Annotated in this window: 60 protein-coding genes and 1 pseudogene (1 of these 61 only partly in view); 28 read left to right on the top strand and 33 right to left on the bottom strand. The window is 63.9% G+C overall.

The genetic code is table 11. From position 1 onward, the window contains the following. Nucleotides 1-325, top strand: the 3' portion of a protein-coding gene (locus tag AC1DW2_RS35095; protein WP_071911727.1) for a hypothetical protein. It extends 176 nt beyond the left edge of the window; 325 of the gene's 501 nt are visible here — the last part of the coding sequence; its start codon lies off the left edge, out of view; it ends in the stop codon at nt 323-325. 532 nt (nt 326-857) lie between these two features. On the opposite strand, the gene AC1DW2_RS35090 is transcribed toward AC1DW2_RS35095, so the two are convergent. Further along, entirely contained in the window at nt 858-1,073 is a 216-nt protein-coding gene (locus tag AC1DW2_RS35090; protein WP_085405705.1) for a hypothetical protein, read from the bottom strand. On the opposite strand from AC1DW2_RS35090, the gene AC1DW2_RS35085 reads away from it, so the two are divergent. The 5 genes from AC1DW2_RS35085 (at nt 1,054) to uraD (ending at nt 3,946) form a co-directional block, all read left to right on the top strand. Beyond that, nucleotides 1,054-1,299, top strand: coding sequence for a hypothetical protein (locus tag AC1DW2_RS35085; RefSeq protein ID WP_135215160.1), 246 nt, complete (start codon nt 1,054-1,056; stop codon nt 1,297-1,299). The genes AC1DW2_RS35090 and AC1DW2_RS35085 overlap by 20 nt on opposite strands. Nucleotides 1,300-1,326: 27 nt before the next feature. Beyond that, complete coding sequence (locus AC1DW2_RS35080) at nt 1,327-1,614, top strand: hypothetical protein (RefSeq protein WP_085405707.1); 288 nt, start codon at nt 1,327-1,329, stop codon at nt 1,612-1,614. Between the two features lie 89 nt (nt 1,615-1,703). Beyond that, nucleotides 1,704-2,117 carry a DUF3830 family protein gene (locus AC1DW2_RS35075; RefSeq protein ID WP_014493672.1) on the top strand — a complete coding sequence of 138 codons (414 nt, stop codon included), beginning with the start codon at nt 1,704-1,706 and terminating at the stop codon, nt 2,115-2,117. Continuing rightward, entirely contained in the window at nt 2,118-3,053 is a 936-nt protein-coding gene (gene puuE / locus AC1DW2_RS35070; RefSeq protein WP_085405709.1) for an allantoinase PuuE, read from the top strand. Nucleotides 3,054-3,058: 5 nt separating this feature from the next. After that, the gene (gene uraD, locus AC1DW2_RS35065) at nt 3,059-3,946 is read left to right on the top strand and encodes a 2-oxo-4-hydroxy-4-carboxy-5-ureidoimidazoline decarboxylase (RefSeq protein WP_135215159.1); all 888 of its coding nucleotides are present in this window, start codon (nt 3,059-3,061) and stop codon (nt 3,944-3,946) included. Here the strand turns inward: uraD and AC1DW2_RS35060 are convergent. Both AC1DW2_RS35060 and AC1DW2_RS35055 read right to left on the bottom strand, forming a co-directional pair. Next, the gene (locus AC1DW2_RS35060; RefSeq protein WP_477008253.1) at nt 3,943-6,669 is read right to left on the bottom strand and encodes a molybdopterin-dependent oxidoreductase; all 2,727 of its coding nucleotides are present in this window, start codon (nt 6,667-6,669) and stop codon (nt 3,943-3,945) included. The two genes, uraD and AC1DW2_RS35060, sit on opposite strands and share 4 nt — an antisense overlap. Continuing rightward, a complete protein-coding gene (locus AC1DW2_RS35055) occupies nt 6,666-7,493 on the bottom strand; it encodes an FAD binding domain-containing protein (RefSeq protein ID WP_477008252.1) in 828 nt (275 codons plus the stop codon). The genes AC1DW2_RS35060 and AC1DW2_RS35055 overlap by 4 nt, the downstream gene beginning before the upstream one ends. A gap of 152 nt (nt 7,494-7,645) precedes the next feature. On the opposite strand from AC1DW2_RS35055, the gene AC1DW2_RS35050 reads away from it, so the two are divergent. Further along, nucleotides 7,646-8,995, top strand: a complete 1,350-nt coding sequence (locus AC1DW2_RS35050) for an 8-oxoguanine deaminase (protein ID WP_477008251.1) — start codon at nt 7,646-7,648, stop codon at nt 8,993-8,995. A gap of 108 nt (nt 8,996-9,103) precedes the next feature. Here the strand turns inward: AC1DW2_RS35050 and AC1DW2_RS35045 are convergent, their stop codons facing one another. The 4 genes from AC1DW2_RS35045 to AC1DW2_RS35030 all read right to left on the bottom strand — a co-directional run bounded on the left by AC1DW2_RS35045 (nt 9,104) and on the right by AC1DW2_RS35030 (nt 13,809). Next, nucleotides 9,104-10,180: a BMP family ABC transporter substrate-binding protein gene (locus AC1DW2_RS35045; protein WP_038957603.1), complete on the bottom strand. Its 1,077-nt coding sequence runs from the start codon at nt 10,178-10,180 to the stop codon at nt 9,104-9,106. A gap of 78 nt (nt 10,181-10,258) precedes the next feature. Beyond that, nucleotides 10,259-11,176 carry an ABC transporter permease gene (locus tag AC1DW2_RS35040; RefSeq protein ID WP_135215155.1) on the bottom strand — a complete coding sequence of 306 codons (918 nt, stop codon included), beginning with the start codon at nt 11,174-11,176 and terminating at the stop codon, nt 10,259-10,261. Beyond that, a complete protein-coding gene (locus AC1DW2_RS35035) occupies nt 11,163-12,254 on the bottom strand; it encodes an ABC transporter permease (protein ID WP_135215154.1) in 1,092 nt (363 codons plus the stop codon). Before AC1DW2_RS35035 ends, AC1DW2_RS35040 begins: the two co-directional genes overlap by 14 nt. After that, a complete protein-coding gene (locus AC1DW2_RS35030) occupies nt 12,238-13,809 on the bottom strand; it encodes an ABC transporter ATP-binding protein (protein ID WP_354233418.1) in 1,572 nt (523 codons plus the stop codon). Before AC1DW2_RS35030 ends, AC1DW2_RS35035 begins: the two co-directional genes overlap by 17 nt. A gap of 574 nt (nt 13,810-14,383) precedes the next feature. Here AC1DW2_RS35030 and AC1DW2_RS35025 point away from each other — a divergent pair. Next, nucleotides 14,384-15,493, top strand: coding sequence for a hypothetical protein (locus AC1DW2_RS35025; protein WP_135215152.1), 1,110 nt, complete (start codon nt 14,384-14,386; stop codon nt 15,491-15,493). A gap of 180 nt (nt 15,494-15,673) precedes the next feature. Here the strand turns inward: AC1DW2_RS35025 and AC1DW2_RS35020 are convergent, their stop codons facing one another. From AC1DW2_RS35020 to AC1DW2_RS34995, 6 genes are read right to left on the bottom strand one after another with little or no spacing between them, the layout of a single operon-like run. Further along, nucleotides 15,674-16,159: a nucleoside deaminase gene (locus AC1DW2_RS35020; protein WP_135215151.1), complete on the bottom strand. Its 486-nt coding sequence runs from the start codon at nt 16,157-16,159 to the stop codon at nt 15,674-15,676. A gap of 13 nt (nt 16,160-16,172) precedes the next feature. After that, nucleotides 16,173-17,705 carry an ABC transporter ATP-binding protein gene (locus tag AC1DW2_RS35015; protein WP_135215150.1) on the bottom strand — a complete coding sequence of 511 codons (1,533 nt, stop codon included), beginning with the start codon at nt 17,703-17,705 and terminating at the stop codon, nt 16,173-16,175. Further along, the gene (biuH, locus tag AC1DW2_RS35010; protein ID WP_135215149.1) at nt 17,702-18,385 is read right to left on the bottom strand and encodes a biuret amidohydrolase; all 684 of its coding nucleotides are present in this window, start codon (nt 18,383-18,385) and stop codon (nt 17,702-17,704) included. Before biuH ends, AC1DW2_RS35015 begins: the two co-directional genes overlap by 4 nt. Nucleotides 18,386-18,396: 11 nt before the next feature. Then, a complete protein-coding gene (locus tag AC1DW2_RS35005; RefSeq protein ID WP_038957599.1) occupies nt 18,397-19,323 on the bottom strand; it encodes an ABC transporter permease in 927 nt (308 codons plus the stop codon). 1 nt (nt 19,324) lies between these two features. Further along, nucleotides 19,325-20,437, bottom strand: a complete 1,113-nt coding sequence (locus AC1DW2_RS35000) for an ABC transporter permease subunit (protein ID WP_475642765.1) — start codon at nt 20,435-20,437, stop codon at nt 19,325-19,327. After that, nucleotides 20,434-21,546 (bottom strand): BMP family ABC transporter substrate-binding protein, encoded by a 1,113-nt coding sequence (locus tag AC1DW2_RS34995; protein WP_063982029.1) that lies wholly within the window; start codon nt 21,544-21,546, stop codon nt 20,434-20,436. Before AC1DW2_RS34995 ends, AC1DW2_RS35000 begins: the two co-directional genes overlap by 4 nt. Nucleotides 21,547-21,945: 399 nt before the next feature. Here AC1DW2_RS34995 and AC1DW2_RS34990 point away from each other — a divergent pair, with 399 nt between their 5' ends. Together AC1DW2_RS34990 and AC1DW2_RS34985 are read left to right on the top strand one after the other, a co-directional pair. Continuing rightward, on the top strand, nt 21,946-23,220 hold the full coding sequence (locus AC1DW2_RS34990) for an allantoate amidohydrolase (RefSeq protein ID WP_063982030.1): 1,275 nt from the start codon (nt 21,946-21,948) through the stop codon (nt 23,218-23,220). 101 nt (nt 23,221-23,321) lie between these two features. Continuing rightward, nucleotides 23,322-24,695, top strand: a complete 1,374-nt coding sequence (locus tag AC1DW2_RS34985; protein WP_063982031.1) for a hypothetical protein — start codon at nt 23,322-23,324, stop codon at nt 24,693-24,695. Between the two features lie 8 nt (nt 24,696-24,703). On the opposite strand, the gene AC1DW2_RS34980 is transcribed toward AC1DW2_RS34985, so the two are convergent. Then, on the bottom strand, nt 24,704-26,023 hold the full coding sequence (locus AC1DW2_RS34980; RefSeq protein WP_063982032.1) for a dicarboxylate/amino acid:cation symporter: 1,320 nt from the start codon (nt 26,021-26,023) through the stop codon (nt 24,704-24,706). A 181-nt stretch (nt 26,024-26,204) separates the two neighbouring features. On the opposite strand from AC1DW2_RS34980, the gene map reads away from it, so the two are divergent. After that, nucleotides 26,205-26,957, top strand: coding sequence for a type I methionyl aminopeptidase (gene map / locus AC1DW2_RS34975; RefSeq protein ID WP_477008255.1), 753 nt, complete (start codon nt 26,205-26,207; stop codon nt 26,955-26,957). Nucleotides 26,958-27,044: 87 nt separating this feature from the next. Here the strand turns inward: map and AC1DW2_RS34970 are convergent, their stop codons facing one another. Further along, entirely contained in the window at nt 27,045-27,266 is a 222-nt protein-coding gene (locus AC1DW2_RS34970) for a hypothetical protein (RefSeq protein ID WP_028152899.1), read from the bottom strand. A gap of 365 nt (nt 27,267-27,631) precedes the next feature. On the opposite strand from AC1DW2_RS34970, the gene AC1DW2_RS34965 reads away from it, so the two are divergent. After that, nucleotides 27,632-27,814: a hypothetical protein gene (locus AC1DW2_RS34965; RefSeq protein ID WP_028152900.1), complete on the top strand. Its 183-nt coding sequence runs from the start codon at nt 27,632-27,634 to the stop codon at nt 27,812-27,814. A gap of 25 nt (nt 27,815-27,839) precedes the next feature. Here the strand turns inward: AC1DW2_RS34965 and AC1DW2_RS34960 are convergent, their stop codons facing one another. From AC1DW2_RS34960 to AC1DW2_RS34950, 3 genes are all read right to left on the bottom strand, one after another. Further along, on the bottom strand, nt 27,840-29,219 hold the full coding sequence (locus AC1DW2_RS34960; protein ID WP_477008250.1) for a vWA domain-containing protein: 1,380 nt from the start codon (nt 29,217-29,219) through the stop codon (nt 27,840-27,842). A gap of 5 nt (nt 29,220-29,224) precedes the next feature. Continuing rightward, the gene (locus AC1DW2_RS34955) at nt 29,225-30,172 is read right to left on the bottom strand and encodes an AAA family ATPase (RefSeq protein WP_014493696.1); all 948 of its coding nucleotides are present in this window, start codon (nt 30,170-30,172) and stop codon (nt 29,225-29,227) included. Between the two features lie 146 nt (nt 30,173-30,318). Beyond that, nucleotides 30,319-30,516 carry a hypothetical protein gene (locus AC1DW2_RS34950; protein WP_477008249.1) on the bottom strand — a complete coding sequence of 66 codons (198 nt, stop codon included), beginning with the start codon at nt 30,514-30,516 and terminating at the stop codon, nt 30,319-30,321. A 227-nt stretch (nt 30,517-30,743) separates the two neighbouring features. Between AC1DW2_RS34950 and AC1DW2_RS34945 the strand changes: the two genes are divergently transcribed. Next, nucleotides 30,744-31,718, top strand: a complete 975-nt coding sequence (locus AC1DW2_RS34945; protein ID WP_208087880.1) for a quinone oxidoreductase family protein — start codon at nt 30,744-30,746, stop codon at nt 31,716-31,718. A 44-nt stretch (nt 31,719-31,762) separates the two neighbouring features. On the opposite strand, the gene AC1DW2_RS34940 is transcribed toward AC1DW2_RS34945, so the two are convergent. Continuing rightward, a complete protein-coding gene (locus tag AC1DW2_RS34940; RefSeq protein ID WP_477008254.1) occupies nt 31,763-32,038 on the bottom strand; it encodes a hypothetical protein in 276 nt (91 codons plus the stop codon). A gap of 98 nt (nt 32,039-32,136) precedes the next feature. After that, on the bottom strand, nt 32,137-32,745 hold the full coding sequence (locus AC1DW2_RS34935; RefSeq protein ID WP_028152904.1) for a S24 family peptidase: 609 nt from the start codon (nt 32,743-32,745) through the stop codon (nt 32,137-32,139). A 166-nt stretch (nt 32,746-32,911) separates the two neighbouring features. Between AC1DW2_RS34935 and AC1DW2_RS34930 the strand changes: the two genes are divergently transcribed. Further along, complete coding sequence (locus AC1DW2_RS34930; RefSeq protein ID WP_477008248.1) at nt 32,912-33,442, top strand: GcrA family cell cycle regulator; 531 nt, start codon at nt 32,912-32,914, stop codon at nt 33,440-33,442. A gap of 38 nt (nt 33,443-33,480) precedes the next feature. Further along, nucleotides 33,481-34,053 (top strand): hypothetical protein, encoded by a 573-nt coding sequence (locus tag AC1DW2_RS34925; RefSeq protein ID WP_477008247.1) that lies wholly within the window; start codon nt 33,481-33,483, stop codon nt 34,051-34,053. Between the two features lie 50 nt (nt 34,054-34,103). On the opposite strand, the gene AC1DW2_RS34920 is transcribed toward AC1DW2_RS34925, so the two are convergent. Beyond that, nucleotides 34,104-34,460: a hypothetical protein gene (locus tag AC1DW2_RS34920; protein WP_063982040.1), complete on the bottom strand. Its 357-nt coding sequence runs from the start codon at nt 34,458-34,460 to the stop codon at nt 34,104-34,106. A gap of 679 nt (nt 34,461-35,139) precedes the next feature. Here AC1DW2_RS34920 and AC1DW2_RS34915 point away from each other — a divergent pair. Both AC1DW2_RS34915 and AC1DW2_RS34910 read left to right on the top strand, forming a co-directional pair. Next, a complete protein-coding gene (locus AC1DW2_RS34915; protein ID WP_063982041.1) occupies nt 35,140-35,325 on the top strand; it encodes a hypothetical protein in 186 nt (61 codons plus the stop codon). 133 nt (nt 35,326-35,458) lie between these two features. Next, complete coding sequence (locus tag AC1DW2_RS34910) at nt 35,459-35,800, top strand: phasin (RefSeq protein ID WP_014493705.1); 342 nt, start codon at nt 35,459-35,461, stop codon at nt 35,798-35,800. Between the two features lie 50 nt (nt 35,801-35,850). Here the strand turns inward: AC1DW2_RS34910 and AC1DW2_RS34905 are convergent, their stop codons facing one another. The 3 genes from AC1DW2_RS34905 to AC1DW2_RS34895 form a co-directional block, all read right to left on the bottom strand. Next, the gene (locus AC1DW2_RS34905) at nt 35,851-36,027 is read right to left on the bottom strand and encodes a hypothetical protein (protein ID WP_187387992.1); all 177 of its coding nucleotides are present in this window, start codon (nt 36,025-36,027) and stop codon (nt 35,851-35,853) included. Nucleotides 36,028-36,105: 78 nt separating this feature from the next. Next, nucleotides 36,106-36,936, bottom strand: coding sequence for an alpha/beta hydrolase (locus AC1DW2_RS34900; protein ID WP_063982042.1), 831 nt, complete (start codon nt 36,934-36,936; stop codon nt 36,106-36,108). A gap of 148 nt (nt 36,937-37,084) precedes the next feature. Further along, entirely contained in the window at nt 37,085-38,881 is a 1,797-nt protein-coding gene (locus AC1DW2_RS34895; RefSeq protein WP_477008246.1) for a ShlB/FhaC/HecB family hemolysin secretion/activation protein, read from the bottom strand. Between the two features lie 131 nt (nt 38,882-39,012). Here AC1DW2_RS34895 and AC1DW2_RS34890 point away from each other — a divergent pair, with 131 nt between their 5' ends. Together AC1DW2_RS34890 and AC1DW2_RS34885 are read left to right on the top strand one after the other, a co-directional pair. Beyond that, entirely contained in the window at nt 39,013-40,260 is a 1,248-nt protein-coding gene (locus AC1DW2_RS34890) for a FecR family protein (RefSeq protein ID WP_354218920.1), read from the top strand. A 61-nt stretch (nt 40,261-40,321) separates the two neighbouring features. Then, on the top strand, nt 40,322-43,066 hold the full coding sequence (locus tag AC1DW2_RS34885) for an EAL domain-containing protein (RefSeq protein WP_477008245.1): 2,745 nt from the start codon (nt 40,322-40,324) through the stop codon (nt 43,064-43,066). Nucleotides 43,067-43,085: 19 nt separating this feature from the next. On the opposite strand, the gene AC1DW2_RS34880 is transcribed toward AC1DW2_RS34885, so the two are convergent. Then, nucleotides 43,086-43,346 (bottom strand): hypothetical protein, encoded by a 261-nt coding sequence (locus AC1DW2_RS34880; RefSeq protein ID WP_439035350.1) that lies wholly within the window; start codon nt 43,344-43,346, stop codon nt 43,086-43,088. Nucleotides 43,347-43,612: 266 nt separating this feature from the next. Between AC1DW2_RS34880 and rocF the strand changes: the two genes are divergently transcribed. From rocF to AC1DW2_RS34860, 4 genes are all read left to right on the top strand, one after another. Then, nucleotides 43,613-44,590 carry an arginase gene (rocF, locus tag AC1DW2_RS34875; RefSeq protein ID WP_439035349.1) on the top strand — a complete coding sequence of 326 codons (978 nt, stop codon included), beginning with the start codon at nt 43,613-43,615 and terminating at the stop codon, nt 44,588-44,590. A 160-nt stretch (nt 44,591-44,750) separates the two neighbouring features. Next, the gene (gene soxC / locus AC1DW2_RS34870) at nt 44,751-46,022 is read left to right on the top strand and encodes a sulfite dehydrogenase (RefSeq protein WP_477008244.1); all 1,272 of its coding nucleotides are present in this window, start codon (nt 44,751-44,753) and stop codon (nt 46,020-46,022) included. Beyond that, entirely contained in the window at nt 46,009-46,551 is a 543-nt protein-coding gene (locus tag AC1DW2_RS34865; RefSeq protein ID WP_354123883.1) for a c-type cytochrome, read from the top strand. The genes soxC and AC1DW2_RS34865 overlap by 14 nt, the downstream gene beginning before the upstream one ends. A 113-nt stretch (nt 46,552-46,664) precedes the next feature. Then, entirely contained in the window at nt 46,665-46,949 is a 285-nt protein-coding gene (locus tag AC1DW2_RS34860) for a hypothetical protein (protein WP_028153026.1), read from the top strand. Between the two features lie 116 nt (nt 46,950-47,065). Here the strand turns inward: AC1DW2_RS34860 and AC1DW2_RS34855 are convergent, their stop codons facing one another. Continuing rightward, nucleotides 47,066-48,433, bottom strand: coding sequence for an NRAMP family divalent metal transporter (locus tag AC1DW2_RS34855; protein ID WP_439035345.1), 1,368 nt, complete (start codon nt 48,431-48,433; stop codon nt 47,066-47,068). Between the two features lie 695 nt (nt 48,434-49,128). Between AC1DW2_RS34855 and AC1DW2_RS34850 the strand changes: the two genes are divergently transcribed. After that, nucleotides 49,129-49,302, top strand: a complete 174-nt coding sequence (locus AC1DW2_RS34850) for a DUF3606 domain-containing protein (protein WP_439035344.1) — start codon at nt 49,129-49,131, stop codon at nt 49,300-49,302. A gap of 34 nt (nt 49,303-49,336) precedes the next feature. Here the strand turns inward: AC1DW2_RS34850 and AC1DW2_RS34845 are convergent, their stop codons facing one another. Then, a complete protein-coding gene (locus tag AC1DW2_RS34845; protein ID WP_014493715.1) occupies nt 49,337-49,522 on the bottom strand; it encodes a hypothetical protein in 186 nt (61 codons plus the stop codon). A 167-nt stretch (nt 49,523-49,689) separates the two neighbouring features. Then, entirely contained in the window at nt 49,690-49,848 is a 159-nt protein-coding gene (locus AC1DW2_RS34840) for a nuclear transport factor 2-like protein (protein ID WP_193560894.1), read from the bottom strand. Between the two features lie 127 nt (nt 49,849-49,975). Here AC1DW2_RS34840 and AC1DW2_RS34835 point away from each other — a divergent pair, with 127 nt between their 5' ends. The 3 genes from AC1DW2_RS34835 (at nt 49,976) to AC1DW2_RS34825 (ending at nt 51,227) form a co-directional block, all read left to right on the top strand. Further along, nucleotides 49,976-50,290, top strand: a complete 315-nt coding sequence (locus AC1DW2_RS34835; protein WP_135215132.1) for a hypothetical protein — start codon at nt 49,976-49,978, stop codon at nt 50,288-50,290. A 42-nt stretch (nt 50,291-50,332) separates the two neighbouring features. Then, nucleotides 50,333-50,524 (top strand): hypothetical protein, encoded by a 192-nt coding sequence (locus AC1DW2_RS34830; RefSeq protein ID WP_231142698.1) that lies wholly within the window; start codon nt 50,333-50,335, stop codon nt 50,522-50,524. Between the two features lie 454 nt (nt 50,525-50,978). Further along, nucleotides 50,979-51,227, top strand: coding sequence for a hypothetical protein (locus AC1DW2_RS34825; RefSeq protein ID WP_014493719.1), 249 nt, complete (start codon nt 50,979-50,981; stop codon nt 51,225-51,227). A gap of 38 nt (nt 51,228-51,265) precedes the next feature. On the opposite strand, the gene AC1DW2_RS34820 is transcribed toward AC1DW2_RS34825, so the two are convergent. The 5 genes and pseudogenes from AC1DW2_RS34820 to AC1DW2_RS34800 all read right to left on the bottom strand — a co-directional run bounded on the left by AC1DW2_RS34820 (nt 51,266) and on the right by AC1DW2_RS34800 (nt 54,194). Next, nucleotides 51,266-51,463 carry a hypothetical protein gene (locus tag AC1DW2_RS34820; protein ID WP_028153017.1) on the bottom strand — a complete coding sequence of 66 codons (198 nt, stop codon included), beginning with the start codon at nt 51,461-51,463 and terminating at the stop codon, nt 51,266-51,268. After that, on the bottom strand, nt 51,460-51,660 hold the full coding sequence (locus AC1DW2_RS34815) for a hypothetical protein (RefSeq protein ID WP_439035343.1): 201 nt from the start codon (nt 51,658-51,660) through the stop codon (nt 51,460-51,462). Before AC1DW2_RS34815 ends, AC1DW2_RS34820 begins: the two co-directional genes overlap by 4 nt. 213 nt (nt 51,661-51,873) lie before the next feature. Continuing rightward, nucleotides 51,874-52,251 (bottom strand): annotated as a pseudogene (locus tag AC1DW2_RS34810) (SOS response-associated peptidase family protein); the annotation flags it as partial. Between the two features lie 579 nt (nt 52,252-52,830). Then, nucleotides 52,831-53,145 (bottom strand): hypothetical protein, encoded by a 315-nt coding sequence (locus AC1DW2_RS34805; protein WP_477008243.1) that lies wholly within the window; start codon nt 53,143-53,145, stop codon nt 52,831-52,833. 446 nt (nt 53,146-53,591) lie between these two features. Continuing rightward, nucleotides 53,592-54,194: a helix-turn-helix domain-containing transcriptional regulator gene (locus AC1DW2_RS34800; protein WP_439036990.1), complete on the bottom strand. Its 603-nt coding sequence runs from the start codon at nt 54,192-54,194 to the stop codon at nt 53,592-53,594. Between the two features lie 111 nt (nt 54,195-54,305). On the opposite strand from AC1DW2_RS34800, the gene AC1DW2_RS34795 reads away from it, so the two are divergent. Then, nucleotides 54,306-55,005, top strand: a 700-nt coding sequence (locus AC1DW2_RS34795; protein ID WP_477008242.1) for an outer membrane protein, incomplete at its 3' end; no start/stop codon positions are given.

Raw genomic sequence — 55,005 nt, 5'->3', positions numbered from 1 at the left:
AGAAGCGTTGGGCAAGCTTTCGCCGGAAGAACGGGCGGCGTTCGTGAAGATGCTGCAGGAGCGAGCCGCCGCGCGCGGCGTGGCGCTACCGGGACAAGTGGCCCCCGAACCGAAGGAACTGGGCGAGGTGCTCACCGATCTGCATGGGAGGCCCGGTCAGCTCCGGGATATCCTCGCCAGTGGCGATGCCCAGCCTCACGAGCAAGCCCAACCGTCGAACCCGATCATCGACATACTTGCGTCCCCGCAGGCAAAGGCCGTGCTCGCGGGGATCGCGGCCATGGTGGTCAAGCGTGTCATGCAGGGTTCATCCCGAACCGCGTAGCGCATGCGAGGCCCGCAGCCAAAGTCCGGTTGGGGTCATTCGGTTGACCTACCGGCAAGTCCGGGCAAGGTTCGCTATGCCGCCAAAAAAGCGGTAGCGAGTTATCCTGTCGCGACGCAACAGGAATGAACACGATGACCGAGAGCGACGGCCCGCCCATCGCCAAAGGGTCTGCGATTGTCAGCGCGTCGGCCATTGGTGCGTCTGCAGCACTCGCTGTCATCGCCCGGCTTGACCGGGCGATCTAGCATTCCAGAGAGGGCTGTGATTGAGCCGAGAGGCCGCGGCGTACTGGATTCCCCGCCTGCGCGGGGAATGACAATGGCACTTGGAGGACGCCGCCGCTGCCTCATACTCCGTCTCGTGCCCCGGACGCAGCGCAGCGCTCTTGCGGTGTGCTGCAGAGCCGCAGCCCATGTCTCCGCATTCTACCGTGTCGCTTTCTCGGTCCCGGCTCTGCGCAGCAACGCTTGCGCGTTGCAGCGCGTCCGGGACACGAGAGACGTCGCAGCAACCGCGTTCTACGCCCGTATCACCGTCCCGCCGGTGCCGACAGCGCGCCGTTGGCGTAGCGCTGCCAGTCGGGTGTGGTCGGCTGCGACGGCCAGAACGCGTTGGAGTCGCGGACCGACTGGGTGATCGGGGCGGGGTGTGCCTTGCTTCTGTGGTGGCGGTCGCTCGCGGCGGCGGTCTGGATGGTGGCGGCGGCAATCAGGGTGGCGCCGAGAATGGCAAAGGTCTTTCGCATGGTTGTTTCTCCCGTGACGGCGATTCAGGCTGCGAGAAAAATGTCGCCTGTGTTCGCGGTCGTGGCTGACATGGCGATGTGTCCTGCCGAATATCAGCCGGGCCGGTTTCACGATCCGAAGCGCGGCCATCACGTTGGGGCGAGCAAATTTTCTAGCGCCGGCCAAATATTCGGCAATCGCGCCCGCAGCGCCGGTGGACTTGCCCCCGGCAATCCGGTTCAATGAGGCGAATTGAGTTCTCAGGCGACAACGATGTCGAAATATCTGCTGGTCCTTGTCCTGATCGCCTCGCCGGCGGCCGCGCAGGTTAAGCTCACGCCAAAGACCTCGGCAGCGCATCCAGACCCGTGCGCCCCGATCGGGCGGACCGCGGACGGCAAGCTGGTCTACTCCATGAAATGCGAGAACCTGCCGGCGCCGCCTCCACCTCCGCCACAGGCGGAACTGAAGGAGGCGCCCCCTTCGGCCGCGCCTGCCGCCGAGCCCGAGCCGGAGGTGCGGCGGAGTGGTATTTTCGGCTGGTCCTACGACCGCAGATGACGGGCCGCGCCACTTGCGCGAAGCCCGATGGAATGCTCTTTGCTTGAAAATTCCCCGTGGGCCTTTGGCCCCCGATCCAGAGAGATGAGATGAGCAAACTCGTTATCCGCGCCGGCGACTTCACCTTCGATGCCCGCTTCGAGGAGCAACTGGCGCCCAAGACCGTCGCTGCGTTCCGCAAGGCGCTGCCGTTCGAAAGCCACATCATCCATGTGCGCTGGAGCGGCGAGGGCGTGTGGATGCCGCTCGGCGATCTCGATTTCGGCGTCGGCTACGAGAACCACACCAGCTATCCCGCGCCGGGTCAGATCATCCTCTATCCCGGCGGCATCAGCGAGACCGAGATCCTGCTCGCCTATGGCGGCGTGCACTTCGCCAGCAAAATGGGCCAGCTCGCCGGCAACCATTTCATCACGCTGACCTCGGGCCTCGAGAATCTCGCGACCCTCGGCAAGAGCGTGCTGTGGAAGGGCGCCCTGCCGATCCGCTTCGAGGAAGTCTGAGTGACGGATACTCGCTACCCGCGCGATCTCCGCGGTTACGGCCGCAACCCGCCRCATCCGCAATGGCCCGACAATGCGCGGGTCGCGGTGCAGTTCGTCGTCAATTTCGAGGAGGGCGGCGAGAACAACATCTTGCACGGCGATCGCACCTCGGAAGCGTTTTTGTCCGACGTCCTCGGCGCGCAGCCCTGGCCGGGCAAGCGTCACGCCAATATCGAGTCGATGTTCGAATATGGCTCGCGCGCCGGCTTCTGGCGGCTGTGGCGGGTGTTCAACGAGCGGAAGTGGCCGACCACCGTGTTCGGCGTTGCCACCGCGCTGAAGCGGAATCCCGAGATTGTCGCGGCGATGAAGGAGTCAGGCTGGGACATCGCAAGCCACAGCCTGAAATGGATCGAGCACAAGGACATGACCGAGGCGCAGGAGCGTGCCGAGATCGCCGAGTCCATTCGCGTCCACACCGAGGCGACGGGCTCGCGGCCGCTCGGCTGGTACACCGGGCGCTCCTCGATCAACACCAACCGCCTCCTGATGGAGGAGGGCGGCTTCCTCTATCTCTGCGACTCCTATGCCGACGATCTGCCCTACTGGGTCAAGGGCGCGAACGGCAAGCAGCTCATCATTCCCTATACGCTTGACGCCAACGACATGCGCTTCATCAACCCGCAGGGGTTTGCCGAAGGCGAGCAGTTCTTCACCTATCTGAAGGACGCCTTCGACGTGCTCTATGCCGAGGGCGAGACCGCGCCGAAGATGATGTCGGTGGGGCTGCACTGCCGCCTTGCCGGCCGGCCCGGCCGTGCCGCGGGACTGATCCGCTTCCTCGACTATATCGGCAAGCACGATCGCGTCTGGGTGCCGACGCGGCTCCAGATCGCGCAGCACTGGCACGACAAGCATGCCCATCTTGCCGCCGACGCATTCGAGATCGGGTGAGGACGATGGCGCAAATCTCGCTCGCCGATCTCAATGCTGCTGATAAGGCCAGCTTTGTCGCGGCCCTCGCCAACGTCGTCGAATATTCACCGTGGATTGCGGAGAAACTCGCCGGGCAGCGCCCGTTCGCCGGTATCAACCAGTTGCACTCAGCGCTGATGGCAGCGATCCAGAGCGCCGAGCCCGACGTGCAGCTCGCGCTGATCCGGGCGCATCCCGATCTCGCCAACAAGACCCAGCGTGCAGCGGGGCTCACTGCAGAATCGACCGACGAGCAGAACAGCGCCGGCCTCGACCGGCTGTCGGAGGCCGAATACGCGGCGTTCGAGCGCGTCAACAATGCGTACCGCGACAAGTTCGGCTTCCCCTATATCGTCTGCGTGCGCCGTCACACCAGGGATTCCGTGCTGCGCGACTTCGAGACGCGGCTGCGCAATATCGCCAAGACCGAGACGCGGCGTGCGATCGAGGAGATCGGCCGCATCTCCGCGCTGCGGCTCGATCAGCTCGTCGTCGCCGACGACAAGCTGAAAGTGCATGGCCGGCTTTCCACGCATGTGCTCGACAATCACGCCGGAAAGCCTGCAGCCGGCATCCCGGTGGAGCTCGTCGAGCTCGCGAGCCTCGGTGAGAGCCGCGTGATCGCGCGCGCAATCACCAATGCCGATGGCCGCACCGACCAGCCGCTGATCGGCGGCCGTCCGCTGCCGATCGGCCGCTACGAGCTCAAATTCAGCGTTGCCAAATATTACGCCGAGCGCAACGTGCCGCTGTCAGACCCGCCGTTCCTCGACGAGATCCCGCTGCGCTTTGCGATCAGCGAGCCGGAAAGCCACTACCATGTGCCGCTGCTGGTCACGCCGTGGAGCTACTCGACCTATCGCGGAAGTTAATTCCCAAACTTCTCGTGCAGCGCCGGAAACAGCCGGTCCGGCTTGAACGGCGGCGCGGTGAAGCGGATGCCGGTGGCATCCGCGATCGCATTGCCGAGCGCGGCGGTGACCGGATTGTACGGGCTCTCGCTCATCGACTTGGCGCCGAGCGGCCCGATCGTGTCGGAGGTCTCGGCAAAGAAGACCTCCGTGCGCGGAACGTCTGCGAAGGAGGGCAGGTGGTAGTCGCGGAATTTCGGGTTGGTGACGCGGCCGGTCGCGTCGATCACCATCTCCTCGTAGAGCGCCGCCCCGATCGCCTGCGCGACGCCGCCCTCGACCTGGCCGCGGCACTGCATGGGATTGGCGACGACGCCGGCGTCCGCCGCCTGCACGCTCCGGAGAATCTTGATCTCGCCGGTGCCCTTGTTCACGGCGACGCGAAAGCCCTGGACGTTGAAGCCGACCGAGCGCGGCGTCCCCTCGGAATTGCCGCTGGCCGCGAACGGCTGCCCGCGTTCGCGCGCAAGCTTCGCGAGTTCTGCAAACGACATCCGCCGCACGCCGCTGACGACGGCTTCGTCGTCGAGCGTGCAACTCGCGGCGTCGCACAGCCAGACGCTGGCGGCCACCGCCATCAGTTCGGTCGCGAGCTGCATCGCGGCTGCATGCGTTGCCTTGCCCGCAACGAAGGTGCCCGCACTGCCATAGGCGCCAGTGTCGTGGCCACCATGGGCGGTGTCGGACTGGCGCAAGCGGATGCGGTCGACGGTGGTTGCGAGCGTCGTCGCCGCGATCTGCCGGTGCACGGTGCTGGTGCCGTTGCCGAACTCGGCGGTGCCGACGGTGAGGTCGAAGCCGCCTTCGTCGTTGAGCGCGATCATCGCATCCGCGAGATGGCCGGCCGGCGGCACTGTGTCGATCATGGTCAGCGCGACGCCGTCGCCGATCAGCCACTCCGGCGTCAGGTCCGGCTGCGGGCCATCGGCCTGCATGGCGCGTTCGACTAGGTCGAGGCACTGGTCGAGCCCGTAGGAGCCATAGAGCACGTCGTGAAATTCGGACGGCGGCGGCGACAGCATGGGATCGCCTGGTTTGACGACGTTGCGCCGGCGCATGTCGTAGGGGCTGATGCCGAGCTGCCGTGCCAATTCGTCGATCGCGGCTTCGATCGCGATCTGCGTTTGGGGCAGGCCGTAGCCACGAAACGCGCCCGATGGCACCGTGTTGGTGTAGACGGCGAAGCCATCGACCTTCTTGTTCGGACAGTTGTAGACCGCGATGGACTCGGACAGCGAGTGGAACATCACGGGGCCGGCATGATTGCCGTAGGCACCGGTGTTGGAGAGCACCTCGAGCTGGAGCGCGGTGAGCCGGCCGTCGGCATCGGCGCCGGCCTTGATGTGGACCCGCATCGGATGCCGCGTCGAGGTCGCGATGAACTGCTCCTCGCGGGTCAGCTCCAGCTTGACCGGTCGTCCGGTCTTGAACGTCGCGAGCGCCAGAATGTCCTCGACGAACATCTCCTGCTTGCCGCCAAAGCCGCCGCCGACGCGTTCGCAGAACACGCGGACCTTGTCCAAGGGAAGCCCAAAGATGTCCGACAGCGCGCGGCGTGTCAGGAACGGCACCTGCGTGGAGGTACGGACATTGAGCACGCCGGAAGCATCGAGCCAGGCGAGGCCGCCATGGGTCTCCAGCGCGGCGTGCTGCACGCGATGACTGTGGAAGGTCGCCTCATAGGTGACGGCAGACGTCGCGAGTGCCGCCGCCACGTCGCCGTATTCGCCGTGCGTCTCCGCCGCGAGGTTACGCTGGGGATCGGCGATGCGGTTCGCGGTAGTGCGGTCAGGATGAATGACAGGTGCACCCGGTACCATCGCCTGCTCCGGGTCGATCAGCGCAGGCAGGATTTCGTAATCGACCTTCAGCCGCCGGCACGCCTCCTCGGCGGCGGCCTCGCTCTCGGCGACGACGGCGGCGACCTTCTGGCCGATGAAGCGGACGACGTCATCGAGGATGCGGGTATCCTCCGGATCCATCCAGTCCTTCTCATGCCGCGCGGTCGAGATCAGCACCGACGGCGCATCCTCATGCGTCAAGACCGCGTGCACGCCGGGCACGCGTAGCGCGTCCGACTTGTCGATCGCGACGATTTTCGCGTGGGCGTGCGGCGAACGCTGCAGCTTGATGTGCAGCAGGCCGTCGATCTGGGTGTCGAAGGTGTAGCGCGCCTTGCCGCGCACGACGTCGGGGCCTGCCGGGGCCGGAAGGCTGCGGCCGAAGGCAGCGCCGGCCTCGACGCTCTCCTCGACATTGGTCTTGCCGAGCAGTGCGTCCTCGATCGAGCGATAACCGGTGCAGCGGCAGATATTGCCCTTCAGCGCCGATCCGAGGTCGGTGCGCTGCGCCTGGTTCAGCGAGGCGCAGGTCAGGATCATGCCGGCGGTGCAGAAGCCGCATTGGAAGCCCTGCGCATCGAGGAAGGCCTGCTGCATCGGATGCGCGCCGTGGTCGCCAGCGAGGCCTTCGATCGTGGTGACGGCGCGCCCTTCGGCGCGGAACGCCGGGATCAGGCAGCTATGCACCGGCTCGCCGTCGAGCAGCACGGTGCAGGCGCCGCAATCGCCGGCATCGCAGCCCTTCTTCACGCCGAAATGGCCGAGCTCGCGCAGGAACGTGCGCAGGCACTGGCCGGCGCGCGGCTCTTGCGGGAACGTCTTGCCGTTGACCTCGAAACTCATGACGACGTCGTCCCCACGAGTTCGCCGCGAATCTCCTCGGCGAGCCGTAGCGTCATATGCTTGCGCCAGATCAGCTTGCCGTGGATGTCAGTGTGGTACAGATCATCCGGGATCTGCTGCGCGATCGCGTCGCGAAGCGCGCCCGCGTCCGGAGCCTTCTGAAAGGACAGCTGGATCGGTCGCACGGTCGATGCGGTCACCGACAGCGTCAGCGTGCCATCGCTATCCAGGCTGCCGATCAGAAGCGCCGCAGAGCGGCCGACCGGCGCCAGCGAGATCTGGCGAAAGGCCGTGCGGCGCTTCAGCGCGGCAACCGGGATATCGATCTGCCGGATCAGGTCGCCTGGCGTCAGGCGGTTGCGCTGGTTGCCGGTGACGAAGTCGACGACGGGTATCTTCTCTTCACCGCCGTTGGCCTTCCAGATGATGCAGACGCCGTCCAGCGCTGATGTGAGCGAGATCATCGGTCCCGCCGGCAGCGACATGCAGAGATTGCCGCCGACGGTCGCGGTCTTCCAGATCTTGAATGACGCAAGGAACGCCCGGCAGCACTGGCCGATCAGCGGGGCTGCGAGCCAGTCGGGCGGGCAGGCGAAACCGTCGAGCTGCGTGATGGTGCAGGTGGCGGAGATGGTGAGATGGGTGTCGGTGATCGTGAGCGCCGGCCATTTCAGGTCAGTGAGATCGATCAGCCGCTTCAGGTGGACCTGGGGCTCCGAGAACAGCCAGGTGCCGCCCGCGAGCCAAGCATCACCTTCCGCCCAGGCGGGCAGTTGTGCGCGCGTTTGCGGATGGGCCACCGTCGTGATGGTATTCAAATCCATGGCTGCGCCAAAGCTTTTCGCCCGTGAATCGTGCAGATGAGTCTTGCAAGACCGGAGCCAAGTCGCAACAAGCAAGTCGTAGCATGAAGGTGATCGGGCCGGCGGCCGCCTTCGCGGGCCTGTCATCAGCGGATGTGAGGAGAACCAGGATCATGAGCGACGCAAAGCCGATCTGGCTCAGGGATCCGCTGGCCATCCTCGCTGACGGCGCCGAGCGCGGGATCGTGGTGAGGGATGGCCGGATTGTCGAGCTCGTGCCGGCCGGCGGCAGGCCTGCGACGGCGGATGTCGCGGTGTTCGACGCGGGCGAGCATGTCGTGCTGCCAGGCCTGATCAACACACATCATCACTTCTATCAGACGCTGACGCGGGCGCTGCCGGCGGCGATGGACCGCGAGCTGTTTCCCTGGCTCCAGGCGCTCTATCCGGTGTGGGCGAGGATGACGCCTGAAGCACTCGAGCTCGGCGTCACCGTGGCGATGTCCGAGCTCCTGCTCTCGGGCTGCACCACCACAACGGATCACCACTATGTGTTCCCGGCGGGGCTCGAGGAGTCCGTCGACATCGAGGTCGCAGTCGCAAATCGGCTCGGTGTCCGGGTGCTACTCACGCGCGGCTCGATGAACCTGTCGCAGCGCGACGGCGGCCTGCCGCCTGACGGCGTCGTACAGGACGAGGACACGATCCTCGCCGACAGCGCGCGGGTGGTTGCAAAGCATCACCAGCGCGGCGCGGATGCGATGGTGCAGATCGCGCTGGCGCCATGTTCACCTTTCTCGGTGACGACGTCCCTGATGCGCGCCACCGCCGATCTCGCCAACAAGCTCGACGTCCGCCTGCACACCCATCTCGCCGAGACCGAGGACGAGACCAAATTCTGCCAGCAGATGTATGGCTGCCGTCCGCTCGACTATCTCGAGCAATGCGGATGGCTCAATGCGCGGACCTGGCTCGCCCACGGCATCTTCTTCAATGCGGAGGAGATGAAGCGGCTCGGCAAGGCGAAGACGACCATCAGCCATTGCGCGTGCAGCAATCAGATTTTGGCGTCGGGCTGCTGCCCGGTGTGCGAGATGGAGGAGGCCGGTGTCGGCATCGGCATCGGCGTCGACGGTTCGGCGTCGAATGACGGATCGAACCTGATGCAGGAGGTGCGGGCGGCGTTCCTGCTGCAGCGGGCGCGCTACGGAGTGGCCAAGGTCAGCCACAAGGATGCGCTGCGCTGGGCGACCAAGGGCTCGGCGGCCTGCGTCGGCCGGCCGGAACTGGGTGAGATCGCCGTCGGCAAGGCTGCCGATCTCGCCCTGTTCAAGCTCGACGAGCTGCGCTTCTCCGGTCACGGCGATCCGCTGGCCGCGCTGGTGCTGTGCGGGGCGCATCGGGCCGACCGGGTGATGGTGGCGGGACAATGGGCCGTGATCGACGGCGCGATCCCGGGACTGGATGTTCCCGATCTCATTCGCCGCCACAGTTCCGCGGCGCGGGCGATGCAGGCGGGATAATCCGGGCAAAAAGAAAGAGGGGGCGACCACAAGTGCCGGGTGCTTCTGGCCACCCCCTCCGAACCTCCTCCGGGAGGAGCAGGTGATCTAGGCAATGCAAGAAGCGTGCTACTTGCCCGGAAGCTTGTCGTCGATGCCCTTGACGTAGAAATTCATGCCGAGGATCTGGCCGTCATCGAGGTGATCGCCACCTTTGCACTCGACCGGCTTGCCGTCCTGCCCAATGACCGGGCACTTGAACGGATGCAGCTTGCCCGCTGTGATTGCGGCCTGGGCATCCTCGGCGAGCTTCTTCACGTCGTCAGGCATGTTGGTGTAGGGCGCCATCGCGAACATATGGCTGTCGAGGCCACCCCAGCTGTCCTCGGACTTCCAGGTGCCGGCGAGCTCGGCCTTGACGCGCTCGATGTAATAAGGGCCCCAGGTGTCCAGGATCGAGGTGAGCTGGGTCTTCGGCCCGAACTTGATCATCTCGGAATCCTGGCCGAAGGCGAGCTTGCCGCGTTCGCTGGCAATCTGCATCGCCGCCGGCGAATCCGTGTGCTGCATGATCACGTCGGCGCCCTGGTCGATCAGCGCCTTGGCGGCGTCGGCCTCCTTGCCCGGGTCGAACCAGGTATTGGCCCAGATGATCTTGACCTTGATATTCGGGTTGATGGTCTGCGCCGCCAGGATCGTCGCGTTGATGCCGGAGACGACCTCCGGAATCGGGAACGAGCCGATATAGCCGAGCACGCCGGACTTCGACATCTTGGCCGCGATCAGGCCCTGGATGTAGCGGCCCTGCCACCATTTGGCCGAGTAGGTCGACATGTTCGGGTTGCGCTTGTAGCCAGTGGCGTGCTCGAAATGCACGTTCGGATATTTCTTGGCGACTTTCAGCGTCGGGTCCATGTAGCCGAACGAGGTCGTGAAGATCAGCTTGTTGCCGGCGCGGACGAGCTGCTCGATGGAGCGCTCGGCGTCGGGACCTTCGGGCACGTTCTCGAGATAGGTGGTCTCGATCTTGTCCCCCAGCTCCTTCACCAGGGCCTGGCGCGCGAGGTCGTGCTGGTAGGTCCAGCCCAAGTCTCCGATCGGACCCAGATAGATGAAGCCGACTTTCAGCTTGTCGGCGGCGGAGGCTGCGCTGACGCTTCCGGCAAGCAAAAGCCCGGCAGCCAGCGCAAGAAGTGATTTCCTCATCATCAATCTCCAAACATCAGGGGACAGCCACGATCCGCAACGTGCGCGCCCCATCGCGCCCGCCGCGGAAATGAAACGCTAGCGGTCCGGCACGAACACGGTGCCGAGCGCGGCCGGCGCGGTCGAGCCGCCGGTGCGCGCGCGTGAGAGCAGGACCAGGACGATGACGGTTGCGAGGTAAGGCAGCGCCGACATGAATTGCGAGGGAATGCCGACGCCCCAGCCCTGAGCGTGGAGTTGCAGGATCGTCACCGCGCCGAACAGATAAGCGCCGACCACGAGCCGGCCCGGCCGCCAGGACGAAAACACGACCAGCGCCAGCGCGATCCAGCCGCGCCCCGCGGTCATGCCGGGAATGAAGAACGGCGTGTAGGCGAGCGGCAGATAGGCGCCGGCAAGGCCTGCGCAGGCGCCGCCGAACATCACGGCGAAGGTGCGGATGCGCAGCACGGGGTAGCCGAGCGCATGCGCGGAGACATGGTTGTCGCCGCAGGCGCGCAAGATCAACCCCGCCCGCGTGCGGTACAGGAACCACCAGACGCCGACGACGAGCGCGATGGAGAAATAGACGAAGGCGTCCTCGCCGAACAGCACCCGGCCAATCAGCGGCATGTCCGTGAGGCCGGGAATATAGAGGTGCATCGCGGGCGTGATGCGCTCGCCGACGAAGCCGGCGCCGATCAGGCCGGACAGGCCGACGCCGAGGATGGTCAGCGCGAGACCCGTTGCAACCTGGTTGACGGCGAGCCCGAGCGTCATCAGCGCGAACACCAGCGACATCAGTGTGCCCGCGACGATGCCGAACAGCGCGCCGATGAAGATCGATCCGGTCAGCCACGCGCCGGCAAAGCCGCAAGCCGCGCCGACGATCATCATGCCCTCGACGCCGAGATTGAGGACACCGGAGCGCTCGGTGACGAGCTCGCCGGTCGCCGCGATCAGCAGCGGCGTCGAGGCGGCGAGCACGGCGAGGATGATGGCTTCAACCAGTTCCACGGGCCACCTGTCGGTTCGGGAAAACCAGCTTGAAGCGATAGAGAATGAGCGAATCGCAGGCGAGCACGTAGAACAGCAGAATGCCCTGGAATACCTTGGTGACGTCCAACGGGATCTTCATCGCGATCTGCGCCTGCTCGCCGCCGATAAAGGTCAATGCGAGGAAAAGGCCTGCAATTAATATTCCAAGCGGGTTCAGCCGGCCGAGGAAGGCGACGATGATCGCGGTAAAGCCGTAGCCGGGCGAGATGCCGGGCTGAAGATGCCCGACCGGACCCGCGACCTCGATGATGCCGGCGAGCCCGGCGAGCGCGCCTGACACAGCGAAAGTCAGGATGACCAACTGGTTGGCGTTGAAGCCGCCGAACCGTGCGGCGCGCGGCGCCGCGCCGACCACGCGAATCTCGAAGCCCTTGATGGTTCGGCCGAGCAGGATCGCGGCGGCCGCGACGACGAGCAGGGCGATGATCGAGCCGAGATGCAGCCGGCCGCCTTCGATCAGCAGCGGCACCGTTGCGACCGGATCGAACTCCGCGGTGGTAGGGAAGTTGAATCCATGCGGATCGCGCCAGGGTCCACGTACGAGATAGTCGAGAAAGAGGTCGGCGACATAGACCAGCATCAGGCTGGTCAGGATTTCGCTGGCGCCGAACTTCACCTTGCAAATCGCCGGGATCAGCGCATAGAGCGCGCCCGCTGCGGCGGCGAGCACGAGCATCGCCGGCAGCACCCAGGCCCCGGCATCGGTGCCCTGCGTCTTCACTGCGATCCAGCTTCCGGCCACCGCGCCGATCAGGAATTGGCCCTCGGCGCCGATGTTCCACGTGTTGGCGAGATAGCAGAGCGACAACCCGATCGCGATCATCACCAGCGGCGTGGCCTTCACTGCGATCTCCTGGAGCGAATAGCCGTCGGTCAGAGGGGCGATGAAATAGGCATGCAGCGCGAGTAGCGGATTCTTGCCGAGGATCGCGAACAGGATGATCATGGTCACGATCGTGAGCCCGATCGCGATCAGCGGCGAGACCAGCGCGATCGTGTTGGAGCGCTCGACGCGCTTCTCAAGCACCAACTGCATGCGCGGCCTCCTTCGGCTCCAGGCTGCTGCCCCCCATCAACAGGCCGAGTTTTTCGCGCGTGGCTTCGCTCGTTGCAAGCGGCGTCGACAGCCGGCCATGGAACATCACGGCGATGCGGTCGGCGATTTCGGCGAGCTCGTCGAGATCCTGGCTGGTGACGAGCACGGCGGCGCCTGCGGTAGCGAGATCAAGCAGCGCCTGACGGATCACGGCGGCGGCGCCGGCATCGACGCCCCATGTCGGTTGGCTCACCACCAGCACCGCGGGGTTGCGCAGGATCTCGCGGCCGACGATGAACTTTTGCAAATTGCCGCCGGACAGGCTCGCAGCTTCCGGATCCCGCTTGGCCTTGCGAACGTCGAACGTTTCCGTCGCGCGATCCACGGTCTTCAGTGTCGCCGCGGTGTCGATGAAGCCGTGATGGACCATGCCGCTGGCGGCGTGGCCGGTGAGCAGCGCGTTCTCCGACAGCTTCATGCGCGGCGCGGTGCCGTGGCCCAGCCGTTCCTCCGGGACGAAGGCCGCGCCCAGTTTGCGGCGCTGGGTGATCGAGAGGTGGCCGGCGGCGATGCCTTCGATCACGACGGTGCCGGGGTCCTTCGACAGGCGTTCGCCGGAGAGCGCGGCGAACAACTCGTCCTGGCCATTGCCGGCGACGCCGGCGATGCCGAGGATCTCGCCGCCCTTCAGCTCGAATGAGATGTGCTCGAGCCGCACGCCATGCGCCTCGCTCGGCGCGAGTGAAAGGTCGTTGACGACGAGCCGCGGCACGGTGGTCTTGCGGCCTGCCGGTGCCTTCACTTCCCTGATCTCGCCGCCGACCATCATCCGCGCGAGCGAGGCCGCGGTCTCGAGCCGGGGATTGCAGGTCTCGACCTTCTTGCCGCCGCGCAGGATCGTGGCGGTGTCGCAGAGCCGCTTCACTTCGTCGAGCTTGTGGCTGATGTAGAGGATGGCGCGGCCTTCGGCCTTGAGGCGTTCCAGCACGATGAAGAGCTGGTCGGCTTCCTGCGGCGTCAGCACGGCGGTGGGTTCGTCCAGGATCAGGAATTTCGGATCCTGCATCAGCGCGCGGACGATCTCGATGCGCTGGCGCTCGCCGACCGACAATTGCCAGACCTCGCGCCTGGGATCGAGCGGCAGTCCATAGGTCTTCGACACCTGCTCCAGCCGCGCCGACATGTCCTTGAAGGATTCTCGTCCATCGAGGCCGAGCGCGACGTTCTCGGCAACGGTGAGATTGTCGAACAGCGAGAAATGCTGGAACACCATGCCGATGCCGCGGCTGCGCGCGTCCGACGGACCCGACAGCACGATGGGCTGGCCCTGCCAGCGGATCTCGCCGGCGCTGGGCTGGATCAGCCCGTAGATCGCCTTGACCAGCGTCGACTTGCCGGCGCCGTTCTCGCCGAGCAGAGCGTGGATTTCCTTGGGCCAGATACCAATGTCGATGGAATCGTTGGCGAGGAAATCACCATAGCGCTTGGTGAGCCCGATCGTCTGAAGCAGAGGGGGCTCGTCAGAATGCAGGTCGTTGGACGTCTGGTCTAACATTCGCTGATGCGCTGGCACGGGGTGAAGTGCCTCAATTGTGGGCTAGTTTAAACCGTCGCGTAAGATGTGAAAAAGCGTCATCCCTTGCTCAACGCTTCGGCAGGCGGTCTGTGTCGCGAGTCGCGGCCCTTGTCAGTCGATGATCGTCGCCATCCGACATCAGGGAGAGCCATTGCGGCGGCCTCCTGCGAGAGACGCCTGTTGCAAATTTGTGACGGCTCAAACCAATTCGGAACCCGCTGTGCAGGCCTGACGTGAACTTGAGCAAAGTCGCGCCGGCGCGCGTATGCAAATCCCGACCGGGCCAACGGTCGCTGTCGTCAATTGTGTCTGCATTCTTGCGCCGCCACAAAAGACAAATGAAATCAAACGGGAATGTTCGGCATCGCGTCACCGCGCGCACGCAACAGTGAAACGGAAAAAATCCTCGAATTCCTGGGTTGAAAGGCCACTTCCTGCCGAAACAAGCGGCATGCCTTGAAAGAAGTTGAGGCTTCTCACTCCGGGAGATCGGCGCAAGTGTCGCACCCAAGGGGCGTTCATTTTTACGTGTCGAAACTTGGGGGTATTCAGGATGTCGTTTCGTTTCAGGGCAATCGCAACCGCGGCGCTGTCGATTGCTATACTCGCTACCAGTGGCCTGGCTCAGGCAGCGGACCTGCCGGTCAAGGCTGCCAAGAAAGCGTCGGACGTCCCGTTCTTCCTGGTGATCGACAATCGCGTCACGTTCTCCTGGATGCCCAAGGGCACTGACCCCGGCATGTGGAGCGTCAATCCGAACGGCAGCATCAACGGTACGACCGCCAAGCAGGTTTATTCGTTCACGCACTTCGACCTCTGGGCCTACGGCACCAACTTCTTTACCATCTCCATGTTCAAGTCGGGTCATAACGACCCTGCTTCGCCCTGTATCGCACCTGGTCTGTCCTCCTCCTTCGGTGCAGCCGACTGCGCCGGCGCGACCGAGATCTACGGCCTATTCCGCTCGACCTTCGGCTGGAACCAGCTCTTCAACACCAAGGCCTTCACCACGGGGCCGCTGCAGAACATCTCGTTTGAAGTCGGTATGGATGGCAATTCCGAGAACACCTTCTTGGCGCCCGCGAAGCGGGACGTCGTTGCCGGTCTCCAGTTCGCCTTCGATCTTCCTTACAAGGGCTACATCAACATCGCGCCCTTGATGTACTGGGAGTTCTCCAACCACAACGCCTTCACTCAGTGCGGCAGCGGTTTTGCTGGCCCCCTCCCGGGTGTGAGCTGCAATTCCGATGGCAATGTCAGCTACAACCCGACCTGGGCCGTCGAAATCAACTACTACATGGACCTCGGTTTCCTGCCGCCGAACATGCAGTTCTGGTCCATCAGCGGCCGCGCCGGCTGGTATGGAGCGAAGGGCGACTCGAACGGCCTTCCCGCGCTCTCCGGCCCTGGCCGGTTCTCTACTGCTTCCAAGGTCGAGTTGAACAGCGAACCGATCCGTCTGACCTTCGACGCTTCGAAGGCCGCCTGGGGTGACAAGTACTCGCACTTCGTCGACCTCTGGGTCGCCTACCGCTACTGGCAGAACAAGTTCGGCCTCGACCACAACGCCATGCCCGGCGTCTGCACGGTCGCCCCGACCGGCCAGAGCACCAACAGCTGCACCGAGTCGACGGTTTACGGGGGTATCACTGTGAAGTTCTGATCGGCTGAAGGTCTTCAGGTTAGGATGGCGCCGCGCAGAGATGCGTAGCGCCATCGGCGTTTGTGAGAGCGTAGGGTGGGCAAAGGCGCGGCGCGCCGGGCCCACCATCTCTCCGAGCGGTTGGGATTGGTGGGCACGCTTCGCTTTGCCCACCCTACGAAGTCGAGTTCTTGGAGTTCGCTACTTCGTCCACGCGCCGTCGTGGAGCGCCTCGGCCTCGTCCTCCAGCAGCGGCCCAACGACTTCCGTCGGCCGCTGGCCGCTGGCAAAGACCTCGCGGCACGGCAAATCGAGCGTGGGGTTCTCCGGATGGTTGCCGGTGATGCCGCGCAGGCGGTGCTCGCTGAGGCCGTAGACCACACGGCCGATGCCGGCCCAGTAGATCGCGCCGGCACACATCGCGCAGGGCTCTGCGGAGGAATAGAGCGTGGCTTTCGCCAGCACCTCGCGGTCGAGCATACGGCAGGCCTGCGTGGCCGCGAGGCGCTCGGCATGCGCAGTGCCGTCGTGGTCGGGCATGTAGCCGTTCTCGGTCTCGATCAGCACCTTGCCATCGGCATCGACGACGACGCAGCCGAACGGATGGTTGCCATGGGTGAGCGAGCGGCGGGCGACCGTAAAGGACAGGCGGAGGAAGTGCTCGTCGCGCTCGGATCCGCCGCTCATCGCTCGTCCCTGGTCAATGCCCCGCCATATGCCGGCCGACCACGGTAAGATCGACTTCGCTGGTTCGTGCTTCATACACGAATTCGCCGTGGAACATCACTACCAGCCGATCGGAGAGTTCGAGCAATTCGTCGAGGTCCTCGCTGACGAGCAGCACGGCGGCGCCACGGTTGCGGGCGGCCATGATCTCGGCGTGGATCTGCGCCACCGCCGCGAAGTCGAGGCCGAAGCAGGGATTGGCCGAGATCAGCACCTCGACGTTGCCGCCAAGCTCGCGCGCCAGCACGGCGCGCTGGACGTTGCCGCCCGACAGCGCCGCGATCGGCGTATCGGGCGTGCGGGTCTTGATCTTGTACTGCGCGATTTTCTTCTTTGCATCGTCCCGGAAGGCGCCGCGATTGAGCCACCAGCCGCCGCTGGCGAAGGGCGCGCGGTCGAATTCGCGGAAGGCGATGTTGTCGGCGACGCTCATGCCGCCGACGCAGGCGTTCTTCAGCGGCTCCTCGGGCAGGAGCGACATCTTGTGGCGGCGCATTTCTTCGCGGCTGGCATGATAGGAATCGCCGGCGACGCGGACTTCCCCGCTCTCCGCCTCGCGCTGGCCGGCCAACACCTCGACCAGCTGGCGCTGGCCATTGCCGGAGACGCCGGCAATGCCGACGATCTCGCCGGCGCGGACCGTGAGTGAGACGTCATGCACGGCGATGGCGCCTGCGTCGTCGAGCGCGCGGACTTTCGCCAATTCCAGCTGGGCCCGGCCGGCTTCGCCGGTGCGCGGCGGCTGCACGGTCAGTTCCTCGGCGCCGATCATGGTTCGCGCCATCGCATCCGGGGTGAGTTCGGAAACCTTGCCGGCACCTGCGAGCTTGCCGCGGCGCAGGATCGTGACGTCGTCGGCGAAGGCCATGACCTCGCGGAATTTATGCGTGATCATCAGGATGGTCAGTTCGCCCTTGACGACCATGTCGCGGAGCATGCCGAGCACTTCGTCGGCCTCCGCCGGCGTCAGTACCGAAGTCGGCTCGTCCAGGATCAGGAAGCGGCGCTGCAGATAGAGCTGCTTGAGGATCTCGCATTTCTGCCGCTCCCCGGCGGAGATGTCGGAGACCTTGGCGCCGAGCGGCACCTTGAACGGCATCCGCGCCAGAAAAGCCTCGAGCTCCTTCATCTCCTTTGGCCAGTTCACCACGGCCGGCACATCGTCGCGGGCCAGCACGAGGTTTTCGGCGACCGTCATGGCCGGCACCAGGGTAAAATGCTGGTAGACCATGCCGAGGCCGAGCGCGTGAGCGTCCTTTGGATTTGCGATCGACTGCTCGCGGCCGCCGACCAGGATGTCGCCTTCGGTCGCGTGGTAATAGCCCATGATGCATTTGACGAGCGTCGACTTGCCGGCGCCGTTCTCGCCGAGCAGCGCGTGGAACGAGCCCGGCCGCACCTTCAGCTCGACATTGTCGAGCGCGAGGAAATCGCCGAAGCGCATGGTCATGGCGATGGCGTCGACGCCGAAGGCGCCTGCTGGCGGCGGCGTTTCGCCGATGATCACGAAATAGCTCCGATGAAGGCGTCGGACGTCGAGACCGCGCCGAACACGCCGCCCTGCATCTTGATCATCTTCAGCGCGTGCTCGTGGTTGCTCTTGTCGGTGGCGCCGCAGCAATCGTGCAGCAGGACGCATTCGAAGCCGCGGTCGTTGGCCTCGCGCATGGTGGTGTGGACGCAGACGTCGGTGGTGATCCCGGTCAGCACGATATTCTCGATGCCGCGCACGCGCAGGATCAGCTCCAGGTCGGTGGCGCAGAACGAGCCCTTGCCGGGCTTGTCGATGATGGGCTCGCCCGGCAGTGGTGCAAGCTCTTCGATGATGTCCCAGCCCGGCTCGCCGCGCACCAGGATACGGCCGCAGGGACCAGGATCGCCGATGCCGGCGCCGATCTGGCGCGAGCGCCAGCGCTTGTTGGCGGGAAGGTCGGAGAGATCGGGGCGATGGCCCTCGCGGGTATGGATGATGTGAAAGCCTTGGGCGCGCATGGCCGCGAGCAGCTTCTTGATCGGCTCGATCGGCGCCCGCGTCAGCGAGAGGTCGTAGCCCATCTTGTCGACATAGCCGCCGATGCCGCAGAAATCGGTCTGCATGTCGATGATGACGAGCGCGGTGTTTTGGGGGCGGAGATCGCCATTGTAGGGCCAGGCGTAGGGCTCGGACTTGATATAGCGCGCGGGCATGATTTCGTTCTCTAACGGGTGATCGACAATTCGGCCGGGGCTCCGGTCAGCGTGCGTTTCGGCGAGCAGGTGATGATCATGATCGCCAGCGTCAGGATGTAGGGGGCGGCGTTGAAGAGGTGGTAGCCGGAGGTGACGCCGACCGATTGCAGTGCAGGGCCCAGGGCCGCGGCACCGCCGAAGGCGAGCGAGGCCCACAGGCAGAGCAGGGGATCCCAGCGCGCGAAGATCACGAGGGCCACGGCGGTGATGCCCTGGCCGGAGGACAGGCCCTCGTTCCAGCTTCCGGGATAGAACAGCGACAGGAACGAGCCGCCGATGCCGGCAAGGAAGCCGCCGACCATGGTCGCGCGCAGGCGGATCAGCAACACGGAATGGCCCATCGCGCGCGCTGCGTCGGAGCTCTCGCCGGCGGTGCGGATCAAAAGGCCCCAGCGCGTGGTGCGGAAGGCCCAATAGAGGATCGGCGCGAGCGCGACGCCGATCAGGAACAGGACGTTGACGCGCAGCGCGGCGCGAACCTGCGGGACGTCGCTCCACCAGCCAAAATCGATCGCGGGCAGGCGCGGCGCGGTGGGCTCGATCAGCGGCTTGCCGAGATAGAAGGCAAGGCCGGTGCCGAACAGCATCAGCGCGATGCCGACCGCGATATCGTTGACGCGCGGCAGCGAGCAGATGCCGGCGTGCAATGCGCCCAGCAGTGCACCTGTGATGCCGGCGGCGAGCACGCCAAGCCAGGGCGATCCCGTGAGATACGAGATTCCGTAGGCGCTCATCGCGCCCATCACCAGCGTGCCCTCAAGGCCGAGATTGATGCGGCCGGAGCGTTCGGTGATGCATTCGCCGAGGCTCACGAACAGGAACGGCGTGGAGACGCGGATGGCGCCGCCGAGCACGGCGAGGGGGACAGTCCAGAGCCCGATCGATCCGTCTGCCATCTCAGGATTTTCCCTTCAAGAATCCAATGCGGCCGTAAAGTGCATCGCTGGCCAGCACGAAGACGAAGATGATGCCCTGAAGCACCAGAACGGATGCGTCGGGCAGTCCGAGGCGGCGCTGCAAAAGGCCGCCGCTGGCGCTGATGCCGCCGAGCAGGATCGCGACGGGAATGATCGCGAGCGGATTCTGCCGGGCGAGGAAGGCGACAAGAATGCCGGTGAAGCCGTAGCCCGCCGCAAGGTTGGCGTTGGTGCGTCCCTGCACCGCGGCGACCTCGACCATGCCGGCGAGGCCCGCGGCGCCGCCGGCGAGGAAGCAGATGGTCAGGATCAGCTTGCTGACGCCGAGACCGACGATCTTTGCGGCGCGGATGTTGCCGCCGGCGACGCGCGCGGCGAAGCCGAACACGGTGTGATAGATCAGGACGTAGGCGGCGATCGCGGCGATCAGGCCGAAGACGAGGCCCCAATGCACGTCGGTGCCGGGAATGCTGCCGATCATGTTGGCGGCGCCGATCTCGCGCGTCGACGGCTTGTTGAGGCTGGCGGGATCGCGCATCAGCCCCTCAACAAGATGATTGAGGATCGCGAGCGCGATGTAGACGAGCAGCAGGCTCGAGATGGTCTCGTTGACGCCGCGATACTGGCGCAAGCCGCCCGACAGAATGATCCACAGACCGCCGCCGATCACGCCGCCGACGACCATGGCAATTTGGACGACGAGCGGCGGCATGCCCTGAAGCGCCAGCGCGGCGCTGGTCGCCGACAGCGCGCCGATCAGGAGCGCGCCTTCGCCGCCGATGATGACCATGCCGAGCTGTGCCGGCAGTGCGGTGCAGAGCGCGGTGAGGATCAGCGGCGCGGCACGCGTCAACGTATTCTGCCAGGAGAACCAGGTGCCGAAGGCGCCGTAGTACATATAAAAATAGAGATCGAGCGGGTTCTTGCCGAACATCGCGACGAAGATGCCGAAGATCACGAGCGCGCCGGCCAGCGCCGCGCCCGGGATCAGGACGTATTCGATTGTCGCGCCGTGGCGCTGGAGAAAGCCGGGATCGGCGGCCGGGGCAATTGTCCCGGCCGCTTCAGTAGAATCCGCGGCTTCCGTTGTCACGAAGTCGCTCCGATCACGCCTTCGACCAGGTAGTCCATCTTCTCAAGTTCGGGATCCTTCTGGCCGCGATCGGTGCCGGCTGCGATCACCGTCTTGCCCTTGTTGTCGACCAAGCCGCCCTTGAAGATGGCGTAGCCCTCCGCCGACAGGAATTTGGCCTTGACCTCGTCGGCGTGCTTGCGCGCTTCGGCGGAGACTGCCTCACCGTAGGGCGAGGTCTTGACGATCTCTTCCTTGAGGCCGCCGCGATAGAAGTTCGGGATGCTTTCGCCGGCGGCGATCATCTTCACGAACTTCGGATAGAGCGCTTCCCAATTCCACTCGGCACCGGTGAGATACGCCTTCGGCGCCAGCGGCGACTGGTTGGTGTGATAGCCGCAGACGAAGGCGCCGCGGCGGGCCGCATTCTCGACCATGGTCTTCGGACCGTCGACATGGCAGGTGAGCACGTCGACGCTCTGATCGATCAGGCTGTTGGTGGCTTCGGCCTCCTTGACCGGCATCGACCAATCGCCAGTGAAAATAACCTGCGTGGTGGCCTTGGGATTGGCGAGCCTGGCGCCGAGCGCGAAGGCGTTGATGTTACGCAGCACCTGCGGGATCGGCTTGGCGGCAACGAAGCCGAGCTTGCCGCTCTTGGAGGTGTAGCCGGCAACGATGCCCGAAATGTACTGGGCCTCGTCGATATAGCCAAAATAGCTGCCGGCGTTCTTTGGATCCTTGTCGCTCCACAGRCCGCCGCAGTGCTCGAAGCGCAGCTTCGGGAACTTGGTGGCCATCTTGATCATGTGCGGGTTGTAGTAGCCGAACGAGGTCGGGAAGAGCAGGGTGGCGCCGTCGAGGTTGATCATGGACTCGATCGTCTTCTCGACCGCGTCGGTCTCCGGCACCTTCTCTTCCTCGACGACCTTCAGCCCCGGAATTTTCTTCAGGGCCGCCGCGCCCTGCGCATGCGCCTGGTTGTAGCCGTAGTCATCGCGCGAGCCGACATAGATGAAGCCGATGGTCGTTTCGGCCGCCAAGGCCGGGCGGACGCCCGCTGCCGCACCGAGGGTCAGGGCCGCGCCGCCCTGCAACAAATGACGTCGTGAAATCTTGCCGAAATCCATTGCTCGCTCCCCTTGGCGGATGTCCCGCCTTAATCTCGCGACCGCGCCGGTCTGGCGGAGCCCGGGGATAAGATGTCGCAAGCTTCGTGCCAGAGGCCACGGAGTGGTCAATTGATCTGAAGTCATTGAAAAGTATCGTGTTTGTAAATTTTCAGAATTCTGTCGAGTAAGCCAGCAGATTAACTTTTGAGCAAAATATAGAAGTTGTATGCAATGGAGTTGAGCAGCCAGGCCAGGTCGCGTGTGTGCGTGACGGGAGCTACGGTCCGCCGGCAACCCGCATTCATGCTACCCACGCGCGGATCGGGACCGCGTTCGTGATTTTTTGCTGGCACCGAACTTGTATCGATCGCCGCCAGGACCGCCGCCGCGGTCCCAAGAGATGGGAAGCTCGCCGAGATGGTTGCTGGTAACGCCGTTCAGAATGCATCGCTCGGCGAGGAGATCGTGCGACGGATCGACGAGCTCGCCGCGATCTCGGAAGACGGCGACAAGCTCACCCGCATCTACCTCACCAACGAGCTGCGCAAGGCCGCTGACCTCATCCTGGGCTGGATGCGCGAAGCCGGCATGAGCGCGCATCTCGATGCGATCGGGAATGTCTGCGGACGCTACGAAGGCGAGCAGCCAGGGGCGCCCTGCCTGATGCTCGGCTCGCACTACGACACGGTGCGCGATGCCGGCAAATGGGACGGTCCGCTGGGGGTGATCACGGCGATCGCCTGCGTCGCCGATCTCAATCGCCGCGGCAAGCGCCTGCCGTTCGCGATCGAGGTGATCGGCTTTGCCGATGAAGAGGGGGTACGTTTCGCCTCGACGCTGCTCGGAAGCCGGGCGGTGGCCGGCACCTTCGACGAGAGCGTCCTGAACACGCGCGACCGCGACGGCGTGTCGATGCGCGATGCGCTCGTCGCGTTCGGCCTCGATCCCGATCACATCGGCGCGGCCGCGCGGGCCCGGCGCGAGCTGCTCGCCTATCTCGAATTGCACATCGAGCAGGGCCCGGTGCTGGAAGCCCAGAACCTGCCCGTCGGTGTCGTCACTGCGATTGCGGGCGCGACACGGCTCGCTGCGCGGCTGACCGGAATGGCCGGCCATGCCGGCACCGTGCCGATGGCGCTGCGCCGTGATGCACTCGCCGGCGCGGCCGAATGCATCGGCGCGATCGAGCAGTTTTGCCGCACCGACGCGGACGGGTTGGTCGGCACCGTCGGCTATATCCAGGCGAGGCCCGGGGCGACCAATGTCATCCCGGGCGAAGTGTCCTTCACCATCGACATGCGGGCACCGACCGACATGCATCGCAAGCGCGCGGTCGCCGATATCGTCCGCCAGATCGAGGCGATTGCAAAACGCCGGCAATTGGCGCTACAGCTCGACGTCACTCACGAGAACCGCACCGCGCCTTGCGCACCCTGGCTGAAGGATCAGATCGCGCAGGCGATCGCTGCCGAAGGCGCGTCGGTGTTCGAGCTGCCGAGCGGAGCAGGGCACGACGGCATGGCGATGATCGATATCGCCGATGTCGGCATGATCTTCGTCCGCTGTCGCGGCGGCATCAGCCACCACCCGGACGAGCACGTCGAGCTCGCCGATGCCAACGCGGGCGCGCGCGTGCTGCTGCGGGTGATCGAGAATTTCAGGCCGCAGGAGGGCCGTGCCGGCGCGAAGTGATTGCCTGAAGCCCGCAAGTCACGGGGTAGAGATACGAATCAGTCATGTTTAAAATGGTGGCCGCCATCACGGGGTCACGAGACATCAGCCGATTGACGCATATGAACAGCGACATCTCTTTTCCATCACATCGTGAGAACCGGTTCTACCAGGGGATGGCTGCGACCTTTGTCGCCAACGCGCTTCAGGCGGTCAATTTTCTCGGTGATCGCTTCCTGAGACAATCGCATCATGCGTTGTCGGACATAGAGGACCTCTACCGGCACTCGATGGACAGTGCCTTTTCGGTGACCGAGGCCTTCCTCGTCACGGGAGCGCCGCACGCCTCCGCCTATTACCCGCGCGACTTCGCCTGGTTTTACCCCGACGTTCTCGATCCCGAAACCATCATGGATGCGCAGGACGCAGTCCGTCGGGCGCGCCTGCTCGAAAAGAGCGTTCGTCTGCTGCTGCAGGCGGTTCGCGCCGACGTGGTCACGACGACGATCGTTCCTGCGGGGCGCGGGCGGTACCTCGGCGTGAATTATTTCTCGCGGCCCTCGGACACGCTGCTCGGCATTCTCGCCGGTCTCCAGCAGATGATTGGTGCCGACGAGAGAGCGTCATCCTATCTGGCGATGTCGCAATGCGCACATGCCGGCCGCCTGCTGCTGGCCGAATATGGCGTCGACCTGAAGCGCGCGATCCTTCAGCTCGCGAGTGAGCTTGAGCCATTCGACGCTGACGGCACCAGATATTTGCTGTGCGATGCCGGCGGGCCTCGCTCCGCGGCAACGGATACGCGGGCCGAGCGCAGGCGCTTCGTCACCAACGCCTGCGTTTACACGACGTTCGTGTGGGGCGTGCAGCTCGGGATCGTCGACGAGAACGAACTGAAGCGGCTGCTCGGTCGCGACCTTGCGCAGTACAAGCGAGATCTGCTCCGTTTGTTCGGCAAGGACGGCCATATCAAGCATTCGCTTGACGGCCCGGCGGGGGCACCGGTGTCCTTGGTGGCCCTGGATTTCGTCAGCGTGCATCGCGGCTTCTGGGACATGAACGATGCCAGCGAGCGGGCGCTGTTTGCGGCTACGACGGATCTGATCATCGCCGAGCCGCGCTTTCGCATCCCCAGCACGTTCCACTTCCTGGTGTCCGCGGATAATCCACGGAACAAGATGATCCACAAGATCGCGGCGCCGGCCTATCAGGGGCGTTCGTCGTGGCCGACGTTCAATGTCGAATTCGCGGATCGGATGCTGGATTTTGATGAAGCCTCAGGGAGCGATACCTACCGGACCTGCGCGCAAGGAATATTGAAGGACATTCGGACCGCGACCGAGGTCCATGGCGGCTATCAGGAGCTGATCTCGGAGCAGGGCCTGAAGTATCGCACCTGGGCGTATAAGGGCGCCGTGGCGCACTCCTGGTTTCCGCGCTTCCTGTCGGTCTGGAGGAGGGCGTATGGAACGCCACTCCTCCAGTGGAATGATTGATCCGCGGCCTATCCCGCGGTCACGTCCACCAGTTCGCCGCCCTCCAGCACCTTGGCCGCCTTGGCGCGGTCGAGATCGCCTTCCCAGGCGGCCACCACCACCGTCGCCACGCAATTGCCGACGAGGTTGCCGACCGCGCGGGCCATGCCGATGAACCAATCGACCGACAGCACCAGCACGAGGCCGATGGCGGGAATGCTCGGCACCGCGTTGAGCGTCGCGGCCAGGATCACGATCGCCGAGCCCGGCACGCCGTGCGCGCCCTTCGACGTGATCAGCGAGACGCCGAGCACCAGCAGAAGGTCGCCGAAGGACAGCGGCGTGTTGGTCGCCTGCGCGATGAAGACGACGGCGAGCGTCAGGTAGATCGAGAAAGCGTCGAGGTTGAAGGAATAGCCGGTCGGGATGACGAGGCCGACGACGGAATCCTTCACGCCCATCCGCTCCAGTTTCTTCATGATCTGCGGCAGCACGGCATCGGAGGATGCGGTCGCGAGCACGATGGTCAGCTCTTCGCGCAGGTAAGCGAGGAATTTGAGGATGTTGATTCCGGCGAGCGCCATCACGCCGCCGAGCACGCCCAGCACGAAGATGCCGACCGAGACGTAGAACAGCATCACCAGCGAGACGAGCTGCTTCAGCGAGCCGACGCCGTATTTGCCGACGGTATAGGCGACCGCGCCGAGCACGCCGAGCGGCGCGACCCGCACGATCAGCCCCATGACCCGAAACAGCACGGTGGAGGCCGCGTCGATGATCGATGTGACCAGCGCGCCCTTCTCGCCGCCGACGAGCGCAAGGCCGACACCGAACAGGACCGCGAAGAACAGCACCTGGAGCACGTCGTTGCGCGACAGCGCATCGAACGAGGTGCTGGGGATCACGTTCATCAGGAAGGCGCCGATGCCGCCGCCGGACAGCTTGTGGGCGTTGTCGGCATAGGTGTTGAGCGCCTTGGCGTCGAGCGTCGAGGGATCGATGTTCATGCCGTGGCCGGGACCGAAGAGATAGGCGAGCAGCAGACCGACCACGAGGGCGACCGTCGTCATCACCTCGAAATAGACCAGCGCCTTGACGCCGACCCGGCCGACCTTCTTGAGGTCGCCGGCACCGGCAATGCCGTGCACGACGACGCAGAACACGATCGGGGCCACGATCATCGAGATCAGCTTCAGGAAGGCGTCGCTGAGGATCTTGAGCCCGATGGCGAAGTCCGGAACGGCCATCCCCAGGATGACGCCAAGCACCAGCGCGGCGAGGACCTGGACGAACAGCGAGGTGTAGAGCGGCTTCGGCTCGGCGGTAGGTGCCGCGGTGATGGTCGACATGGTGGACTCCCCCGGTTTGACGCGTCTTGGACGTCAAAAAGGAGCAACAACCGTGCCAGATTGTCGCGGCCTGGTCTTGGAAGTGATCCAGGGCGCGCATAATCCGGGATTCTTGCGCGCGCTCTTCCGTTTGCAAGTCGGCATCGCAACAGCTATGTCCCGGCTTTCGCAAGAGCCTGATATGACAATCTCGAATGAGAACGATCTGATCTGCCTGAAAGAGGTCGGGCGTATCGTCGCCAATGCCCTTGAGGCGATGGGGAAGGCCCTCGAGCCCGGCATGACCACCGCGGAACTCGACCGGATCGGACGAGCGCTCCTTGAGGCCGCCGGAGCGCGTTCGGCGCCGGAACTGGCCTATGCCTTTCCTGGCGCAACCTGCATCAGCGTGAACGAAGAGATCGCTCATGGCATCCCGGGTGCCCGGCGGATCGAGCGTGGCGACCTCGTCAACATCGACGTCTCGGCCGAGAAGAGCGGCTTCTTTGCCGATACGGGAGCCTCGTTCGCCGTTCCGCCCGTGACCCGTTCGATCGAGCGTCTTTGCAGGGATGGTCGGCGGGCGATGTGGACGGGCTTGCGGCAGGTCGGCGCCGGCAAACCGATTGCCGGCATCGGTCAAGCCATCGGGACGTTTGCGCGGAAAAACGGCTACATGCTCGTCAAGAACCTAGCCAGTCACGGTGTCGGCTTGTCGCTCCACGAGGAGCCGACGGAGATCGCGACATGGCCCGATCGCTCCGAGCGACCCATCATGAGCGATGGCCTGGTGTTCACCGTCGAGCCGTTCCTGTCGCTTGGCGCGGAGTGGGCCGAGAACGGTGATGACGATCCATGGACGCTCTACAGCAGCCCGGAGGCGCCTACCGTTCAGTACGAGCACACGGTTGTCGCAACCCGCAATGGGCCTTTGATCGTTACGCTGGCGGATTGAGGTCGTCCCTGCGACGCGCTGTCGGCGGGAACGCAAGAGATTATTTTTCAGGCGATCATGCAGAGCTATTGCGCGCGGACAGTCTCGTCACGCCACGAGATCCAGTAGCCGGCACGATCCGCGCACCAGCACCTTGCGTCCGGTTGGCGTCATCGAAGGTACGCCGTCATTGACAACAACGAGACCGAGCTTGACGAGACCTTCGACGAGATAGGCCTTCGAGAGGCGACCATTCGACACGGGGTTGCGAAGCGCTTTCAGCGCTTCCCATTGGTCCGGCGAAAGATCGAAGTCGATGTCGTTGCTCATGTTGCCTCAAGCGATAGTCCAAGTTCGCGAGCCCCTGTTAGCGACGCCGCATGAACACCATGCGACGACAATGAGTCGGGAATTCGGTAAGCTGTTTAGAACCTCTCTTCACGAATTGCCGCACTTCATTGCGCCACAACAGTTAAGATCGTTCGCGCACGAAAATCGTCCCGGTCTCCGATCACTAATTGATGATGTGCGCTTGATCGTGCGGCGAGAGTTACCGCAGTGCACGGGAAGCATCACTGTCCCATTGCGCGTCGCGATATGCACAGAAATCGTGAAGCGAGGGCGATTGGACTCTGACTGGACTCTGCTACGTTGATTCGTAGGGGATTGGCTTCACACGACAGGAGTGTGAGTGCATGAACAGGCTGATGGCAATTCGCAGTCAGGAATTCCTCTGCCGAGAGCGCGCGGCGCTGGATTCGGAGCGACGGGCGTTCTGGCTCGCGCAGGCCCAGGAATGGGAGCAGCGCGCGCTCGACGAAATTGCGCATCACTTTCGGGAGTGCAACCTCGTCCAGGCCGAGCTGACTGCCGCCTGACGCCAGCGGCGGACGTGATTGCCGTCTACTGATAAGTCGCCACGATGTCGGACACGGCGCGTTCGAGCTGCTGTGCGGTGGCGCATTGGCGCACGACAGTGCAGAAGGTCGCGTAGCGCGGCATCTCGGAATCACCGAAGCCCCAGGCGAGCCGTCCTTCGGGATTGAGCCAGACCACGCGCTTCGAGCGTTCGGAGATGCGGCGCAGGATGTCGGCGCGCGGGTCGAGATTGTTGCTGCGGGCGTCACCGAGCACGATCACCGTGGTCTGCGGCGTCAGCGTGCTCATAAACCCCTTCTCGAAATCGACGAGCGAAGAGCCGTAGTCGGATGAGCCGAAGCCGACCTTGGACATGATCTCGGCCATCGCCTCTTCCGGCGACTTCTTTTCCAGGATCTCGCTGACCTCGATCAGATGCGAGGAGAAGGCGAAGGAGTGGACGTCGTCGACCACCTCGTGCAGCGAGTGGATCAGGAGCAGGAAGAAATCGGAGACCTGCGCGACCGAGCCTGAGACGTCGCAGATTGCGACGATCTTCGGCCGGTCGCGGTGCTTGCGCTTCCACGCGGTGAGGAAGGGCACGCCGCCCCAGGCCGCGTTGCGGCGCAGTGTGCGACGGACGTCGAGATGGCCGCGGCGCTGACGCTTGCGCGGCTTCGAGTAGCGTTCGCGCAGGCGCCGCGCGATCTGGCGGATGAGGGCGCGCATCTCCGCGACCTGGCGCCGCTCGATGCGGGCGAGAGGCGCGTTGCGCAGGATCTCGTTGCGGAGGTTTTCGGCCTCTTCGCGGGCATAAAGCGCAAGGCCTTGCGAGACCGTGTCGCGGACTGCTTCGCGTAACGCGTCCAGCGCGCCGCGCAGACGCTCGGCCAGCGACGGATTGGTCGCGGTGAGCGCGTCGAGATCGTCGCGCAGGCGCTGAAGGCCCATGGCGTCGAGGATGCGGCTGGAAAAGATGCCGCGCTGAGTCGAATAGCGGATGTCGGACAGCGAAGCCGCACCGGAAGCGCTGGCGATCGCGGCTGCGATCGCGTTGCGATCCTGCGACAGCAGCATCTGCGCAAGCGCGCCTAATGCTTCGGAAGCCTGACCTTCGCCTGCTTCACTGGCCGAGCCGGGTGAGGGGGTCTGATCCGCGTCCTGCGATGCGTCGTCGTTGTCGTCGGCCTCGGGTTGATCCTGCCGCGGCTCTGGTTGGCTGAAGAAGAGATCAAAGCAGTCGCCGAGGGCGAGCTTCTCGTCCTGCGACTTGGCGAGCGTCAGGAGCAGCGCATCGCGCAGGATGGCCCGGTCGGAAAAGCCGACCTGGTTGACCGCGCGCATCGCATCGATGCTTTCGGCGGGCGAGACATGCACGCCGGCACCGCGCGCCGCTCGAAAGAAACGATGGAGATTCTCGCGCATCGGCGTCAACCGAAGACGTTGGACCGTGCCGCCTTGGCAATGAAGGTCGTAACTTGCGGCGTTGCTGCCTCGATGTCGGCCTCGTACTTCAGGAGCACATTGAGCGTGTCCTTGACGATGTCCGTATCGAGCTCCGAGGCCTGAAGTAGAACCAGAACGCGCGCCCAGTCGATGGTCTCACTGACCGAAGGCAGCTTCTTCAGGTCGAGCGAGCGGATCTCGTGGATGAAGCCGACCATCTGCCGGCGCAGCGCCTGCGAGATACCGGAGACGCGGCTCTCGACGATGCGTTCTTCGAGCCGCTGCTCGGGGAAGCCGATATGCAGATGCAGGCAGCGCCGCTTCAGGGCGTCGCCGAGGTCACGCTCGCTGTTCGAGGTGAGGATCACCGTCGGCGGCGTGATCGCCGCGACCGTGCCGAGCTCCGGGATCGTGACCTGGAAGTCGGACAGGATCTCAAGCAGCAGCGATTCGAATTCAGCGTCGGACTTGTCGATCTCGTCGATCAGCAGCACGCAACCGCCCGGCTGCTCCAGCGCCTGCAGCAGCGGCCGCGGCTCGACGAACTCCTTGGAGAAGAACACGTCGCCGAAATCGTGGAGCTGATTGAGTGCGTCATGCAGCGTCTGCGCGCCGCCGAGGACTTCGCCGAGCTTGTCCTTGAGGATCTGGGTGTAGAGAAGCTGTTTTGCGTATTTCCACTCGTAGAGCGCCTTGGCCTCGTCGAGGCCCTCGTAACATTGCAGGCGGATCATCTTCATGCCGCGCCAGGCAGCAATGGCCTTGGCAAGCTCGGTCTTGCCGACACCCGCGGGGCCTTCGACTAGGATCGGCTTCTCGATCTGCTGCGACAAATAGACGGCGGTCGCGATCTGCCGGCTCGCGATATAGCCTTGCGCGGCGAGGCCGCTCTCCACTGCCTCGATCGAGGTCGAGGCCTTCTGTTCAGCCACGAAAGGGCGCTCCCAAAGGTCTTGCTTGAGGCTTGTTCTGCCTGCGTTCCCGGCAAAGAACAAGCCTCGTTTGGGACGGCCTGACCCGCGCAGAACGTCGCTTTTTCCGTTCAGCGCAAATACTTAAGCGATGGCTGATGGTGCGGTCAGTGCCGCAGCTCCGGCTTGCGGATGGTCTGCCGGACTTCCGCGCCGCAGTCCGCGCATTCATAGACGAAGTCGATCCTGGCAAGGCCCCAATGCGGTTCGACCTCGCGGACGTACATCGGCAGGAACCCCATGCAGGCGGGACAAAGTACAGGCGCGATTTCGATGTCCTGATGATGCTGTACATAAGCTGGCATCTCGGCTCTCCTTCGCAGGCGACCACCAAACCCCGCGAAAAGGCTACTGCCGGAACGCGCCGGTGCCGTCATCAACTCTTTCGAACAGAGGCGGAACGGCAGGCGTTTGTCGTTCGCTGTGACATTCTTGTTACGTCTCTGTACTGTAACGGGCCGACCGAATTCCTATTTCACAGGCCGGTCCGTTTTCCACGGACCTTCATTGCAACGATAAGGGAGCAACGCCCATGACGCATGCCATTCGCTTTCACAAGACCGGCGGTCCTGAAGTCCTGGTCTGGGAGGAAGTCAGTGTCGGCAAGCCCGGACCTGGCGAGGCGCGCATCCGCCACACGGCCGTCGGTCTCAACTTCGTCGACATCTACAATCGCTCCGGTGTGTATCCGGTACAATTGCCGAGCGGTCTCGGCAGCGAGGGAGCCGGCGTCGTCGAGGAGGTCGGGGCCGGCGTTACCGATCTGAAGCCCGGCGATCGCGTTGCCTATGGTGCCTCGCCGCTCGGCGCCTATGCCGAGGCGCGGCTGATCCCGGCCGACCGGCTGTTGAAGCTGCCTGATGGTGTCGATGACAAGACCGCGGCGGCCATGATGCTGAAGGGCCTCACCACCCAATATCTGATCCGCCAGACCTATCGCGTGAAGGCCGGCGACACCATCCTGCTCCATGCCGCGGCCGGCGGCGTCGGTCTGATCCTGAGCCAGTGGGCAAAACATCTCGGCGCGACAGTGATCGGCACCGTCAGCAGCGACGAGAAGGCAAAGCTCGCCAAGGCACATGGCTGCGATCATGTGATCATCTATACGCGCGAGGATTTCGTGAAGCGCGTCGACGAGATCACGGGCGGCAAGAAGGTGCCGGTGGTCTATGATTCCGTCGGCAAGGACACGTTCCTGAAGTCGCTGGATTGTCTTGCGCCGCTCGGTATTGCCGCGCTGTTCGGTGCGTCCTCCGGCGCTGTCGAGCCGCTCAACCTCGGTCTGCTCGCGCAGAAGGGCTCGCTCTACGTCACCCGTCCGACGCTGTTCACCTACGCTGCCAAGCGCGAGGCCCTGGTCGCGATGGCGAACGAGCTGTTCGACGTCGTGAAGTCCGGCGCAGTCAAGATCGAGGTGCACCAGACCTATCCGTTGAAGGACGCCGCCAAGGCGCATGCCGATCTCGCCGCACGCAAGACCACGGGCTCGACCGTCCTCACGGTGTGATCTCCGGCTGGGCAGTGAAGTGACGCTGCCCATTTGGGCCTGCGTCACGTTTTCTCGTGCTTGCGCAGATCGCGGTTGTGATCGAGACGGATCGCCTGGAGGTCGACTTCTTCAGGCGGAACCTGGGGGAGGGCGGCCTCGGTCAGGATCGCCTCGGTCACGTCCTCCACCGCATTCTCCGCGATTTCGTGGATGAACGAGATGTTTCGATATTCACCCGAAGCGACGCGGGAGATGACCTCGCGCCTCGTGATTTCGGGATCGACGACTGCCTCGCGTCCGCGCCGCCCATAGTCGATCATCACGACGAAACACTGCATGAAACGATCCTGCCGCGCCCGTAGCCGGGAGCGCGGCAGAGTATTTCCGAAAAACAGAATTAAGTCAAGGGTGATTTCCAAAAATCGGAAATCGACCTTTATTTGCTCTTCTTGCGAGGGCGTGCCGACTTGGCGCGCAGCCGCTCGAGTTGACCCTTGGGCATGGACAGGCAGATCTCGCCGACCCACTCGAGCTTGACGCCGACGATCGGCTTGGCGTTGAAGCTGTTGAGATTGACGACGGAGGGAGTTTTCCCGCGTTCGATGGTCTTCAAATAGCGTTCACCGGTCTTGAGCCGGACCACGGCCTCTTCACCGTAGAAGCTCGACAGCGGATGACGCTGGTCCTTGTAGACGACGATCACGTCGCCGCTCTCGTATTTGGGCAGCATCGAATCGCCAACGATCTCGAAGGCGACGGTCTCTTCCATGATCGGGAACGGCAGCGCGATATCGCCGAGGCCTTCCGGGGGAACCTGTTCATAATCGGGCTCGATCACAGCGCCGGCCCCGACGCGGCCCATGATCGGCGCGAGATTGAGCTCAAGATATTCCATGATCGGAATGATTTCGGACGCCTTCACCAGKCGCTCGCCGCCCAGGATCTCTGACACCGCGCCGGGCCGCACGCCCATGGCCGCCGCCAGGCCGCCCTTGCTTTTGCCCGTCTTCTCCAGGCCCCGCTCGATCATTGCAACGTCCAACATGGTGATTCCCTCGATTGCCCATCGTCCCGCCTCTTGTAATCCGAAATTCGGAATTGATGCAATTATGAATATCAGAATTGTCGCTTGACAGCTGCTTCGGAATAACGGAATGTAGGCGCCGCCTCGCGATCGAACGATCGGAGGAGGCGCATCACAGGACAGCAGCATGGAACCGGGTCATTGGCCGTCGGAGCACTCCGACGCGCTTCGCGACTATTTTCTCAAGGGAATGTCTTATGCGGAGATCGGAAGACAGATAAACGGAAGGTTTGGAACGGCTTACACACGCAACGCGGTGGCCGGCCGCGCCAAGCGGCTGGGACTCGCGGCACCGGCGCGGATGACGAGTCCATCGATCGTGCCGTGCTTGCCGTCAGGAGCTTGTCTCATCGGGCCGCCCCGTCCGGCGGTGCCGAACCTGAACTTGCCGCCGAAATCCGCAATGAAACCCGCGCGGGTCAAGTTTCGCTGTGTCGGCGTCCAGCCCCGCCTGGTCGCGCTGGGCGAACTCGGGCGCGACGACTGCCGCTATCCCTATGGTGGCGACAAGGACGGGGAGGGGATCGCCTTCTGCGGCCATCCGCGCCAGCCGGGCTCCAGCTATTGCACGCCGCATGCTCGCCTGACGCGAAGGTCTGAGGCCGCGTCCGCTCGCGCCGCCGGTCCCGTCGTCCTGAGGCTGATCTCTGCCGCCTGACGGGACCGCTATTCATTCAATTTGCGAGGAGTATCCGAGTGGCAGGTGCACGACGCAACAAGTCCTACAGATTGACTGGAATCTACGATCGGCGCTCGCGCGAGGTGCCGTTCAATGCCGAGGTGGCGGAGGTCGAGGTCGACAATCCGCTGGCGCTCGATGCCGGCGAGAAGATCGTCGCCGTCCGCTCGATCCGCGGCGATCCGCTCGGCCGGTTGCACGCGCATCACCAGATCGACGAGGCGCAATATCGCGGCGGACGCGCCTTCCAGAACGACTGGGAGAGGGCGGAGCACGGGCCCCAGGCGGTGGACCCGACGCGCGAATATGTCGATGGCACGCGCTCGCGCGAGCCCGTCACCGAGGACCAGCGCCAGGCTGTGCTGCGCCTGAACCGGGTCGAGCGCGAACTCGGTACCGACGGCGCCGCGCTGGTGCACGACGTCCTGGTGCTGGGGCTGACCATGGATCAGATCGGGGAGCGGCGCGCTGTCCGTACCCAGCGCTGGAACGACTATTTCGCGCGGCGCTTTCGCGAATGCCTGGACCGGCTAGCGCTGATCTACGGCTTTGCGACGGAAGGCCGGGCTCGGCGCGCCAAGCAGCGTTGAGAGTAGTGGTGCGCCTGCGGGTCTCGCCGCAGGCGCGCCCGGGCCCCTTGTCACGGATGCGGCACGATCTGGTAAGGCGTCGTGTAGGGCTCGACACGGAGAGACGCGTTGGCCAAGAGCCCGATCTTCGCGGTCGGCGCCTGTTGCAATTCGCCGTTCGGGCCGCGATGCACGTTGTACTGCCAGACCGTGAGATCGCCCTTCTGCGCAAGCGCATGCGCAACCGCGCTCGCATCATTGCCGCCGAGCGCCTGGAGCTCCTCCGCCGACAATCCGACGACGATTTCGTCCTTGATGGTGACGATCTTGAACAGATTCATCCTTGTCTCCTGCGCCCATGCGCCTTGTATCGAGAAAGTGAGAAGCGCGACGGCGCCGCCCTTGATGAGATCGCAGCGGGAAAGCATGCTGTCGTCCTTTGGTGCTGAGGCGCGCCCGAATCGAGAAGTCCGTCAGCCATGGCGCCCATGGTCTGCGTGGCCGCTTCGCAACCGCTTGGTCGTTCCACCTTGAACGACGGTTCATTGGCGGAGATATCTTCGGACCGATGAACCCGGTACGGGGAACCGCGTCCAAGCCGAGCAGCTCAAGGGGGGCTTCACTGGCGGACGGATCAAGACGCTGCAGGCCGGCTGCGCGGCTCGACGTTCATTTCGCCGACGATACAACCGCCGAGGTCGGGCTCAACAATTACGTGTATACGCTGAAGAAACTTCAATCTGGCCTCGTTCACACCGGAAACACGGCGAAACGCCGCACCGATTGACAGCGACCGAGGCCGTGTGCGTGAGTGATGCCGCTTCTTGACGCAGGTGGGTGACGACGGTCCATATTCCTGTTATCCGGAATTGCCGTGCTGCGATGCGGACGAAGCATCGCTACGGCGACGGTTGGGCTTGCCGGAAGGGTTGTTTCTTGACATAATTGCAACCTGTTCGGTTGAGCCAGTATATGGTTCAGCGTGTTAACCCACCGGGTGCCCCGGCCGAGATCTCAGGGTCACCATGGCGTCCGGTCATGGTGTTCGATTCTCGAGCGAGACCTCGACGTCTGATCACGAGGGCCGATGCTTGTCATAGGTGCGAGATGAAAAACCTCAATTTCGCGGCTGAACTGCACCTCAAGCTCGGCGCGCCTGCAAGCAGCACCGTTGAAAGTCTGCGCCTGCTTCGCGCGTTCCTGAAGCTCGGGCCTCGACAGCGTTTCGAGGTCATCAAGCTGGTCGAAGACCTCGGCACCGAAGAAACCCTTCCCGAGCACCCCCTGTCCTGACCCCGGCCGTACGCCTCGTCCCCGTTTTCCGGCCGGAGCCGGACCCCCGGGCGACGTTTGTCCGCCAGGCTGCCGCTGGAATGCGATCCGGCAAGTGTGGTATTCAGTTGGGAAAAAGGGGAGGAGTATGACCATGATCGAACCGAAGCTCGAAGTCCCGGCCGAACTGCGCGACCTGGCCGAAAAGACGATCGATCAGGCGGAACAGGCATTCGGCATGTTTTTCGAAGCTGCCACCAAATCGATGACGTCGGTTCCCGGAGCGGGTACCGAGGTGTCCAAGCAGGCGCTCGCGTTCACTGAGCAGAACATGAAGTCGGCGTTCGAGCACGCGCGCAAGCTCGTGCATGCCACCGACCTTCAGGAAGCGATGCGAATCCAGTCCGACTTCCTGCGGAGCCAGTTCACCAGCGCCGGCGACCACATGCGCCAGATGACCGGCAGTTTCATGCAGCCCGGCAAGGGAAAGTCCTGAGTTCCGGTGTGCGCCGCGTGACCGCAAATTGATTTTGCGTGACGCCGCGCTCAGCCGCAGCACGATCCCGGAAATTGCGAGAGATCGATGCGGGCGATGATCGACCGCAGCAGCTTGCGGGTCGCACGATAGAGATGCCGCGCGAATGCCGGTGTCCTCGCAGCCGGCAGGCCAAGGCCTGCCGTCTCGAGACGTTTCGCATCAAGGCTTTCGATGGAGTGCGACACGTGCCCCTCCGGGATGGTGAGGCCCTTCCTATCGTCGCCACCCTGGAGCTGCCTTGATCTGCCGCAAAGGGGACCCGGCTAGTAGTCGCCGGGGTTCATGATCATCGGGCTTCTGGTGTCAGCCGGCGCGAGCGAGCTGCTGGCGCTGTCACGCAGGAAGCGGTCGAGTGTCGCCTGGATCTTCTCCTTGACCGCATCGGGACCGCGATCGCTCATCTCGGTGTGCTGAGCACCGGTATGGACGATGTCGATGCCGCGCGCTTTGGCCTCTTCAGGCGTCGGCAGCACGCCCGGGTCGGTCTGGAAATGCGGATCCTTGGAGCGGAACGACAGGATCTTCAGGTTGTCGCTGAGCACGAAGGGCACCCGCAGATTGTCGAGCGTGATCACCTTCGACACGATCTCCGGGTGCTGATGGGCGACATACATCGAGACGTCGCCACCGTTGGAATGGCCGACGAGGGTGATGTGGTCGTAGTCGGTGTTTTCCTGCCGTCGCTTCAGTTCGGCCAGGGCGAAAAGGATGTTGGCCTCGCAGCGGATATAGACCTCGCGCCGCCCGACATATTGCTGACCGACATGGGTCATCAACGGCGGATCGCTCGGCAGGTCCTGCTGGATGCTGGCAACGAGATAACCGCGCGCCGCGAGCACGTTGGCGAGGAAGGAATACTCGGTCGCCTTGACGGTGTTGCCGTTGCTGATGATGGCGAGCGGGAGCTTCCAGAGCCCGAGATTGGCCTTGGTCTCGTAGTCGCGCCGCACCGCGATCTCGACCGAGATCGGCCGTTGGCGCGAGGCATCGAACAGGGTCAAAATCTCATGTCGGATCGCGAACCGGCTGACCACGAAATACTGGCCGACGCCGAGCACGCAGAGAAAGGCCAGGATTGCAAACACCCTCTTCATGGTTCCGTCCCAATCACTTTCGACTGAAAATGGTCATTGCAAGCCCCCGGATCGAGCGATCGTGAGCAGGTTACGGGATTAAATTTAGGCAAGTCTGTGAGCAAGGCCGCAAAAGGGCCGCATGCCGGGTGTGCTCAAAGCGCGGCAGCTAGAGGCAGCCGCCCCTGCCGCGTTCGGGGCAGAGCCGGAATGCGCTCGAGAGGGTGAACAGGAAGCGTGGGCTGCGGCGCTCGTTGTCTGGCGCCCGGTAGCTCAAGGGGACGGCTACGCCGAGATCGGCTTGAAGATCATCCGGCAGAAAGAACCGCACGCCGGCTCCGGCCGATGTCAGCGACAGGCCGTCGCTCAGGCGGTAACCGTCGTTCCAGACTGCGCCGGCGTCGCCAAAGGCGTAGAGCTGATAGCCGGTCCAGTAGCGGAAATTGAGCTTCTGGTCGAAGCGCAGCTCGAGCGAGCCGGCAAGACCGTTGTCGCCGCTGATCTCGGCCGCGCCATAGCCCCGGCCGAAAGCCGCGCCGCCGAGATAGAACTGCTGCGAAATGAACAGCGGCCGCGATGCCGTCTGGCTGGCCGCGGACAGCTTGAGCGACCAGGCGTCGTTGAGGGTCTGGTAGCGCGTGAACCAGAGGTTCAGCACCGAGAAGTTCGACGCGGCGCCGTCGCGCGACAGCAGATCGTCGTCGAAATGCGAGGCACCGAAGATGTCGAGACCTTGGCGGTAGGTCAGCGTCGCGAAATTGGTGCCGCCGAAGCGATCCTGGAGCCGGTAATCGGCGGTCAGGCTCGCGGTCCTGATGTGGTCGTTGTACCAGGGGCCGTAAAGATCGTGCTCGGACACGTTGCTGAAGGTGCCGGCCAAGGTCAGCGTCAACGCCGATGATTGCGACATGAAGGGCACGGTGCTTGCCCGCAGCTCGAACGCCTCTGTCGTGGTGATGTCGCTGTCGAGGCGGCGGGCGTCACCCGGCCGGACCGCGCTGTACAGGACGGAAGCGCCGAGGCGCACGCCGTCGACGCCGGCGGGCGCGTCATAGGATAATCGCGCAAAGCCAAGCTCACGCGGGTCGTTGGCAATGGTCGACAGGTTGACCGCCAGCGTATCGCCGGGCGTGAGGTAGGAGTTGAAAGCGCCGGTCGCGTAGGTCTGCCACGGGCCGACCGACGATGAGCCCAAATTATCCACGCCGAACGACGAGAAGACGTGCCAGGTTTTCAAATGGACGATGAGGCGAAAGCGGCCGGTGGCACCGCCGATCTCCTCGAGCGCGGTGTCGGTGATCCGGATGCCCGGCCCGCTGTTGATGAGGAAGAGCTGACGTTCGAGCGTTGCCAGGCGCGACGGCTGCTCGGCGAGAACCGGCCCCAGCATCGGCCTCACGCCAAACTGCTCGGCGCCGTCGCCTTTCAGCTCGGCCTGCACGATGGCGCCTTCAATCACCTGGATCCGGACGCGACCGTCGGCGATGTCCTGCGGCGGCACGATCGCCCGGCTCAGATGAAAGCCGTCTGCGCGGTAGAGATCGCTGATCGCGCCGGCGATCGCGGCGAGGTCGGCTTGCGAGACCTTCTTTCCGAGATAGGGCTGATAGGCTGCGGCGATGCGATCGCGGGGAATGGCTTGGGCGCCGCTGACATCGATCCCGCGCAACACGAATTGCGGTTTCGTATCCCCGCCTGTGTTGGGCCGGCCGACCGCCGGCAGCGTGACCGGAGGACGGCTCAGCGATTCCTGCTCGGTTTGGTTTTCAAAGTATTTCTCGGGCTGCCGCGGATCGAAGCCGGGCTGGTTCGCCTGTTGAGCGAACGCCTGCGAAATTCCGGTGAAAATCGGTGCCGCCAGCACCAGTGCAACGAGGAGATGCCGCTTCTCAATGCGCGCAACGAGCCGCTCCCCGTAGTTTAACGGAGCAGTGCACAAGAGCCGGTAAGAGTTCGTTAGCTGCATGATTTTTCTTAGTTTTTTATGGTCAATGATTGGTTAATGCAGCCATTGGACTTGCCGGTTCCCGCTAATTCTCTCTTGAGTGATTTCGGATACGCCTCAGGACTGGCTGTAATGCGGGACTGAGGATCGTGATGCTGGGCAGAGTTGGAATGCGGTGCGCCTTCGTGGCCGCGCTGATCCTGGGTACGGCCTCGTTCGCATCTGCCGCGGACGATGGCGTCTGGTCAGTCAGCAAGTCCTCGGGTGAGGTCTGGCTTGCCGCCAACGGCGCGCAGCCTGTGTCATTGACCCAGGAAGGGACGCTGAGGGCCGGTGATACCATTCGCACCGGACGCAACGGACGCGTGCTACTCGTCCGCGGCGAGGAATCGATTTTGATCTCCCCGAACTCGGTGGTCGGTTTGCCGGCCGAGAAGAAGGAAGGGCTCTCGACCACCATCATCCAGCAGGCGGGTTCGATCCTGCTCGAGGTCGAGAAGCGCAACGTCAAGCATTTCGAGGTCGAGACGCCGTATCTCGCCGCCGTGGTCAAAGGAACGCAATTCAGCGTCACCGTGAATGCTCGCAGCACCAAGGTCGGCGTGCTCCGCGGCCAGGTTGAAGTCTCCGACTTCAAGTCCGGACAGATCGCACAGGTCATGCCGGGACAGGCCGCCACCTCCTTTGAGCACGGCAAGCCCGGCCTCAGCCTGAGTGGTGCCGGGACCTTCAATCCGATCGAGCACGGCAAGCCGCGCGCCTCGACGATCGAGCGAGTCCTGGTGCCGAAATCGGGCCTGTCGGCACCGCGCAATGCGGCGAGCGGCCACGCGATCCATGCGCTCGGTCCGATCGACAAGGGGACCAAGGCGGCTGGCGCGCCGGCGCAATCGCATCAAGCGGCCGGCGGTCAGGCGCCCAAAGGCGGCGTCGTGCGCATCTCCAGTTCGCTCGGCGAGGTCAAGCTGAACGTCCACAAGGTCACGAACGGGCTCGCCCACGGCGCCGTGACAACGGGGCACGTGCGCAATGCGAACGCCAGCACCGGGACCGAGACGGTGTGGAGCGATACGAAGGCGAGCACGACGACCACGGCCGCCAACAGCTCCAACGTCACGGCGATTACGGTGAGCAGCAGTGCACCCACGGCCAGTGCCACGTCGACGTCGTCAAATACGACGACGACCGTTGCGACCACCGCTGGTTCGACCAGCGATGTATCCGGCGGAAGCTCTGGGAGCGGAAGCAACGGGACTGGTACGACCAGCAACGGAAGCGGCGGCACCGGCAATAATGGCAACAACGGCAACGGGAACAGCGGAAACGGGAATAACGGCAGCAACGGTAACGGCAATCATGGCCACCACTACGGTTGGTATTGGGGCAAAGGCCATCGCTAGGACCGTGTCGTCGGTATTGGGGAGCGCCTGGCGGCAGGGACCGCCGGTGCAGGGGAGCAAAGTGAAACGCCATCGGCCGCATATTCTCGTCATGATCGCGCTTGCGGTCGTGCTGTCCACGGGATGGCACGGCGCGCTTCGCAACGCGCTTACCGATCTGCGCTTCGCCTGGCAATCGCGTGCGGCCAGCGGCAATGTCGTCGTCGTGGCCATCGACGCCCCCTCGATCGACCAGATCGGGATATGGCCCTGGCCGCGCCGGCTCCACGCGGAGCTGTTGCACAGGCTCGAGGCGGCAGGGGCACAGGACGTCGCCTTCGACGTCGATTTCAGCACACCATCGGATCCGGCCTCAGACGAGGCCCTCGTCACGGCGCTTCGGGAGGTCGGCGGTTCGACGATCCTGCCCTCCTTCAAGCAGCCGACGCCGAATGGTGGCGCGGTTCACATCAATCGTCCACTGAAGCCGTTCAGCAACCAGTCGTGGCCGGCCGTCGTCAATGTTGCGATCGAATCCGACGGGCTCGTGCGCCGCTATCCGGTCGGAGAGAGGCTTGGTGATGCCGTGATGCCGTCGATGGCCGTCGTGCTGGCCGGGCAGGACGCCAATCGGCGGCCCCCCTTCCTGATCGATTTCGGCATTCGTGCGGCCTCCATCCCAAGTGTCTCCTATTTTGACGTGCTGCGCGGCGATGCCGCGACCTTGGACAAGCTGAGAGACAAGAAGATCATCGTCGGTGCTACCGCGCTCGAACTGGGCGACCGGTTCAGTGTTCCCAACGGCAAGATCGTCTCCGGGCCCGTCCTCCAGGCCCTGGCGGCGGAATCGATCCTCCAGAACCGGATGCTGCACTGGACGTCCGATGTCGGCATGATCATTGGCTTAGGCCTGATCTGCCTGGCGATGATGTATTCGTGGCGCCGTTCCGCACCGGGCGTCCGTGTCACCATCCTCGTCGCCGCAGGAGCGGGTGTGGAACTTGCCGCTGCGCTCGTGCAGGCAAGCTGGCCGCTCATCATCGACACGTCGCTGTTTCACATTGCGATCATTGCCTATCTGACGGCGATTGCACTCGACGAGATCGATTTCCGTAGTCTCCTGGGACGTATTGCCGAGAGCCGCTTTCATCGTATCGCGATGTCGCTCGGCGACGGTCTGATCTGCACCGACGAGGATCACCGGATCACGGTGTGGAATCCGGGCGCCAGCGCGATCTTCGGCTACATGCCGACCGAAATGATCGGACGTCCGTTCGAAACGCTCTGTGCGGAGCCCGCCGGCGGTGGCGCAAAGGCGTTTGCCATGCGCGATGCTGCGCGCCAGGCGCTGTTGGTGCCCGGCGGTGCCGTCGTCGTCGAGTTTCAGGGGCGGCGGAAGAACGGCGAGACGTTCCCGGTCGAAGCGAGCTTTTCGGGCTGGCAGGGCACGGACGGCTTCCAGTACGGAGCGATCCTGCGCGACATCTCGGTCCGCAAGCGCGAAGCCGAACGCGTCAGGTATCTCGCCGAACATGACGCGTTGACCGGTCTTGCCAACCGCAACATGCTGCATGCGAGCCTCGCCAATCTGATCGCCGCGGCGGAGCCGCGATCGTCCGACGTCGCGCTGCTTGTGCTCGGCCTCGATGGCTTCCAGCAGATCAACGACATGCTTGGACATTCGGCCGGCGACCTCGTGCTGCGGTCCGTCGCGGAGCGCCTCCGGACCAAGGTCGGTGGCAAKGCGGTCGTCGCCCGGCTCAGCGGCGACGAGTTCGCCATCGCGCTTGATTGTACGGAGGCTGGCGAGCCGATTGTGGAGTTTGCCGAGCGGATCGCGCGCGCGTTCGAAGCGCCGCTCGCAACGGGCGCGCGCCAACATCGCGTCAGGATCAGCATCGGCGTCGCCGTCTATCCGGAAGGTGGGCACAACGCCGACGATCTTCTCGGAAATGGTCATCTGGCGCTGAGCAAGGCAAAGATGACGCGGCGCGGCAGCCACGTGATCTTCGAGAGTGCGATCAGGCAGGAGCTGGAGAACCGGCTGACGCTGGAGAGCGAACTGGCGCTTGCCGCGGATCGCGGCGAGTTCGAACTGTTCTACCAGCCACAGGTTCGGCTGGTCGACGGCAGCCTGCTCGGGGCTGAAGCGCTCATCCGCTGGCGGCATCCCGCGCGCGGCTATGTCTCGCCCGGGGAATTCATGCCGGTGGTCAACACCTCGTCCCTGTCCGAGCGGATCGCGAACTGGGTGATGGAGACCGCCTGTCGGCAGGCGCGAGCCTGGGAATTGTCCGGAAACAGCGTGCGCGTCGCGATCAACCTCTCGCCGTCGCAGCTCGAGTCCGGCGACCTCGCGCATTCCGTTGCGGCGCTGCTCGCGGAGACGGGGCTCACGCCGTCGCTGCTCGAGCTCGAAGTCACCGAGGATATCCTGTTGCACGACGAAAGCCGCGTGCTCGACATGTTCGAGCGGATCCAGCAGCTCGGCGTCCGCGTTCTGTTCGACGATTTCGGCACGGGTTATGCGAGCCTGAGCTATCTGAAGAAGTTTCCGCTCGATGGGCTCAAGATCGATCGGTCGTTCGTGCTTGACCTGCTCGCCGATTCCGACGACGCCGCGATCGTCGGCTCGACCATCGGTCTCAGCAAGCAGCTCGGGCTCACTGTCGTGGCGGAAGGCATCGAGAACCGTGCCACGGCCGACTTCCTGGTCAGCATGGGATGCGAGGAAGGGCAGGGATATTTCTTCGGCCGCCCGATGCCCGCCGGGGCGTTCGAGAGGAAATTCCTGCCGGCTGAACTCGAAGCCGTCAGCGCGGCCTGAACCGCTTCAACTCCGATCGCTAGCGCCGGCGTGCGACTGCCACGCCAAAGAGGAAGGCGACGAACAGACTGGCCAAGGGCGCCTCGCGCGTGATTGCCGCGACTGTCGCGAGCGGCCGGCCGGGTTTTCGTGCTTCGTCGATTGCGGCAGTGAGGCGATCGACCGCGGCGTGCAGGCCGCCTGCCACCTCGCCAATGGTGCGGGACACGTCGGTTGCGCCGTCGATGGCACGCTCGGCCATGCCGGGCGGGGGATTGGGCTGCGGTATGTCCGTGCTCAAGATCGCGACCTCCGGAATTGGCGAAGAGATGGAGGCCGGCACCTTTGGCTATCCGCGCGTGCGCTCGTTTTGAACAGCGGGTCGAGAGACCTTTGGCTATCCGCGACAGGCGCCGTTTTGAACGGCGGATGCCGGCCCTGTAAACAAAATGCGGCGTCCGGGAATTTGTTCCGGGCGCGCGAGCCCATTCGTCCTGTAATCCCGGGAAACGACGGATGCGAATCTCTGTTAGGCTGGCGAAGGCTTGCTGATCTCAGGAGATTGCCGTGACCGATCGGATCATGACGGATCAAGGCCGGCGCATCGCCTTGCTCGGCGCGCCCATCGACATGGGAGCTTCGCAGCGTGGCACCTTGATGGGCCCTGCGGCGCTGCGCACCGCCGGGCTTGCGGCATTGCTCGAAAGCCTTGATTTCGAAGTTGTCGATTATGGCGATCTCTCCGTGGCGGAGGTCAGGGACCTCGCTGACAGGCTGCCCGAAAAAGCCAACCACTATCGCGAAATCCAGCGCTGGACGCGCCTGCTGAGCCGCAGAGGCCATGAGATCGCACAGACCGGCGCGTTGCCGATCTTCCTCGGCGGCGATCACACATTGTCGATGGGCTCGGTGAATGCCATGGCGCGCCACTGGCAGGAGCGCGGACGCGAGCTGTTCGTGCTCTGGCTCGACGCCCATGCCGATTACAACACGCCCGAGACGACGATCACCGCAAACATGCACGGCATGTCGGCGGCGTTCTTGTGTGGCGAGCCCGGCCTCGACGGATTGCTCGGCGATGATCCGCGCGCCTCGATTGATCCCGACAGGCTGGACCTGTTCGGCGCGCGTTCGATCGATAAGCTCGAAAAGGAATTGATGCGCACACGCCGGATCAGGGTTGTCGACATGCGCCAGATCGACGAGTTCGGCGTCGCCGTGCTGATCCGGCGCGTCATCGAGCGCGTCAAGGCGTGCGATGGCGTGCTCCATGTCAGCTTCGATGTCGATTTCCTCGATCCGTGTGTGGCGCCGGGGGTCGGCACCACGGTGCCGGGCGGAGCGACCTATCGCGAGGCGCATCTGATCATGGAGCTGCTTCATGATTCCGGCGTGGTCGGATCGGTCGACATCGTCGAGCTCAATCCGTTCCTGGACGAGCGCGGTCGCACCGCGCGCACTGCGGTCGAGCTGATCGGCAGCCTGTTCGGACAGCAGATCACCGACCGCCCGACGCCGAGTAACGCGATCGCTCCGGGCGAGTGAAACTGAGAGCTGTCTTGCATCGCGAAGAACGGAATGACTGTTGCGGCTGGCTGATCTAGACCAGTCCTGGTCGAAATCGCCTGTTTTTGAAATAGGTGCGGATTGCAAACACCCTTCGCGGAGCGTTTGATGCGGGGCGCACTTCAGCCGAGGATCCGCAATGAGCAGCACGATCGACGCCGCCGGAAAATCCGCGAGAACAACACGCCGTCGCTTCCTGCAAGGCGGCACCGCGGTGGCGGGCGGCGCCGTTCTGGGCGCTGGTACGTCGGCCGCGGCGGAGACGGACAACCTTCCGCCCAACATTCCCGAATGGATGAAGGCGCCGGGCGAGCCGATGGGAGCCCAGCCCTATGGCGCGCCGTCACCGTTCGAGAAGGGCGTCGTCAAGAACATCTCGAAGACTCTCAAGCAGTACATATCGGCCTCAAGCCGGACGCCATTGCAGGAGCTCGACGGCATCATCACGCCGAATGGACTGTTCTACGAGCGGCATCATGGCGGTGTTCCGACCATCGATCCGGCGCAGCATCGGTTGATGCTGCACGGCCTCGTCGAACGGCCCTTGATCTTCACGATGGACGATCTCAGGCGCTTCCCGTCGGAGTCGCGCATCCATTTCCTCGAATGCTCCGGCAATCCCGGTTACACCAAGCCCTATGGCAAGACGGCATCGGACCTCGTGGGTCTGGTGAGTTGCGCCGAATGGACCGGCGTGAGCCTGAAGCTGGTGCTTCAGGAGGCCGGATTGAAACCGGAGGCCAAATGGGTCGTCGCCGAAGGCGCTGACGCCGCCGCGCTGACACGCAGCATTCCGATCGAGAAATGCCTCGAGGACGCCCTTCTAGTCTACAGCCAGAACGGCGAGCGGTTACGTCCGCAGCAGGGCTATCCCCTGCGGCTGTTCCTGCCGGGCTTTGAAGGCAATATGAGCGTGAAGTGGCTGCGCCGCCTGCACGTGACCGCGGAGCCCATTTATTCGCGCGAAGAGACCTCGAAATACACCGATCTCTTGCCCGACGGCACGGCGCGCGAGTTTTCCTTCTACATGGAAGCGAAGTCGATCATTACGCGCCCCTCGGGCGGTCATCGCCTGAGCGCGCCCGGCTTCCACGAGATCACCGGCATCGCCTGGAGCGGACATGGCAAGATCAAGCGTGTCGAGGTGTCGGTCGATGACGGCAAGAGCTGGCAGGACGCGCGATTGCAGGAGCCGGTGTTGACGCGCGCCCTCACGCGCTTCCGCCTGCCTTGGCAATGGGACGGCAAGCCGGCCGTGATCCAGAGCCGCGCCGTCGACGAAACCGGCTATGTGCAGCCGACGCTGGCCGAACTGCTCGCGGTGCGCGGCGAGAACTATTTCTACCACAACAACGCGATCTGGCCCTGGCGCATCGCGGCCGACGGCGAGGTGACCAATGCGCTGGCGTGAGACCTGCGGCGTTGCCGTCGCAATCGCGCTGGGTGCCTTCGCGAGCGAAGCGCAGGCGCAAAGCCCTTATGGAATCGGTCGCCCTGCGACGGCTGCGGAGATCGCGGGCTGGAATATCGATGTCGGACGTGACGGCCGCAATCTACCGCAGGGAGGCGGTTCGGTCAGCCATGGGCGCGAGGTGTTCGCCCAGCAATGTGCTTCGTGCCATGGCGATAAAGGCGAGGGTGGCTTGGGTGACCGGCTCGCCGGTGGGCAGGGCACGATCGCAACGGCCAAGCCGATCCGCACCGTCGGCAGCTATTGGCCTTATGCGCCGACGCTGTTCGATTATATCCGCCGCGCCATGCCGCAGAACGCGCCGCAGTCGCTGAGCGACGATGACGTCTATGCGGTGTCCGCCTATATCCTGAACCTGAACGGGCTGGTGGGAGCCGATGCGACACTCGATGCCAAATCGCTTTCGGCTGTCAAAATGCCGAACCGCGACAGCTTCGTCGGCGACGCGCGCCCGGACGTGAAAAAGTGATCGCATCGGGACGATCGGTTCCGCGTAGTGGCTCAGAACTTGCTTAAGCGAGGGGCGGAACTCGCAGGATGCGTTTGAGTTAACCCGCGAGAGGAAACAGCACGGGTCCTTCGATGACAACACATCGCTTCGCAAACTCCATGTCCTCGGCGCTTCGCCATCCCGGCGTGATCGCGCTGATCGTGGCCGGCTTGACGATTGCTGCGATGGTGATCGTCGATCACGGGCCGTGGAACCGCGCCAAGACTCAGCCGGCTCATGTTGCGATGTATGCGACGACGGGCGAGGCCGCACATGCCGCCGGCGCCAAGGTGCTTCCCACCGCACCGAAGTCGCCGGTCGAGCCGGAGCGGCCGGGGCCGAAGACATCTCCGACCGTCAATCCCGTGACGCCGTAATACGGTTCATCAGCGTGCCGGCCGTGCTCGCGGCCTTCATCGTCGTCGTCGCGTCGCAGATCTTGGCGCCGCAGATCTTGGCGTCGCAGGTCTCGGCGTCGCTGTCGCCGGTCTGGTCAGCCGATCGCGGACGAGCCGAGCAGAGCGAGGACGGCCAGCGCCATGATCGCGGTGCCGAGCCAGCCCAGCGCGACCAGCCGTGAGCGGGCCTTGAAGCGGCCCATGATCGCACGGCTCGAGACGATCAGCATCATCATGGCCATGACCGGCACGGCAACGATGCCGTTGAGCACCGCGCTCCATACCAGCATGTGAATCGAGTCGATGCCGGTGAAGCCGAGACCGAAGCCGATGATGGTTGCGGCCGCGATGATGGCGTAGAAGCCGACCGCCTTTTCCGGCTTCGCCTCCAGCGTGGCGTGCCAGCCGAAAGTCTCAGCAACGGCGTAAGCCGCCGAGCCCGCGAGTACCGGGATCGCCAGAAGGCCGGTGCCGATGATGCCGAGCGCGAACAGCGCGAAGGTGAAATCGCCGGCGAGCGGACGCAGCGCTTCGGCCGCTTCCGTCGCCGAGTTGATCCTGGTGATGCCATTGCCGTTCAGCACGGCCGCCGTGGTCAGGATGATGAAGAAGGCGATGCTGTTGGAGAGCAGCATGCCGACGATGGTGTCGGCCTTGATGCGCGCGATTTCAGGGGCGCCCCCGGTTGGAAGGTCGCGCAGCGGCTTGTCGCGCTTGCCCTGGTTCATCTCCTCGACTTCTTGCGAGGCCTGCCAGAAGAAGAGATAGGGGCTGATGGTGGTGCCGAGCACGGCGACGACCATCAGGAAATAGTCGGCGCTGATCGTCGCCTTCGGCCATACCGCGGCGAGCAACGCGGTGCTCCACGGGATCTCCACGGTGAAGGCGGTGGCGACATAGGCGAACAGCGTCAGCGTCAGGAATTTCAGCACCGGCGAATAGCGGCGATAGGGCACGAACACCTGGAGCAGGGTCGAACCCGCCGCGAAGATCAGGGCGTGCTCGTGATTGAGCCCGCCGATGACCAGCGAGAGCGCCTCCGCCATCGCGGCGATGTCGGCGGCGATGTTGAAGGTGTTGGCGATGACGAGCAGCGAGACGAGCCCCAGCACGATCCAGCGCGGCGCGAGCTGCAGGACGTTGGCGGCGAGCCCTTTGCCGGTGACCCGGCCGATGCGAGCGCTGACGAGCTGAATCGCGATCATGAACGGCAGGGTCAGAAACACCGTCCAGAGCAGCCCGTAGCCGAATTGCGCACCCGCCTGCGAATAGGTGGCGATGCCCGACGGATCGTCGTCGGCTGCGCCGGTGATGAGCCCGGGCCCCAGCCGTTGCAGCAGCCCCGGTCCGGACTTCGCCGATCCTTTGGGGCTGTCGTGCTTGGCGGCGTGCTGCTTCGATCGGTTTGACAGGGGCTGACCTTCCGGCTTCCGGAATTGCGAAGTGTGCTTCAAGCGCGTCATGGCCGCAAAGTTCCTGCGTCGGCCAGCGCCCGCGCCGTCCGCTGACGCCAACGCCCCGTCATCCTTTGACACGTCGGGCAAAACACTTGTAGAGTGATACCATCACAGAGATCGTCGAGCCCGCACCGTCACCGGTTGCGGGCTCTTCCTTTTCCCTCCGTTCAAAACGGTCGCCAGCCTCTCGCGCGAGAAGATGTCGCCGACAGTCGGCCGATCCCTGGACACGGAAGCCGTCGGCGATCAGGCAGCACCTGCTCGGCTGTCCGCTGTCGCGCGCGGCACGGTTTGATTCTCATGCCAGTGGCGTCCGCCGACCGGTGGGGTTATCGTTGCTGTGATTCGCGCCTTCCGAAAACCTGGAACCAAAGCTGGATGAGCGCGTCGCGGTGCCGCTCGACGGGCCGTTCCAACCCGCCCCGGCAGCAAAGTCACGGTGCGGTCCTGCCCTTTCCAAGGCGGGGCCGGGCGCCGTACGAGCAAAGAATTTGCAACGACAAAAGGGGGCACATTTGGCCGCCGATCTGGTTTTCAGAATTGCAATTGTCGGGCTGTTTCTGTTTTCAGCGGTGCTCGCTTCCATGCTGTGGCTGAACGTGTGAGCCTCGACGCGTGAGCTCCGACGTATGGTCTCGTCCTGCCGTTTGGAACGGCCGGTCCATGGTGGCGTTTTGCTCTTCCATGAGGGAGGACACGCGATGGACAATCTGACGAAGCGCGGGCAACCGGACCGCAGCAAGATCAACATGCACGAGGCCTTCGAGGTCAAGTACTGGACGCACGCGCTCGGCATATCGAAGGAGGATTTGCAAAAGGCCGTCGACAAGGTCGGCAATTCCGCCGCCGCCGTCCGCAAGGAATTGGCGAGGTAACGCGCCCAATGCATGCGTGCCGACGCGCGTGCCGCTACTTGATGCTGACGAACATGCCCCAGGCGGCGGCCAGCGCGCCGCCGGTGAAGACGACCACCGGGTTGTCGCAGAACGTGCTGCCATAGCTGCACACGTTCGCACCGAACTGGCCGAGCTCGTGATGGCTCGCGGAGTAGAACAGTCCCGACAGCACCAGCAATGCGGCGGCGACGTAATACATCGACGGAATCTCCAGCTTGCCCATGCGCCCTCGCAAGGGACATGTCCCAGCATGACGCGGGGAGATTTCATTCCGCCGAATCCGCTTCGCCGCATTTGGATAAAATTCGAAGCGTCAGGTAGCAGAGTGAACCGTGTGCCAACGCGCGGGCCACGACGGGCGACCCACTAGGCGCGCAGGCCCTGCCGGGTCGAAATCCTCTTCATGCCGCCGCAGGCGCAATGGACGATCGCATCATCGGCGTACATTCCCAAAATCGTTTCGATGTCGCCGGTGCGGTAGGCATCAAGCCAGTCAACCGCAGCGGCCATCGGGTCAAAGGACATGTTTCCTACCTACGTGCCGTTATTGGCCGCAGCTTTAGGCAAGGCACCGTGAACCCGAAGTGAAGATCGTATTGACTCATTGTTCATGATTTGTTCTTATTGTCCCGTCGTCAGGTGGAGATGGGCCGTGGATAACCGCATCAATGAAATCCGCAACATCGTCAGAGCGTTACGCGTCAGCATGCGAGAGGCCGAGGCCATCATGCATGAGCAGATCAATCGCGACGAGGACTGCACCTTCGTGGCGGAAGAGATCATGAAGATGCGCGTCGTGATGAGCGGCCTGGTTCACGAGCGGACACGGCTCGGCGACAGCGAACCTATTCTTGTGAACAGCCTCTTCGTTCCGCGCCGGCCGCCGGCAGCGCCGCGGACTGGTCTTGCCAAGCGCCGCCTCGTACCGCGCGGAATTGAGCAGCAACGGGGCCACGCACGCCAGTGATCATGGATGGACAATCTCAGGCGGTTTCCGGCGCCGTGGGTCATGATCGCGGAAGAGGAGTGCTTCCGAGTCAAGGACGCGAACGGCTTCACGATCTGCTGCGTTCTTCATCGCGATGATCTGCACTCGTGGGGCTACCAATATGCCCACCAGTATCTATCGCGCGACGAGGCGCGACGGATCGCAACGGCAATCGCGCGATTGCCGGAGCTGTTGAAGCGTCCTCAGTATTGAGCTGTTCGCTTTGCCAGGTCCCCCATTGGAACTTCTTGCTCCAAACTGGAATTAGCTTTGTGGTCGGCCCACCGCCGATGGCCGGCCTGGAATGGCGGCTCCGGCGCCCCCAGCCCCCCGTCCCGCGCCGGGGCCGTTTTCAGGAGTTAGGGCTGGTCCGACAAAAACATCGGCGCAGGCCCTTTGCATCATCGGCAGACCTTCAGCAGGCACCGGTAGATCGTGTTCTGGAGATCGTTTTCGGTCTCGACGAAACACGCCTGAAACATTGCTGAAACCCGATTGTCCTGAACGCCGCGCCCGTTGGCCCCGACCAACGGAGCGAGAAGGAGACAAGTCATGATCCAGGTCGGTTCGAAGGAAGAAGTCGCGTTTCTGCTGGCGCTGTTCGGCACCCACACCCAGCCGGTCAAGCGACCGAACCCGAAATCGCAGCAACGCTGAAGGCTGAGCCATGCCCGGTTTGGCCGATTGCCAGAGCCTCTTGCGTCTCTTGATCGCAAGGGGCGATCCGAGGGCTATTCCGCTCGCCAAAGGCGCCATCGATCAATATTTGAACACCGCGCCGGCCAGCCTCCGGGGGCGTGGCCTGCGTGTGCTCCAGCGCGACGCGCTCGACCAGCATGGTGCCGCGGTGGGGGTGCAGCGCTCCTTCGCCGAGACGGTGGACGCCTATATCGAGCGCAAGCTTGCGGAGGAGTGACGCCTTCCGGTGCGGCGGTTCAGGCGCGTGGCTGCCAGTCAGGCTGCGATGGGCGGCGTGGCTTGCGCCAGCAACAGCCCGATCTTCCGGTCGAGCTGCCAGACCTCGACGTTGCCCCGGCGCGTGAACTGTTGTGCAACGCGAAGCGCGGATGCATCGGAATCGGCCTCGAACGCTTCGGCGGAGCGAAACACGCCGTTCTCGCCGACCAGATAGGCGCGGTATTGCCGGCTCATGTCGGCGCCCTCAGGCCCGGCGAATGCAGCCAGGACTCGATCTGCATGGCCGTCTCGTCCTGTCGCGCCCGGCGCAGCAGGATCTCGCGGCGGCGTCCCGGCGCAAGCGCCTGGGCCTCCTCGCGAAGGCGAACGGCCTCGTCAGCGAGCCGCTCCTTGAGAGTTTTGGACTGTTTGTAACGACGTCGCTTCAGCATGGCATTGCTCCCTCGTTCGAGTGGGGCGGGAGCGCAACTGGCGTTCTCATCACCGACCGATGCCAAGTGCCGCTGCGGTGACATTTCAACTCTACGCTTCGGGCCGAGGAGAGTCAGTATCATTTGTTAAGTGGTTCGAAGAATCTCTCGGGCGTCATCGCAGCTCGGTTTGAGCAGTTTATTCCTGTCGCGTGCAGGTAGTTCCAAAGTTCACTATTGAACGGAAGTGGCGTCGGCGATTGAAGGGCTATCCTCCTTGTCTGCGCCCCGCGCCACGATTTTAAGCGCTTGATCTGACAAAGGCCGTTGCAGCGCCTTGGCCTCGTCCCATGGCGCCCGCAGCCAAACATCTCGTTCTTCGGCCGTCGTCAGGATCACCGGCATTGCCTTTGGATGAATGGGCTCGACAACGGCATTTGGCGCCGTCGTGAGAAAGCCATAGACCTGATGAGGTCCAGGCACGGGCTTTGACTTCGTACCGCGATCGCCCTTGAAAGTCGTCCAGATACCGGCGAACGCGAACAGTGGCCGCGTCTCGTCTATCGCAAACCACACGACGTCTTTCTTCTTTGTTTCCGGATTCGGCTCAGGCCGGCACGATCGAGGGCGAGGAACGCATACGTTACTCCGATACGATAAGGGCGGAGAGACGGCCCCGGCTCCGGGGGCAAAGGCAGGAGTCGCTCCGCCGGCTCTGGCAGCGAGCCAGCGACGACTCAAATATTCGCGCGCGGTTGTGGTTCCTTTTAAAACTCAAGCCGGCGCTGTCCGTATTTGACCCAGTGTCCGAAGCTGATTCAACGGGGCCTAACATGGTAGAAGGCAAGCTAGCGGGGAAAGGCGCTCCCACGTCCCGCGCGGGCAACAGGAAGGCTCAGCAACGGATCAACTTTGCTGAGTGCCGAGAACATGCTGACCACTATAAGAGACTTTCTCGCGCGAGCGGCATTTCCAAGGATCGCGCCGCCGTCCTGAAAAACATCGCCCGTAGTTTCGTGGGTTTGGCCGGCCAACTCGATAGACTGGCGTCGCTCGCGAGGAACGAGCAGAGGTAAGGCCACCGCCTCGGTAACGCTGCGATGTAGTTGCCGGCGTCGAGCAGCGTCACCAGCCTGCGGCCGTCCGGCAGCGCGATCAGTTCATTGAAACTTCGGCTCCATCCTGTCGGCCTCATCCGCGCTTGTGCCACGGCCGGCTGCGGTCGCCACCGATCGCACGCGCCTCCTTGATCTGGTCGGAGCTGAGCGGCGATTCCAGGTCCGTCCAGGCAGCCGGGAAAGCCGCCTTGGCCGCCTCGAGGCTGCCGGCACGCCCGCGGTGCGTGCTCGGCTGGGGCACATTTGGCAGGCACGACCATGACCATGCTTCCTTGCCCCCGACGGTGGTCGTCTTAAAGATCCGGCCGATCGAGAGGCGATCCCAGGTCACAATATAGTCGTCATAGTCGTCGGGCGCAGTTTCGCCGCCGATCACGGTTCGGCGCATGGAGAGGTCGTCGGGTGTGGGCCTTCATGAAAGCTTGTCTGGTCAGTGCGGATAGAACCGGCCGGTTTGCGGCGATTTTGCTGCGCGCAATGACTTGCGGTTCTCGCGACGGTTGAGTATTGACCACGCGGGGCTGTAGGAATGAATTCTCGCACGCATATATTGTGCGCGAGCATACTGTGTATGCTTGCGTGTTATTTTTTGGTTTGGCCGGTCTGGCGGGCTCAATTCCCGATCGAGATTTGGTTCACCGAGTCGTGGAACGCATTCCATCAGGATATCGCGGCCGCTGGGCTGAGGTACTCGCCCGCCGCCGCACTGGTCGCAGGACGCGGTCCTGCACATCATGCAAGGCCAGCGGGTTTTCTTTGCCGTTTTCTGGCTTGAAAGAGTTTCCCGTACGAGGCCGCATATAGGTGCCGGAACGGGGCTCAACTTGAGAAATGCTAAGGCCGCTCGACCAGGGTCTTTCGCGGTCGACCAAGCTTCGGACGGGGTGGTCTGACCTTGGGCTCAGTCGACGGCGCGACCTCCAGCCTGACCCGGAAAGTCTCAAAGAGACTTAGGACCCGGCTTAGTTGCGGATCCACGGTTCCTCCGAACGTCTTGTAGACCGTCGTCCGCATAATGCCGAGTTCGCGCGCGAGCGAGGTGACGTTCTGCGATTTGACGACGGTGCTCAGCTCCCGGATGGTGTCAGTCGGATCGTCGAAAGCGAAGGCTTGACTGAGCCGTGTAGCGATCGCGCTCGGGCTGGCGATCCTGGACGCAGGCGTAACCCGGGCCTTTACGTTCAGCGCTTCGAGCAGCCTAAGAACCCGGCTGAGCTGCGGGTCGATTCGACCGCCAAACGTCCTATAGAGGGTGTCGCGTCGAAGGCCCGCGTCCCGTGCCAGGATCTGTACGTTATGAGCTCGCGTGACGAGGCTGAGCGCCGTCTTAGCCTTTAGTATCTCGTTTTCTTCAAAGTTATCAGATAGATAGATGGCGATAGCCGCTGGATTGTCGCGGACTAAATTGGCTATGTCTTCTTCGTTGCCAGCCAGCATTTCCAGAGCGTTTGTCCGTCACTGTGGCCTTCCAGCTACAGCATTATCGGCCAATCCGTCTAGATTACCTCACAGACATCGACGACGCTTCCACTTGGGGTAATTTTGACAATGAAAAAGACTTTGCTCGCTCTCGCCGCGGTTGTGGCGATGACCGGTTCGGCCTCGGCCGCTGACCTGGCTGCCCGTCCTTACGTGAAGGCTCCGATGCCGGCGCCGGTCGCCAACTGGACCGGCTTCTACATTTTCGGCGGTGGCGGTGGCGGCCTCTCGAATGCTGACCAGAGCGTTGTGGATACGGTTTCCGGTACGCCGCTGACGATCACCCAGCGCCAGGGCGGCTCGGGCTGGTTCGGCACCGTGGGCGCCGGTTACGACTGGCAGTTCAGCGGCACCTGGGTCGCTGGCGTGTTCGCTGACGGTCAGTTCGGCAGCATCCGCGCCACCATCCAGGATCCGCTCAACGGTATCACGGGCAACCAGAAGCTGGAAACCTCCTGGGCCGCTGGTGTGCGCCTCGGCTGGCTGGCCGCTCCGAACGTTCTCACCTACGTCAACGGCGGTTACTCGGGCGCCCACTTCGGCCAGACCAACTTCACGGACCTCGCCGGCGTTCCCGTCGGTGCCCACCTCAACAGCTACAATCGTAACGGTTGGTTCATCGGTGGTGGCGTCGAGAACAGCCTGAACTTCTTCGGCATCAGCTCGCCGGGCTGGTTCATGAAGACCGAGTATCGTTCGGCCTTCTACGACCAAAAGACCCAGACCGAACTGCTCGACGTTGGCAACGTTCCGCTGGCCAACAGCATCC

The organism is Bradyrhizobium sp. P3_C3, assembly GCF_056402655.1.
This window is presented reverse-complemented; position numbering and strand designations above follow the sequence as displayed.

Coding starts and splice junctions, on each gene's coding strand:
- AC1DW2_RS35075 (WP_014493672.1), top strand. CDS start 1,704: ATGAGCAAACTCGTTATCCGCGCCGGCGACTTCACCTTCGATGCCCGC.
- AC1DW2_RS34985 (WP_063982031.1), top strand. CDS start 23,322: ATGAACAGCGACATCTCTTTTCCATCACATCGTGAGAACCGGTTCTAC.
- AC1DW2_RS34960 (WP_477008250.1), bottom strand. CDS start 29,219: ATGCGCGAGAATCTCCATCGTTTCTTTCGAGCGGCGCGCGGTGCCGGC.
- AC1DW2_RS34855 (WP_439035345.1), bottom strand. CDS start 48,433: ATGACGCGCTTGAAGCACACTTCGCAATTCCGGAAGCCGGAAGGTCAG.
- AC1DW2_RS34980 (WP_063982032.1), bottom strand. CDS start 26,023: ATGTCGACCATCACCGCGGCACCTACCGCCGAGCCGAAGCCGCTCTAC.
- AC1DW2_RS35080 (WP_085405707.1), top strand. CDS start 1,327: ATGTCGAAATATCTGCTGGTCCTTGTCCTGATCGCCTCGCCGGCGGCC.
- AC1DW2_RS34990 (WP_063982030.1), top strand. CDS start 21,946: ATGGTTGCTGGTAACGCCGTTCAGAATGCATCGCTCGGCGAGGAGATC.
- AC1DW2_RS35035 (WP_135215154.1), bottom strand. CDS start 12,254: ATGCAGTTGGTGCTTGAGAAGCGCGTCGAGCGCTCCAACACGATCGCG.
- AC1DW2_RS34940 (WP_477008254.1), bottom strand. CDS start 32,038: ATGCAGTGTTTCGTCGTGATGATCGACTATGGGCGGCGCGGACGCGAG.
- AC1DW2_RS35085 (WP_135215160.1), top strand. CDS start 1,054: ATGGCAAAGGTCTTTCGCATGGTTGTTTCTCCCGTGACGGCGATTCAG.
- AC1DW2_RS35055 (WP_477008252.1), bottom strand. CDS start 7,493: ATGGATTTGAATACCATCACGACGGTGGCCCATCCGCAAACGCGCGCA.
- AC1DW2_RS34910 (WP_014493705.1), top strand. CDS start 35,459: ATGATCGAACCGAAGCTCGAAGTCCCGGCCGAACTGCGCGACCTGGCC.
- AC1DW2_RS34915 (WP_063982041.1), top strand. CDS start 35,140: ATGAAAAACCTCAATTTCGCGGCTGAACTGCACCTCAAGCTCGGCGCG.
- AC1DW2_RS34845 (WP_014493715.1), bottom strand. CDS start 49,522: ATGTATTACGTCGCCGCCGCATTGCTGGTGCTGTCGGGACTGTTCTAC.
- AC1DW2_RS35050 (WP_477008251.1), top strand. CDS start 7,646: ATGAGCGACGCAAAGCCGATCTGGCTCAGGGATCCGCTGGCCATCCTC.
- AC1DW2_RS35005 (WP_038957599.1), bottom strand. CDS start 19,323: ATGGCAGACGGATCGATCGGGCTCTGGACTGTCCCCCTCGCCGTGCTC.
- AC1DW2_RS34860 (WP_028153026.1), top strand. CDS start 46,665: ATGACAACACATCGCTTCGCAAACTCCATGTCCTCGGCGCTTCGCCAT.
- AC1DW2_RS34830 (WP_231142698.1), top strand. CDS start 50,333: ATGATCGCGGAAGAGGAGTGCTTCCGAGTCAAGGACGCGAACGGCTTC.
- AC1DW2_RS34965 (WP_028152900.1), top strand. CDS start 27,632: ATGAACAGGCTGATGGCAATTCGCAGTCAGGAATTCCTCTGCCGAGAG.
- AC1DW2_RS34945 (WP_208087880.1), top strand. CDS start 30,744: ATGACGCATGCCATTCGCTTTCACAAGACCGGCGGTCCTGAAGTCCTG.
- AC1DW2_RS34865 (WP_354123883.1), top strand. CDS start 46,009: ATGCGCTGGCGTGAGACCTGCGGCGTTGCCGTCGCAATCGCGCTGGGT.
- AC1DW2_RS34850 (WP_439035344.1), top strand. CDS start 49,129: ATGGACAATCTGACGAAGCGCGGGCAACCGGACCGCAGCAAGATCAAC.
- AC1DW2_RS34800 (WP_439036990.1), bottom strand. CDS start 54,194: ATGCTGGCTGGCAACGAAGAAGACATAGCCAATTTAGTCCGCGACAAT.
- map (WP_477008255.1), top strand. CDS start 26,205: ATGACAATCTCGAATGAGAACGATCTGATCTGCCTGAAAGAGGTCGGG.
- AC1DW2_RS34825 (WP_014493719.1), top strand. CDS start 50,979: ATGCCCGGTTTGGCCGATTGCCAGAGCCTCTTGCGTCTCTTGATCGCA.
- AC1DW2_RS34840 (WP_193560894.1), bottom strand. CDS start 49,848: ATGTCCTTTGACCCGATGGCCGCTGCGGTTGACTGGCTTGATGCCTAC.
- AC1DW2_RS34920 (WP_063982040.1), bottom strand. CDS start 34,460: ATGCTTTCCCGCTGCGATCTCATCAAGGGCGGCGCCGTCGCGCTTCTC.
- AC1DW2_RS35090 (WP_085405705.1), bottom strand. CDS start 1,073: ATGCGAAAGACCTTTGCCATTCTCGGCGCCACCCTGATTGCCGCCGCC.
- AC1DW2_RS34805 (WP_477008243.1), bottom strand. CDS start 53,145: ATGCGCCGAACCGTGATCGGCGGCGAAACTGCGCCCGACGACTATGAC.
- AC1DW2_RS34890 (WP_354218920.1), top strand. CDS start 39,013: ATGCTGGGCAGAGTTGGAATGCGGTGCGCCTTCGTGGCCGCGCTGATC.
- AC1DW2_RS34930 (WP_477008248.1), top strand. CDS start 32,912: ATGGAACCGGGTCATTGGCCGTCGGAGCACTCCGACGCGCTTCGCGAC.
- AC1DW2_RS35025 (WP_135215152.1), top strand. CDS start 14,384: ATGTCGTTTCGTTTCAGGGCAATCGCAACCGCGGCGCTGTCGATTGCT.
- biuH (WP_135215149.1), bottom strand. CDS start 18,385: ATGCCCGCGCGCTATATCAAGTCCGAGCCCTACGCCTGGCCCTACAAT.
- AC1DW2_RS35020 (WP_135215151.1), bottom strand. CDS start 16,159: ATGAGCGGCGGATCCGAGCGCGACGAGCACTTCCTCCGCCTGTCCTTT.
- AC1DW2_RS34820 (WP_028153017.1), bottom strand. CDS start 51,463: ATGAGCCGGCAATACCGCGCCTATCTGGTCGGCGAGAACGGCGTGTTT.
- AC1DW2_RS35045 (WP_038957603.1), bottom strand. CDS start 10,180: ATGAGGAAATCACTTCTTGCGCTGGCTGCCGGGCTTTTGCTTGCCGGA.
- AC1DW2_RS34900 (WP_063982042.1), bottom strand. CDS start 36,936: ATGAAGAGGGTGTTTGCAATCCTGGCCTTTCTCTGCGTGCTCGGCGTC.
- AC1DW2_RS35060 (WP_477008253.1), bottom strand. CDS start 6,669: ATGAGTTTCGAGGTCAACGGCAAGACGTTCCCGCAAGAGCCGCGCGCC.
- AC1DW2_RS34950 (WP_477008249.1), bottom strand. CDS start 30,516: ATGCCAGCTTATGTACAGCATCATCAGGACATCGAAATCGCGCCTGTA.
- AC1DW2_RS34970 (WP_028152899.1), bottom strand. CDS start 27,266: ATGAGCAACGACATCGACTTCGATCTTTCGCCGGACCAATGGGAAGCG.
- uraD (WP_135215159.1), top strand. CDS start 3,059: ATGGCGCAAATCTCGCTCGCCGATCTCAATGCTGCTGATAAGGCCAGC.
- AC1DW2_RS34895 (WP_477008246.1), bottom strand. CDS start 38,881: ATGCAGCTAACGAACTCTTACCGGCTCTTGTGCACTGCTCCGTTAAAC.
- AC1DW2_RS35030 (WP_354233418.1), bottom strand. CDS start 13,809: ATGTTAGACCAGACGTCCAACGACCTGCATTCTGACGAGCCCCCTCTG.
- soxC (WP_477008244.1), top strand. CDS start 44,751: ATGAGCAGCACGATCGACGCCGCCGGAAAATCCGCGAGAACAACACGC.
- AC1DW2_RS34815 (WP_439035343.1), bottom strand. CDS start 51,660: ATGCTGAAGCGACGTCGTTACAAACAGTCCAAAACTCTCAAGGAGCGG.